The following is a 57,285-nucleotide window of genomic DNA, read 5'->3' on the forward strand; positions in this document are numbered from 1 at the left end:
CTATTTCGGCCTGGGCACCTACCTGGGGCTGGCCGGGGCCTTGCTGGCGATGATCGTGCTGTTCTCGTTGCTGAGCAGCCATTTCCTGTCCTACGCCACCTTCAGCACCCTGGCCAACCAGATCCCCGACCTGATGGTGCTGGCGGTGGGCATGACCTTCGTGCTGATCATCGGCGGCATCGATCTGTCGGTCGGCTCGGTACTGGCCCTGGCGGCTTCGACCGTCAGCGTGGCGATCCTCGGCTGGGGCTGGAGCGTGCTGCCCGCCGCCTTGCTCGGCATGGCCGTGGCGGCCTTGGCCGGCACCGTCACCGGCAGCATCACCGTGGCCTGGCGCATCCCTTCGTTCATCGTCTCACTGGGCGTGCTGGAGATGGCCCGTGGCCTGGCCTACCAGTTCACCGATTCGCGCACCGCGTACATCGGCGATGCCTTCGCCTGGTTCTCCAACCCGATCGCCTTCGGTATTTCCCCGGCTTTCATCATCGCCTTGCTGGTGATCGTGCTGGCCCAACTGGTGCTGACCCGTACCGTGTTCGGTCGCTACCTGATCGGTATCGGCACCAACGAAGAGGCTGTGCGCCTGGCCGGCATCGACCCACGCCCCTTCAAGATCCTGGTGTTCGCCCTGATGGGCGTGCTCGCGGGCCTCGCCGCGCTGTTCCAGATCTCGCGCCTGGAGGCCGCCGACCCCAATGCCGGCTCGGGCATGGAGCTGCAGGTGATCGCCGCCGTGGTGATCGGCGGCACCAGCCTGATGGGCGGGCGCGGCTCGGTCATCAGCACCTTCTTCGGTGTGCTGATCATCTCGGTGCTGGCCGCCGGGCTGGCCCAGATCGGCGCCTCGGAACCGACCAAACGCATCATCACCGGGGCGGTCATCGTCATCGCCGTGGTACTCGACACTTACCGCAGCCGGCGTGCGAGCCGGCGGAACTGAAACCATGGCAACCATCAAAGATGTCGCGGCACTGGCGGGTATTTCCTACACCACCGTGTCTCATGTACTGAACAAGACCCGTCCGGTCAGCGAGCACGTGCGGCTGAAGGTCGAGGCGGCGATCGCCGAACTCGACTACGTGCCCAGCGCCGTGGCCCGTTCGCTGAAGGCGCGCAGCACCGCCACCATCGGCCTGCTGGTGCCCAATAGCGTCAACCCCTACTTTGCCGAGTTGGCCCGGGGTATCGAGGATGCCTGCGAGCGCAACGGCTATTGCGTGATCCTGTGCAACTCCGATGACAACCCGCAGAAACAGCGCAGCTACCTGCGCGTGCTGCTGGAAAAGCGCATCGACGGCCTGATCGTCGCCTCGGTGGGCGAGGACCAGGACCTGCTCGACAGCCTCAGCGGCGTGCGCACGCCGATGGTCATCGTCGACCGGGCCCTGGAAGGCGTCGAGGCCGACCTGGTGCGGATCGACCACGAGCAGGGCGCCTACCTGGCCACCCGCCATCTGCTTGAACTCGGGCACCGCGAGATCGCCACCATCGGCGGGCCGGTGGACACTGGGGTCAGCCAGCTGCGCCTGGCCGGGTTCCGCCGGGCAATGGCCGAGGGCGGCGTGCGCGTTGCCCCGGGCCATGTGCTGCACAGCGATTTCACCAGCCTCGGCGGGCATGCCGCCGCGGCGCGCCTGCTCGATGGCGAGCGGCCCACGGCGATCTTCGCCGGCAACGACATGATCGGTTTCGGCGTGCTGCGTGCCGCCGCCGAACGCAATATCGACGTGCCGGGCGAGCTGTCGGTGATCGGCTTCGACGACATCGAACTGAGCCGCTATGTGTACCCGGCGCTGACCACGGTCGGCCAGTCGATCCGCGAGCTGGGTGAGAGCGCCGCCGGGCTGTTGCTGTCGCGCATCGTCACGCCACGCCGCGACGGCGCCGCCGAACAGCGCATCGTCGCCCCGCGCATCGTGCTGCGCGAATCCACCGGGCCACGCCCGGACCTGTTCAACGATTACCGTTAAGGAATACCCATGGATGCCAAGGTGGTAGTGGTCGGCAGCCTCAACATGGACCTGGTGGCCCGCGCCCAGCGCCTGCCCCGGGGAGGCGAGACCCTGACCGGCGACAGTTTCTTCACCGCGCCTGGCGGCAAGGGCGCCAACCAGGCCGTGGCTGTGGCCCGGCTGGGCGCCAGCGTGGCGATGGTCGGCAACGTCGGCGACGACGCCTATGGTCAGCAACTGCGCCAGGCGCTGCTCACCGAGGGCATCGATTGCCGGGGGGTGAGCGTGTGCCCGGGCGTGTCCAGCGGCGTGGCGCTGATCGTGGTGGATGCCGCCAGCCAGAACGCCATCGTCGTGATCCCCGGCGGCAACGGCCTGCTCAGCCCCGAGTCGGTGAGCCGTTTCGATGCACTGCTGCAGCGCGCCGAAGTGATCATCTGTCAGTTGGAGGTGCCCACGGCCACCGTGGCCTGGACCCTGGCCCGCGGCCGCGAGCTGGGCCGCACGGTGATCCTCAACCCGGCGCCGGCCAGCGGGCCACTGCCAGCGGAGTGGTACGCCTACATCGACTACCTGATCCCCAACGAGAGCGAAGCCGAGGCCCTGGCCGGGGTGCGGGTCAATGACCAGGAAAGTGCCCGCCGCGCGGCCGAGCGGCTACGCCAGTTGGGGGCAGGGAAGGTGATCGTCACCCTTGGCGGCGATGGCGCCTTGCTGGTCGACGCCACCGGCAGCCGGCACTTCCCGGCCCCACGGGTGCAGCCGGTGGACACCACGGCGGCCGGCGATACCTTTGTGGGCGGCTTTGCCGCCGGCCTGGCGCGGGGGTTGTCGGAAGATGAGGCGATCGGCTTCGGCCAGTGCGCCGCCGCATTGTCGGTAACCCGGGTCGGCGCGCAGCCGTCCATTCCCCTGTTGAAGGAGTTGGCGCCATGAAGAAGACGCCACTGCTGAACATCGCCCTGTCGCGGACCATTGCCGGGCTCGGCCATGGCGACATCCTGGTGATCGGCGACGCCGGCCTGCCAGTGCCGCCGGGGGTGGAGCTGATCGACCTGGCGCTGACGCCGGGTATCCCGGATTTTGCCAGCGTGTTGCGTGTGGTACTGAGCGAGATGCAGGTGGAGCGGCATGTGCTGGCTGATGAAGTGTTCCAGGCCCTGCCGCCGGGGTTGGCCGAGGTCGAGCGTTTGCATGCGGGCGGTGAGCTGGGCCAGCGCCAGGTGCTGAGCCATGCCGACTTCAAGACCCTGTGTCGCCAGGCCCGGGCCGTGGTGCGCACGGGGGAGTGCAAACCCTACAGCAATATTGCCCTGGTGGCTGGCGTGACTTTCTAGACCGAATGCGAGGGCTTGCGCCCTCGATCGCCGGCAAGCCGGCTCCCACAGGTTAGGCGCAACCTCGGGCTGCCTCTGTGGGAGCCGGCTTGCCGGCGAAAGGGCCGCAATGCGGCCCCTGTGAATCCATCCCCCTAGCAACAAGGAGTGCTGAATGTCCCTCAAGAACCTGCTCCAAGGAGCCGTCCTCATGTCCGCGCTGGCCGCGACTTCCCTCATGGCCGCGCCCCGCGACCTGATCATCGATACCGACCCCGGCGCCGACGACGTCGTGGCCCTGCTGCTGGCCATGGCCTCGCCCGAGGAACTGAAGATCCGCGCCATCACCACCGTGGCCGGCAACGTGCGCCTGGAGAAGACCTCGCGCAATGCTCGCCTGGCCCGTGAGTGGGCTGGCCGCGAAGAGATCCCGGTATACGCCGGGGCAGGGCGGCCGATGGTGCGTACGCCGATCTACGCCGCCAACGTTCACGGCGAGGAAGGCCTGACCGGCGTCCAGGTGCACGAGCCGAAAAAGCCGCTGGCCCAGGGCAACGCGGTGCAGTACCTGATCGACACCCTGAGCGCCGCCGAGCCTCACAGCATCACTGTCGCCATGCTCGGTCCGCAGACCAACCTGGCCCTGGCGCTGATCCAGAAGCCGGAGATCGTCAACGGCATCAAGGAAGTGGTGGTGATGGGCGGTGCCCATTTCAACGGCGGCAACATCACGCCGGCGGCGGAATTCAACCTGTTCGCCGACCCGCACGCCGCCGAGGTGGTGCTGGCCAGTGGCGTGAAGCTCACCTACCTGCCACTGGACGTCACCCACAAGGTGCTCACCAGCGACGCGCGCCTCAAGCAGCTCGCCGCGGTCAACAACAATGCCAGCAAGCTGGTGGTGGACATCCTCAACGCCTACATCAAGTTCGACATGGACAACTACGGCATGCCCGGCGGCCCGGTGCACGACGCCAGCGTCATCGCCTACCTGCTCAAGCCTGAGCTGTTCAAGGGCCGTCAGGTGCACATGGTGGTCGACAGTCGAGAAGGCCCGACCTTCGGCCAGACCGTCGCCGACTGGTACGGCGTGCTCAAGCAGCCGGCCAATGTGATGTGGATCGAGGAGGGCGATGCCCAGGGCTTCTTCGACCTGCTCAGCGCCCGCCTGGCCCGATTGAAATAGTGTCGTGGTGCGCGTAGCGTTCGAACACCTGGTCGATGAAGCTGCGCGCCGCCTCGCTGCCACGATCGCGTACCAGCAGGTCGATGGCGATCAGCAATAGCTCTTCGGGGGTTCCCGGGCTGTAGGCGCTCTGGCCCTCGTCCCACTTGACCTTGATATCGGCGTCGATGCTGTGGCTGCTCATGGGGCGGTTCTCGCTTGGGCCTGGGTGATAGGTCGAATACCGCGTCCTGGCGTTCGAAGGGGAGGTGTTTCATGCTCCACTTCTTGCAGTAAATCATGCCTTTGCGCAACCGGATCTGCGACTTAGGCATAAGCCACGCGTCTGGCCGAACCTGCGGTTCGGTGCAAAATCCGGTGACGATTGCGTTTCGCATCCCCTGGCCGAGTCAGGCAGAATCTCGGGTTTTGCAACAAAACGTTGGTGAAACTGTCGCATAAGGCAGTTCCCGGATCGATTTAGGAGGATTCATGTTCCGTACCCGCGCTTCCCTGGCGACCCTGCTGGTGGCTACCGTCCTGGCAGGTTGCAGCACCGGTGGCTCTTCGGGCGCTAGCGCCCCTGCCGCCCCGGCCGGCAATGACGGCCGCTGCGAAGCCAGTGGTGCCGATTTCACCGTCGGCAAGCCGGGCAGCGCCGAGCTGCTCGAGCAGGCGCGCAAGGCCAGCGGCTCGCAGATGGCACGCATCCTCAAGCCGCACGATATGATCACCCTGGAGTACCGCTCCGAGCGGTTGAACCTGAATGTCGATGACAAGGGTGTGGTGACTCGCGTCAACTGCGGCTGATTGCCCGCACGCGGTCACCTGGCGCGGGCTGGCCCGCGCCTTCCTGTGCTCACGCCACGGTCGCCGGTTTGCGCCGTCCTTCGCTGGCGAACATCCTCTCTCCCAATGCGCGGGCGGTTCGCAGATGCCGTGCCGGATCCTGCCCTTCGCTGTCGTCCAGCAACGTCGAACTCAACACCCGAGCGCCGCAATAATCGAAGATGCCGTGCTCGATCTGCACGCGCATGGCCTCGCCGTAGCCGTGCCGCTCGAAAGTGCCGGCATCGGCCCCGGCAACGCCAATCAGGTGCGCAGTCAAACCGTGCAGGCGCTTTGTGGTACTACCGTCCGCAGCCTGGTAGAAGGCCCAGCCATTGCTGAACACACGCTCGACCCAGCCCTTGAGCAGGGCCGGGAGCGACCACCAGTAGATGGGATAGACCAGCACCACGGTGTCGGCGCGTTCGATGCGCGCCTGCTCGGCCAGCACCTCGGCCGGCGGCGGCCCCAGGCGGCGGTGCACGGCGTGGTCGGCCAGGCTGAAACGGGGGTCGAATCCTTCACGGGCCAGGTCGGCGAACTCGCTGGTGTGGCCCGCCGCGCGCAGCCCTTCAGCGAGCTGCTCAGCAAGGGCATGAGTGAGGGAGGCGGGGTCGTGGTGACCGATGACGATCAGGGCATGCATGGTGGAGTCTCCAGAATCAGGATGCGAGTGCGTCGGGAGCGTTATATACTTCCAGTAAGTTACGATTGGTAAGTTACTTTTGGTAGGTAATCAATGTCAAGCGAGGAAAAGACCACGCCGCGCAAACGCCTGTCCCGCGAGGAGCGTCGCCGGCAACTGCTCGATGTGGCCTGGCAACTGGTACGCGAGGAAGGCACCGATGCCCTGAGCCTGGGGCGCTTGGCCGATCAGGCGGGGGTGACCAAGCCGGTGGTGTATGACCACTTCGAAACCCGCAACGGATTGTTGCTGGCGCTGTACCAGGAGTACGACGCGCGACAGACGGCGATGCTCGACACGGCCCTGGCCGGTTGTCCGACGGACCTGCCGGGGCGGGCCTGGGTGATCGCTGAGGCCTATGTCGACTGCGTGGCGACCCAAGGGCGCGAGATCCCCGGTGTCAGCGCCGCATTGGCAGGCTCGCCGGAGCTCGAGGCGCTCAAGCGGGGCTATGAAGGACCTTTCATGGACAAATGCCGGGAAGCCTTGGCGCCCTTCGCGGCGGGCGGCGATATCGGCGTGGCCGGCCTGTGGGTGCTGGTGGGGGCGGCGGATGCGCTGTCCCTGGCGGCGGCGGCCGGCGAGTTGGCCGCCGAGGCCGCCAAGCGCGAGTTGCAGGCGACCATCGTGGCGATGGTCCTGCGTCAGTAGCTGGCGGTGCGAGGCGGACCAGCGATCAAGCCGGCAGGCTCTGGTACGTCTGCTCCTCGCCGGGGCTGCGGGCGAACTGGCGCTTGTACTCGCGGCTGAACTGCGAGGTGCTCTGGTAGCCCACCCGATGCGCCACCTGGGCCACGCCCAGGCCTTCGCCGATCAGCATCTGTTGCGCCTTGAGCAGGCGCAGGCGCTTGAGGTACTGCATCGGCGCCAGGTCGGTGCAGCGCTTGAAGTGCTCATGGAAGGTCGACACGCTCATGTTCGCCCGGCCGGCCAGTTCATCCACCCCCAGCGGCTCGGCGTAGTGCTCGCGCAGGTAGGCCAGGGCCGAGGCGATCCGGGCAAAATGCCCCTGTTGTTCGACCAGTGCCCGCAGCACCCCGGCCTGAGGGCCGCGCAGCGCGGTGTAGAGCACCTCTCGCACCCGCGCCGGCCCCAGCACCCTGGCGTCCAGCGGGTCCTGCAGGCACTGCAGCAGGCGCTCGACACTCTCGCGCATGGCCGTGTCCAAGGCTGCCGAGGTCATCGACTGCGGAGTCTGTACCTGAACCGCGGCATCCGGCCCCAGGTTCATGGCTTGCACCAGTTCGCCGAGCATGGCGCGATCGATGTCCACCGCCACACCCAGCAGCGGCGCCTCGGGTGTGGCGAAGGTCTCGCAGAGGAACGGCACCGACAGCGCCTGCACCAGATAATGCCCGGCGCCGTACTCCAGGGTGCGCGGGCCCAGGCGCGCAAGCTTGCTGCCCTGGGCGACGATGATCAGGCTGGGTTCGTAGATCTGCGGGCTGCTGGCCACGTAGTGGTCCCAGGTCAGGACCTGGACCTGGGGCAGGGCAGTGGGCACGAACCCCGGGCGCGTGGCGAGGGTGCGGATCAGTGAGCAGAGCGTGGCATTGGCATCCACGTGGCAAGTCAGGTGCATGGCGAAACCGGGCAGAGAATCGGACACTGCCATCTTCGCAGATTCGATGGCTTGCGCCAGAGGGTAGCAGGCAGGTCCGGAGAATCAGGCATGCATGCCGGAGAATCGGCCGTGGCCGGGGCGGGACAGGCTGCGCACAATGCGCCGCCTGAAACGTTTCACCTGAGAGAGGTCCGCATGTACACCGCCATCGGCTACGCCGCCCAGTCCCCCACCAGCGCCCTGGCGCCCATGACCTTCCAGCGTCGCAGCCCACGGGCCGACGATGTCGCCATCGAGATCCTCTACTGTGGCGTGTGTCACTCCGATATCCATCAGGCCCGCAACGAGTGGGGCATCGCCGTCTACCCGCTGATGCCGGGCCACGAGATCGTCGGTCGGGTCACCGCGGTTGGTGCGCAGGTCAGCCGCTACCAGGTGGGCGATCTGGTCGGGGTCGGCTGCATGGTCGACGCCTGCCGTCACTGCGAAGCCTGCCGCCAGGGCGTGGAGCAATACTGCCTGGAAGGCCCGACCATGACCTACGCCACCCCCGACCGGGTTGATGGCAGCAATACCATGGGCGGCTACTCCAGCAGCATCGTGGTCAGCGAGCATTTCGTCCTGCGCATTCCCCAAGGCCTCGACCTGGCCAGCGCGGCGCCGATCCTCTGCGCCGGCATCACCACCTACTCGCCGCTCAAGCACCATGGTGTTGGCCCGGGGCACAAGGTCGGCGTGCTGGGCATGGGCGGGCTGGGCCACATGGGCATCAAGCTCGCCAAGGCGCTGGGGGCGCATGTCACGCTGTTCACCCGTTCCGCGGCCAAGGCCGAGGAGGCGCGGCGCCAGGGGGCTGATGAAGTGATCGTGTCCACCGACGCCGAACAGATGCGCGCCGCGGCCGGCCGTTTCGACTTCCTGCTCGACACCATCCCGGTCCAGCACGACCTCAACCCCTACCTCGAAACCCTGCGGTTCGATGGCGTGCATATCCTGGTCGGCTTGATCGAGCCGGTCGACCCGCCGCTGCATGCGGCCAATCTGGTGATGAAGCGTCGGGTGCTGGCCGGCTCGCTGATCGGTGGTGTCGCAGAAACCCAGGAGGTGCTCGACTTCTGCGCCGAGCACGGGATCAGCTGTGATATCGAGATGCTCGACATCCGCAACATCAACCAGGCCTACGAGCGGATGATCGCGGGCGATGTGAAATACCGTTTCGTCATCGACATGGCCACGTTGAAGGCCTGAGCCGACAGGGCGCCGCTGGCAAGCCAGCTCCCACCTCGCCCGCGCAGTTCTTGAGTCTTGCGCTATCCCTGTGGGAGCTGGCTTGCCAGCGATGAGGTCTTTGAAGGCAGTCTGCCCACACACCGGCACGGCCCATTATCTGAGGGGGGCCGCATATGCCTGGCGCAGGTCGACGCCCCAACCATCGAGCACGGCCTTGACGTTGTCGGCCGTCATCACCTGGCGGTCGTTCTCCAGCGGCACGCCAGTGCCTGCGAGCATCGCCTCGCCCACCACTCGCCCGCTTGTGCCGGCTTCGAACGACAGTTCGGTGGCGATTTCGCTGTCCCGGTCGCGCATCCCCACGGCACTGCTTACTCCAGCCGCGACCAGGGTGATCGGCAGCCACTCGTAGTACCGCAGGCTTTGTGCGTCGGCGCTGATGCGGGTAATGGCCGGTCTGACAACCAGCGTGTTCGGGCCAGGGCTATCCACTACCTTCATCACCTTGCCTATTTCCTTGCGCAGTACCGCGTCGTAGTAGTGGCTGATCGAGGCGAGGGCAGCCTGGGGAATACGCGGGCTCGGTTCGGGTGTCGGGTAGAAGCGGCTGGGCGCCAGGTAGACCTCGATATAGCGCCCCCGTGGCCACTTCGGGTCGGCCCAGCTCAGTACGGTACCGCCAGACGGCGCCTGGTGCGCGGTGAGCAGGCCATAGTCCTTGAGAAACCCGGCCGGTGCCGGCTTGTGGCTGCTGCATGCCGAGAGGCTCAGGGTGCTGGTCAGCATGACCGTCAGCAGATGCCGCCGGCTCATGGGCGGCGCTCCTCTTGCGCGGCGGCCTGCCAGGCTTGAGTCGGGGGCGCGTCCTGTGAGGCCTGGATCTGCAACTTGCCATGTGCCATCAACCAGTGGACCAGTTCACGGATGGGCACGGTATGGCTGTATTCAACCCATTCGCCACAGCCTGGATCGTAGTGCTCGAAGTAGCGCCGCAGGGTGATGTAGCCCAGGTCGTCCGCCAGGCCCAGGCTCTCCTGCTGCACGATCAGGGAGCCCGTCTGGCCGCGGCTGGTGTGGCGCTGGCTGAGGATCAGGGGGGCGCAACCTTCTTGCACATCGGTGCTGTTGCGGCTGTCGGCTATCTTCATGGGGAGCCCTCGGCGAATGGAAGGCCCGCAGGGTGCAGGGTAATGTTTGCCAGGTGATGTCCGAATCGTGTCACTCGTGACGAAATGTTGCCCGATTGAAATAAATGACCCGGGCGGCGCAATGGTTTTAGATACGCCTTTTTTCCGGACCTGTACCACCGTGAGCAGACTGCTGATCGTCGATGACGATGTGGAAATCCTCGCCCTGCTGAAGCAGTTCTTCGTCCAGCAGGGTTACGAGGTGGACCTGGCCGCCGAAGGCCAGGCGATGTGGGCGGCCATCGAGCGCCAGCGCCCGGATGCGATCATCCTTGACCTGATGCTGCCGGGCGAGGGCGGCCTGAGCCTGTGCCAGAAACTGCGTGCGCAGGTCGGGGTGCCGATCATCATGCTCACCGCCATGGCCGAGCTGAGCGATCGCATCATCGGCCTGGAGCTGGGCGCCGACGACTACCTGACCAAACCTTTCGACCCGCGCGAACTGCTGGCCCGCCTGCGCGCCGTGCAGCGCCGTGGCGGCGAGCAGGCCCCGCGCGGCGAGGCGGCCAGGCCGGTGATCGGCTTCGCTGGTTGGCACCTGGATGTCACTTGCCGCGAGCTGCGCTCGCCCGAGCAGGTGATGATCCCGCTGTCTGGCGCAGAGTTCGACCTGCTTGTGGTGTTCCTTGAACACCCGCAGCGCATCCTCACCCGTGAACAACTGATCGATCTGACCCGTGGCCATGGTCACGACGCCTACGACCGCAGCATCGATGTGCAGGTCAGCCGGCTGCGGCGCAAGATAGAGCCCGACAGCAAGCGCCCGGACCTCATCCGCACCGTGCGCAATGGCGGCTACCTGTTCAGCGCCAAGGTGACCCGCTCGTGATCCGTCGTCTGCTGGGCCGCGACACCCTGCGCAAGCGGATTGCCCTGACCATCTTCGTCGCGTTGCTGGCCTCGCTGGCGTTCAACGCCTTGTTCGTCCAGCTTGCCGGCAGCTGGGCGCGTCCGCCCATCGAGCGCACCGGCCTGCTCGATCAGATCGCCGTGACCGCCCATATGATCGAGACCGCGCCGCCAGCGTTGCGGGGGCAACTGGCCGAGGCTGCGAGCACGCCGACGTTGCGGGTAAGGTGGAGCACACGACGCGCAGACTTCGGCTTGCCGGGGCCGGGCGTGCCGCTCAATTCCGGGCAGGTGCCGGCGATGGCGCAACTGCTGGGCCCTTCACGCCCGATCGAGGTATACAACCCGGGCGACTGGCCTGATGGCAGCGCCGATGCGCACTATGTGGCGCTGGTCGGGCTGGATGATGACAGTTGGCTGCTGTTCGTGCCGCCGGAGCGCAGTTGGGGCATGAGCGCTCCGGCACGGCTGGTGGTGGTCATCGGGCTGGGGCTGGTGGCGACCCTGCTGGTGGCCTGGCTTGCCACCCGTCAGCTGGCCGCGCCGCTGCAACGCTTCGCGAACGCGGCGCGGCGCTTCGGCGGCGATCTGCAGGCGCCGCCCATCGCCATCGAAGGCCCCGAGGAAATCCGCCAGGCGATCATCGCCTTCAACACCATGCAGGCGCAGATCCAGCACTTCATTCGCGAGCGTACCCATATGCTGGCGGCCATCTCCCACGACCTGCGCGCCCCGTTGACACGCATGCGCCTGCGCAGCGAGTTCATGGAAGACCTGGACCACAAGCACAAGCTGATCCGCGATGTGGAGGAGATGCAGAGCATGATCAACGAGGCCCTGGCGTTCTTTCGCGAAGGCACGCAGCTTGAGCAGCGCACGGCCTACGACCTGTCGGAGCTTTTGCAGACCCTGGTCGACGACTACCGCGACCAGCAGCTTGCCGTCGCCTTCAAGGGCCCGGCGCACCTGGTGCATGACGGCCGTCCACTGGCGACCAAACGGGTGATCGTCAACCTGTTGGAAAACGCCATGAAGTATGCCCGCGAGCCGCAGATCATCCTGAGTCACGCCGGGCACCTGATCGTCATCGAAGTAGGCGACCGCGGGCCGGGCATCCCCGAAGAGGCCTTGCAGCGGGTGTTCGACCCGTTCTACCGGCTGGAAGGCTCGCGCAACCGCGACACCGGCGGCGTGGGCCTGGGGCTTTCGGCGGCCCGTGCCAGCGTGCGCGAGCAAGGCGGTGAGCTGACCCTGCGCAACCGCAGCGGCGGCGGGCTGGTGGCCCGGGTCGAACTGCCCGATGGGCGCTGAGCGGGTCAGTACACCCAGACTTCGACGCGACGATTGCGCAGGCGCCCCTGTTGCAGATCGTTACCGGCTACCGGCAGTTCGTCGCCCATCCCCGTCACGTCCCTGGCCTGGACCCCGGTCCGGGCCAATTCGCGACGTACCGCCATGGCCCGCAGCCGCGACAGCAGGGCGGCGCGCCCTGGTGTCTCCTTGGGGTCGCCGAAACCCACCAGCACCACCTTGCCCTGCAGTTTGCCGGCCTGACGCAGGTAGTCGCCGACCCGTTGCACATCGCGCAGGGCCTTGTTGTCGAGGCTGGCGCTGCCTTCCTGGAAGCGGAAGTTGACGCTCAGGCGTTGCGCTTCGCTGGCCAGTGCCCGGTAGCGCGGCGGCATGTCGGCCTGGGCCGGTACCGGCTGTGGCTTGACCTGCTGGGAGACGAACCCCTGGTCGGCGACGATCGCCTGTCCGGCGGGGCTTTGGGCGAACTCTGCCAGGGCCCTGGCCTGGGGCGTGGCGTGGGCGGGCAGGTAGAAGAACAGGCGCCGCGACAGCGGGTAGTCTTCGCTGGCCACCAAGGCGCGGCTGGGGAGCAGGGCAGGCGCGTCACCCTCGGCCACCGCCAGCACCTTGGCCTGGTGGACCGTGCCCAGGCCGCTGAAGCCGATGGCCTGGCGGTCGGCCATGACCTGGGCGGCCAGCGCATCGGCGGATTCGAAGCGACGCGCCTGGGTGGCCAGCGCCTGGTTGTGCGGGGCAAGCACCAGGGCCTTGAAGGTCTCGAAGGTGCCGGAGTGGTCGTCGCGGGCATACAGGTGGATCGCCCCGCCGGGCACGCCCAGCTGTTCCCAGCGCTGCACCCGCCCGGAAAACACCTGCGCCAATTGCCCGGTGGTCAGTTGCGCGAGGGGGTTGTCCGGGTGGGTGATCACCGCCACGCCATCCAGGGCGATGACCTGCTCCGAGCCCGCGCCGCGCAGGTTGCCCAGGGCCTGCAACTGTTGTACCTCGCTGTCACTGATCGGTCGCGAGGCTGCGGCCAGGTCCGCTTCGCCCCGTGCCAGTGCGGCGAAGCCCGTGCTGGTGCCGTGGGCGGCGATGTCGACACGAAGGGGCAGGCCGTTGCGATCGACAGCGTGAAGCGTGGTCTCGTTGGCGGAGGCACCAGGCTGGCGCTCGATGGCGCTCGCGCCTTGCGCTTGCAACAGGCCCCGCACCAAGGCTGGGCCAAGCGCGGCGCCGATGGTGTTGGAGCCCTGGATGCGCAGTTGCGCCGGCGCGGCGCAGGCCAGGCCGGCAAGCAGGCACAGCAATAGGGGGAGCAGGCGAGGCATGCCGAAGACCTGTGGCACAGAGTTGCACCGCAGATTACGACAGTTGTTTGACCAAAAAATGACAGGTCTGGCTCCCGCAGCAGCCAAGCGCGCTGCTGCGGGATCTGTACCCGCGACCAGGCTCAGCGTGCTTCAGGCACGATGATGCTCGCCGGCGCCTCGGCCGCCCGACGGCGCGCCACGCAGTAGTACAGCACGCTGGGTACCACCAGACCGATCAGCCACGACACGTCCACACCGCCCAGGTGCGCGACCATGGGTCCGGTGTACAGCTTGGTGTCGATGAACGGCATCTGCACCAGCACGCCGAAGGTGTACACGCCGATGCCTGGCCAGTTCCAGCGCCCGTAGCGGCCATCCGGGTCGGCCAGTGCCGGAATGTCATAGCGCTCCTTGGTGATGAAGTAGTAGTCCACCAGGTTCACCGCGCTCCAGGGCACGAAGAAGGTCAGCAGGAACAGGATGAACGACTTGAACGCGCTGAGGAACGAATGTTGCCCGAGCAGCGCGACCAGGGTCGCCGCGCCGACGATGCCGAGCACGAACACCAGGCGCTGCATGCGGCTGATCTGCAGGTGGCCACGAAAGCCGCTGATGATCGTGGCGATGCACATGAAGCTGCCGTAGCTGTTGAGAGTCGAGATGGTCACCTTGCCGAAGGCGATACAGAAGTACAGCAGCGCCGCCGTGGTGCCGGCACCCCCCAGGCCGACGATGTAGGCCACCTCGCGGCCGGAGAACTGGCCACCGGCGATGGCTGCGGCGAACACGCCGAGGATCATCGAGGCCTGGGCGCCGAGCACCGAGCCCAGGCCGGCGGCGAGGAAGGTCTTGAGTGGCGAGGTATGGCTGGGCAGGTAGCGCGAGTAGTCGGCCACGTAAGGGCCGAAGGCAATCTGCCAGGAGGCGGCCAGCGACACCGCGAGCAGGAAGCTGGCCCAGCTGAAGTGGCGATTGTCGAGCAACTGGCCGATATCGGCCAGCATCAGGATGCGACTGAACAGGTAGACGAAGGCGATGATCCCCAGCACGCTGGCCACGCGGCCGATCCAGTGAATCACCCGGTAGCCGGCCAGGGTCGCGAGCACGATCACCCCGGCGAAGATCAGGATGCCGGCGCTGTCGCTGATGCTCAGCAACTGGCCGATGGCTTGGCCGGACAGCACCGTGCCGGTGGCGGTAAAGCCCAGGTACATCAGGCACACCAGGGCCATGGGAATGGCCGCGCCGTACACGCCGAACTGCACGCGGCTGGAAATCATCTGCGGCAGCCCCAGGCGCGGACCCTGGGCGGCATGCAGGGCCATCACCGCGCCGCCGACCAGTTGCCCGAGCAAAAGGCCGATCAACGACCAGAACACGTCGCCGCCCAGCACCACGGCCAGGGCGCCGGTGACGATCGCGGTAATCTGCAGGTTGGCTCCCAGCCACAGGGTGAATTGGCTGTAGACGCGTCCATGGCGCTCAGACTCGGGGATGTAGTCGATCGAGCGGCGCTCGATCACGGGTTTGCTGGACATCGGGGAGGCTCCGCTTCGTTGTTTTTGTGAAAGGCGGCGGCTATCGGCGGGACGCAGGGCGGATGGCCGAAGCCCGATATGAGCATGTATATACAAGTCTGGTCAAGTGAAGCTTGCGCAGGGTGATCGCCTGCTTTTGCCGGCCATCACAGCCGACTGTTACACAAGGCTGGTACGCAACTGTGCTGGTCCGCGGCGGCGTGATGCCCGTATGCTGTAACCAAATATGTCTACAACAAGCCTGAAGAAGGAATGCCTGCAATGCCACTCAAGGACCTGCTGATCGCCCTGGTGGTGATCATCGCCTGGGGCGTCAACTTCGTGGTCATCAAGGTGGGGCTCGACGGCCTGCCGCCGATGCTGCTCGGGGCGCTGCGTTTCCTGCTGGTGGCCTTCCCGGCGGTGTTCCTGATCAAGCGCCCGAACCTGCCGTGGCGCTGGCTGATCGCCTATGGCGCGACCATTTCCCTGGGCCAGTTCGCCTTCCTCTTCCAGGCCATGGCCAGTGGCATGCCGCCTGGGCTGGCCTCGCTGGTGCTGCAGTCCCAGGCGTTCTTCACCCTGGGCTTCGCCGCCATGTTTCTCGGCGAGCGGCTGCGCCTGGCCAGCGTGCTCGGCCTGCTGGTGGCCGCGAGCGGCCTGGCGGTGATCGGCAGCGAGGACAGCGGCCACGTGCCGCTGGTCGCGCTGCTGCTGACCCTGTGCGGCGGCGCCATGTGGGGCATGGGCAACATCATCACCCGGCGTTTCGGCCAGGTGGACCTGGTCGCCCTGGTGATCTGGGGCGGGCTGATTCCGCCGCTGCCGTTTCTGCTGCTGTCGTGGTGGCTGGAAGGCCCCGAGCGCATTGGCCATGCCCTGGCCAACATCGGCTGGAGTTCGGTGCTGGCCCTGGCGTACCTGGCGTTCGTCGCCACCATGGTCGGCTACAGCCTGTGGAGCAAACTGTTGTCGCGCCACCCGGCAGGCAAGGTGGCGCCGTTCTCGCTGCTGGTGCCGGTGGTGGGCCTGAGCTCCGCGGCGCTGCTGCTGGGCGAGCGCTTGAGCGAGGCACAAGGCTGGGGGGCTCTGCTGGTGATGCTGGGCCTGTTGATCAACGTGTTCGGGCCGCGCCTGGGAATGCGCCTGCGCACCGCCAGCCCCGGGCGCACCTGAGCGGCGCTCATACCAGCAAGGCCGACCAGGCCGACACCAGCAGCAACCCCGCCAGACCCTGGTTGAACAGGCGCAAGGCCCGCGACGAGCGCAACCAGCGTACGCTGCCGATGCCCATCAAAGCCCAGGCGGTCATGCTGGGCAGGGCGACCAGCAGGAACACCAGGGCCAGCCAGCCCATCGGCAGTGCCGGGGTGGCGAACAGGCCGACCATCGCCACCGCCGTCACCCATACCTTGGGGTTGACCACCTGCAGGGTCGCTGCGCTCAATGGGCCAAGGCCGCCGTCGCGACCCGCCAGCAAGGGGGCGCCGGCACTGCGCAGCATCTTCCAGGCCAGCCAGCTGAGCCACAGGGCGCCGGCCCAGCTCATGGCCATTTGCGCCAGGGGGTAGCGCAGCAGCAACGCGCCCAGCCCCATTCCCACCAGCCACACCACCGCCGCCGCCGCGCAGCAGGCCGCCACGATCGGTGCCAGGCTGGCGCGTAGCCCGCGCCGGGCACCGTGGGCGAGGATCAACAGGTTGGTCGGCCCAGGGCTGATGCTGGCGGCCAGGGCAAACAGGATAAAGGGCAGCAGCGAGTGCGACATGGTCATGGCTCCGTGTGATCGAAGCACCATGGTCGCGGCCTGCGCGGCTTCAGTCTGGAAGGTTTGAGCAGCGCTTGCGGTAGTCCGCCGGGGTCAGCCGGTAGGCGCGGCGGAACCAGCGGCCCAGGTGGCTCTGGTCGGCAAAGCCCAGGGCGGTGGCGACGCTGGCCGGCGTTTCGCCCAGGGCCAGCAGCCGCCGCGCACGGGCCAGGCGCAGCTGGATCAGGTAGGCATGCGGCGCCAGGCCGAAGGCCGCCTTGAACGCCCGGGTCAGGCGGAAGCGGTCGATGCCGCAGACCTTTGCCAGCTCGACCAGTCCGATGTCCTGGTCGAGGTGCGCGTGCAGATAATCGCGGGCGACATGGGCGCACAGCGGCAGGCGTGGATCGGGGTCCAGGCGTTTGCGCCAGTGCAGGTGGCCGGTGAGGCAGCTCAGCAGATCGTCCAGGGCGGTCTGGCGGACAATGCGCAGGTCGTTGTAGTGCACCGTCTCGAAGGCCCGGGCGGTGGCGCCGGCAAGGCGCGGATCCTGATGCAGCAGGGTGCCGAAGCTGGGCAGGGCGCCTGAGGGTGCGTGCTCGAACAGGGCGCGCAGCTCGGTTTCCAGCCAGTTGGCGTCCAGGTACAGGGTCGAATAGGTGAAGCCTTCCACGGTCGGTGCATGGCCGTCATGCAGGTCGCCAGGCTCGAGCACGAACACCTGGCCGGGCGTGCTGCAATGGCGTTCGCGGCGGCAGTTGAACTGCTGCACGCCCTGTTCGGTCACCCCGACCAGGAAGCTGTCGTGCCAGTGCGGGTCGTAGGCGTGGCCGGTGAAATGGGCGCGGACCGACTCGATGCCGGTGTCGGCGTCCTGTCTGAGGTCGATCCAGTTGCTCATGGGGCGGGCCGTGTGGGGGGTCGATGGATGACCTTAACGCACAAACGACCCGGGTGTTTAGAACGATTGTGCAGCCTTCAGCGCTGCGCCAGTGCCAGGTTGAGGCCGAGCCCGGCGAATGAGGCGGCGAAGCCGCGGCGCAACCAGGCTTGCACCCTCGGCGACTCGATCACGGCGCGGCGGAACAGGTGGGCGAGCAGGCCATAGATCACGAAGACGATGAAGGTCATGGCCATGAACACCGCGCTGAGGCTGAGCATCTGCACGGTCGCGGAGCCGGCCTGCGGGGTGATGAACTGTGGCAGGAAGGCGAGGAAGAACAGCGTCAGCTTGGGATTGAGGATATTCAGCAGGCAGGCTTTGATCACCAGTTGGCTGGCGGCGGCGGGGGTGGCATGCGCGTCCACGGCGAAGGCCGCACGGTCGCGCCAGGTGGCGTAGGCCAGGTACAGCAGGTAGGCGACGCCGGCGAACTTGAGGCCCTGGAAGGCCAGGGCACTGGTGTGCAGCAAGGCGGAGAGGCCCAGTACCGACGCCAGCAGGTGCGGGACGATGCCCAGGGTGCAACCGGTGGCGGTCCACAGGCAGGCCCGTCGCCCGGCCACCAGGGCGCTCGACACGGTGAGGATGACCCCGCTGCCGGGGATCAGCACGATGATCAGCGCGGTGACGAGAAATTCCAGGCTCGGCATGAATGACAGCTCCTTGCGGTCGGGGGTGGATGCACTATACGCCCGGCGACAACGGCTGCAACATGTCGTCCGGGCGCAGCGCGGCGAAACGCTCGCGCAGCCAAAGGTGCAACTGGGCCACGGCGGGGGTGAGCTGCTTGCGGTGCGGGCACACCAGGGTCACCGGGGTCAGCTCGCCGGGGTACTCGGGCAGCAGCAGTTCCAGCTCGCCGGCGGCGACATCGGCGCTGACATCCAGCCACGACTTGTAGACGATGCCTTCGCCTTCCAGCGCCCAGCGCCGCACCACGTCGGCATCGTCACTGAACAGCGGCCCGCGCACCTGCACGGTGCGGTTGCCCAGGCGCCATTTGTCGTACACCCGGCTTTGCTGCAGGTACAGCAGGCAGTCGTGTTGCTGCAGGTCCTCGGGGGTCAGCGGGCGACCATGGCGCGTCAGGTAGTCCGCAGAGGCCGCCAGCACCCGGCGGTTCCACGGCGCCAGGGGCAGGGCGATGTAGTTGGCGTCCTCGTTCTGGCCGTAGCGGATGGCGACATCCACCGGGTCGCGGTACAGGTCGGCCAACTGGTCGGAGAGGAAGAAGCGCAGGCCCAACCCCGGGTGCTCGCGGCGAAATGCACTGAGCCAGGGCCGCAGCAGGTTGCGACCCAAGTCCGAGGGCGCCGCCACCTGCAACACACCGCGCAGGCAGCTGTGGCTGCCATGCAGGTCCTCGCGGCCCTGGCGCAGGGCATCGATCACGCGCTGGGCGGTGGGCAGGTACAGTTCGCCTTCGGCGGTCAGGCGCAGGCTGCGGGTGGTGCGGGCGAACAGGCGCACATCGAGCTCGCGCTCCAGGCGCTTGATCGCCGCGGCCACCTGGCCGGGCAGCAGGTCGGCCTCGTGGGCTGCGGCGGTGAAGCTGCCCAGGGCGCTGGCACGGGCGAACAGTTCGAGATCATTGATGCGCAGCATTTTCACTCCAGGGATGAAAGTGTTGCTGCATTGTGCTGGTTTTTCTTTGCGGTCGGGAAGATAAGATGCCATTCATTCACGAACCCTTGAGGAATTGCCGTAGATGGACACCGTTGCCCTCGCCAAACGCCGTTACACCACCAAGGCCTACGACGCCAACCGCAAAATCCCCCAGGCCACCATCGACGCGCTGCTCGAGCAGTTGCGCCACAGCCCGTCCTCGGTCAATTCGCAGCCCTGGCACTTCGTCGTGGCCGACAGCGCCGAAGGCAAGGCGCGCCTGGCCAAGGCCACCGATGCGCGATTCGCATACAACAGCCCGAAGCTGCGCGATGCCTCCCATGTGATCGTGTTCGCCGCCCGTACCAACATGACCGAAGCCCACTTGCAGGCGGTGCTGGGGCAGGAAGCCGCCGATGGCCGCTTCCGCAACGAGCAGGCCCGTGAAGTTCAGGACCAGACCCGCCGCGGTTATGTCGACCTGCACCGCCATGACTTCAAGGACCTGCAGCACTGGATGGAGAAGCAGGTCTACCTGGCCCTGGGCACCGCGCTGCTGGGCGCCGCCGCACACGGCCTGGATGCCACGCCGATCGAAGGCTTCGACGCCAAGGCCCTGGACTCCGAACTGGGCCTGCGCGAGCAGGGTTACACCAGCGTGGTGCTGCTCAGCCTGGGCTATCGCAGCGAGGAGGATTTCAATGCCGGGCTGAGCAAGTCGAGGTTGGCGGCGGGGCAGGTATTTACCTTCCTGTGAGTATCGGCAGTGACGCTGACTTGGGTCAGCCCTGAATCAGCGGCCCCAGGCGCTCGGCCAGGGCCTGGACCATCGCGCTCACCTTGGGCAGGTGTCCGCGGTTGCGGCGCCAGGCCAGGTTGATCGGCAATCCTTCCATGGCGTACGCCGGCAGTACCTGCTGCAGCGTCCCGTCATCGAGCTGACGCTGCACCAGCCAGGTCGGCAGCTGGGCGATGCCGTGCCCGGCGCTGACAGCCAGCGCTTGGCCTTCGGCATCGCCGATGGCCAGGCGCCCGGGCATGCCGCGCAGCTGCGTCAGGCCCGGGCGGGCGCCGGCAAAGTGCAGGGCCGGTGTGCTGCCGTCTGCGCAGGCATAGAGCACGCAGCCCTGGGCCTGCAGTTGCTGCAGGTCGCGGGGTGTGCCGTGGCGGGCCAGGTAGGCGGGGGCGGCGCAGAACACCAGGCGCTGGCTGCCCAGGTAACGGTGCTCGATGCCTGGCTGCCAGGTTTGTGGTCCGCCGATGCGCACGACGATGTCGATGGCGTCCTCGACCAGGTCGACGAAGCGATCGGAGAGGGTGATGTGCGGTTGCAGCCGTGGATGCCGCGCGGCGAAGTCCAGTACGGCGGGGAGGCCGTGCAGACGGCCGAAGGTGGCTGGCAGGTCGATGCGCAGCTTGCCGCAGGGCGTCTGGTGTTCATCGTTGAGGGCCAGCTCGGCTTCCTCGATGTCCGCCAGCACGCGCGTGCAGGCGCGGTAGTAGTCGGCGCCGCTGTCGGTCAGGGCCAGGCGCCGGGTGGTGCGTTCGAACAGGCGCACCTGCAGGCGTTTCTCCAGGCGCGCGACGCCCTTGCTCACGGCGGAACTGGTGAGGCTCATGCGTTCGGCGGCGGCGATGAAGCTGCCAGCGTTGGCCACGCTGACGAAGAAGTCGATGTCCTTGAGGCGTTCCGAGGCAGACATGGCGAGGCCTTTTATTACTGAATCTGATTCACTTGATAAAGGAATAACTACCAGTAATCGGAACATACTTCCAGATTAAGCTGGCCTGCCATTCAACAAGGATCGCAGCCGATGCCCACTTCCAGCCTGACCCACGCCACCCTCACGCGCCCAGCGCCGCGTACGGGGTTGTCCATCGGCCTGTTCGCCATCGGCGGCTTTGCGGTATTGACCACCGAATTTCTGATCCTCGGCCTCCTGCCGGCGCTGGCCCGTGACCTTGGCCTGTCGGTGGCGGGCGCGGGCCAGTTGGTCACGCTGTTCGCCGTGACCGTGATGCTGTTCGGGCCGCCGCTCACTGCCTGGTTGTCGGCAATGCCGCGCAAGGGACTGTTCATCGCCATCCTGCTGGTGTTCGCTGCCTCCAACGCGCTGTCGGCGCTGGCGCCGAACATCTGGGTGCTGGCATTGGCACGCTTCATCGCCGCGTTGGCCTTGCCGGTGTATTGGGGCACCGCCAGCGAAAGCGCCGGGCAATTGGCCGGGGCGGGGCGCGAGGGCTGGGCGGTGTCACGGGTGTACCTGGGCATTACCGCCGCATTCGTCTTCGGCATTCCATTGGGCACGCTGGCCGCCGGGCTGGTCGGTTGGCGTTGCAGTTTCGCGTTGCTCGCCGGGCTGTGCCTGCTGGTGGCGCTGTTGATGTGGGCGTGGCTGCCGAGCGTGCCGGCTGCACCCGCCCGTGCGGCGGGGGAGCGACAGACGGTGATCCTCAAGGACCGTCGCTTCATCGCCCATGTACTGCTCTCGGCGCTGGTATTCACTGCCATGTTCACTGCTTACACCTACCTGGCCGAGACGCTCGAACAGCTGGCCGCCGTGCCGGCCGGTGAAGTGGGCTGGTGGCTGATGGGCTTCGGCGTGGTCGGCATGCTCGGCAACGGCCTGGCCGGGCGCATCGTCGATCGCAGCCCACTGCGGGCCACACTGCTGCTGTTGGCGATGCTGGCGTTGGGCATGGGCGCGGTCACCCCGTTGCTCGGCACTGCATGGCTGCTGGGCGGCGCGCTGGTGTTGTGGGGCATCGCCTACACCGCGCTATTCCCGGTCTGCCAGGTGCGGGTGATGCAGGCCGGCGCCAAGGCCCAGGCCCTGGCCGGGACCTTGAACGTGTCGGCGGCCAATGCCGGTATCGCCGCGGGTGCGGCGTTGGGCGGCGCGACGATCCAGGTACTGGGTCTGGGCGCCCTGGGCTACGTGGCGTGTGGGTTCGCTGCACTGGCGATGATCGCCACCCTGGCCATGCTGGCGAGCGAGTGAGGCCTACACCGCCCGGGTGTTGAGTAGACGCACGCCCAGGCCAATGAACAGCGCGCCGCTGGCGCGCTTGAACCAGGCCGCCAGGGGCGAAGCCTTCAGGCGCAGGCCGAAGCGCCAGGCGGTGAAGCAGTAGAAGGAGTGCACCAGGCAGACGATCAGCGAGCCGCTCAGGTACATGGCCGCGAACTGGCAGAAGATTGGCCGCCCAGGCTCGAGGAACTGCGGCAGGAAGGCGCAGAAAAATACCAGAGTCTTGGGGTTGCTCGCCGAGACCAGGAAGGCTTCCACGGCGATCCGCCATTGCGTCTGGGGCGGCGTCGCGACCACCTGCGCCGTCGACGCGGTGGGGGCGCCTTTACCCAGCAACTGGCGCAGGCCGAGGTAGATCAGGTAAGCGGCGCCGGCCAGCTTCAGCACCAGGAACGCCGTGGGCAACGAGATCAGCAGGGCACCCACGCCCATGGCCACGGCGGTGATCGTCAGCAGTTGCGCGGTGAGGTTGCCGAACAGGGTCATGCCCATGCCGGAAGGGCCATAGCGCAAGGCATTGCGCACGGTGAGCAGGACATTCGGGCCGGGCAGCAGCGAGGTGAGCAGGTAGGCGAAGGAGAACGTCAACCAGAGGTGCAGGGCCATGGAGCGCGTCCTTTGCGCTGGTAAAGACACACAATGCCAGTAATCGGCGCGGACCGCCATTGGGCTTGCGGACACATGAACTGTCGATCTGCAGGGGACAACGTGGGAGCGGGTTGCTCCGCGAACACCCGCGTAGCGGGTGCCAGGCATTGCGCAACCTTCATCGCGGGGCAAGCCCGCTCCCACGCCTCACTCCACGCCCTGGAGCAGGTGTCAGCGCGCCAGGCGCCCGCTGACGAAGTGGGCGACATCGTTGAAACCGGGCGTCGAGGCATGGCCGGGCGTCACCAGCGAATCGATGAAGGCCTCGTCCTCCGCCGTGACCTTGACCTCCAGCGCACCGGCATAGGTGTCCCACTGCGCCTCGGTGCGCGGCCCGACGATGGCCGAGCTGACCAGGCGGTTGTTCAGCACCCAGGCGATGGCGAATTCGACGATGCCCACGCCCTTGGCCTCGGTATAGGCATGGATCTTCTGGGCGATAGCCAGCGATTCCTGGCGCCATTCCACTTCCATGATGCGCTTGTCCTGGCGGCCGGCACGGCTGCCTTCGTCGGGAGTGGAGCCTGGCGCGTACTTGCCGCTGAGCACGCCACGGGCCAGCGGGCTGAACGGCACCACACCCAGGCCATGGTAGGCGGCGGCGGTGAGTTGTTCGGGCTCGGCCTGGCGGTTGACGATGTTGTACAGCGGCTGGCTGACCACCGGCTTGGCCACGCCGAGCCTTTGCGCCACGTTGCAGATCTCGGCGATGCGCCAGCCGCGGAAGTTGGACACGCCCCAGTAGCGGATCTTGCCTTGCGCCAGCAGGTCGCCGATGGCGCGCACGGTTTCTTCCAGCGGTACCGAATGGTCCTCGCGGTGCAGGTAGTAGATGTCCAGGTAGTCGGTGCCCATGCGCGTGAGGGTGGCCTCGATGGCATTGAACAGGTGTTTGCGCGACAGGCCGCTGCGGTTCGGCAGGCCATCGACCGGGCCATAGCCGGCCTTGGAGGCGATGATCCACTCGTGACGGTTGCGCGCCACCGCCTCGCCGACGATTTCCTCGGAGCGGCCGCCATTGTAGACATCGGCGGTGTCGACGAAGTTGATGCCCTGGTCCCAGGCCTTGTCGATGATGCGCAGCGAGTCTTCGGTGCTGGTCTGTTCGCCGAACATCATGCTGCCGAGGGTGAGGGCCGAGACTTGCAGGCCAGAATGGCCGAGAGGGCGGTAGATCATTACAGATAATCCTTTTCTGATGCCATGAGAGGGGTTTCCCTCTTTTACACAGTTCCTCCCTGCATTGAAAGCGCAGGCCAGGCACCGTTTCAAGGCGCTGGCGCGAGGCTCATCCATCCGCCCAGGCATCGATCAGCTCACGCGCCTCGCGGCTCGACAGGGGCCGCTTCAGGCGCTGCGACAGCACCGCCATGGCCCGTGAATAGCCCTTGGCAATCACTGCCTCGACCTGGTCGTCCAGGCATTGCAGGGCAACGAAGTCGCCTTGCTCCGGCGTGCCGACGTACTCGATCCGGTTCCAACCCGCGGCATGCCCGAGCACCTCGTAGGTGCGCCCGTGCTGGTAGGTCCAGAAAAACGGCACGTCGTCGTAGCGGCGCCGTTCGCCGAGCATGTTGGCGGCGGCGATCACGCCATGCTGCTGGGCCAGGCGCCAGTGCTCGATGCGCACCGGGCGGCCAGCCAGGGGGAAAGTGGCGATATCGCCCGCCGCCCACAGGCCGTCGGCGGCCTGCAGGTGCGCGTCCACCGTGAGCGAATGGTCTTCGGCCAGGGGCAGGCCCTGGACGAAGCGGGTGGCCGGGGTGACGCCGGTACCCAGCAGCACCAGCGCGGTCTCCAGGCGCTCGCCATTGGCCAGCAGCACGGCCTCGACGCGCTCGCGGCCCTCGAAGCCGATCACCTCGGTCGGCCCGTGGAACTGCACACCCTTGCGCTCATGCAGCTCGCGCAGGGTCTGGCCGACGCGCTCGCCCAACTGCCGGGCCAGCGGGATGGCGTGACGCGTGACCACATGCACCTGCAGGCCGTACTTGCACAGGGCGCTGGCGGCCTCCAGGCCGATGAAACCGTCGCCGATGATCACCACCGGCTGGCCCGGCTCGGCCAGGTCGAGCAGCTGCGCGGCATCGGTGCGCGAGCGCAGTACGCAGATGCCGGGCAGTTGCACGCCGGGGAGCTGGGGGCGGTAGGGCTTGCCGCCGGTGGCCAGCAGGGCGGCGTCGTACTTCAACTGCTGGCCGTCGGCCAGGCTGATCACGCGCTTGCCGGCATCCAGCGCGCGTACCTTGCCGTGCATGCGCCGCAGCTGGCCTCGGCGCAGGTCGACTGGGGCGAGCAATGAGGATACGTCGTCCACCGGCATCTGCCCGGCGATGACGAACTTGCTCAGCGCGGTGCGATCGTAGGCGTTCGGCTGTTCCTGGTCGATCCACAGCAGGCGCCCGGCAAAGCCATGGTCGAGCAAGGTGGCGATGGCGGCCGCCCCGGCGGCGCCGGCACCCACCACGACGAAGGTGCGCGCGTCGCGGTGGCGCGGCGCTTCGGCCTCGGGCAGTGGCTGGTCGTCCACCCATAGCTGGCCGTTCCTGACCTGCACGGCATGACGGCGCAGACCGGCCAGCGCCGGGGGCTCGCACACCGCGCCCTCATCCACGGCGAAGGCGGCCTTGTGCCATGGGCAGATCAGCAACCCCCCACAGACCGCGCCTTGTTCCAGTGGCGCGCCCTCATGCGGGCAGTTGGCCTGGTAGGCACGCACCCGCTCGCCCTGGCGCACCAGGACGATGTCTTCGGTGCCGGCCTGGACGCGCAGGGGACGGTGTTCTTCGAGCAGGTCGAGGCTGGCCACGGCATGGAAGGTCATGGGGATCTCCTCAGCAGGTAGTGTTCATTTGACGCCTGCCATGGGCCCAGGCTGCGCTCAGCCGACGATCGGAAGGGTGATTACAACATTTCACAAAAACTTCAAATGAGACCAAATTGACTCAAAATCAATGTGCAAGTACCATTCGCGCCAATTTTAGCTAACGGCTCGGGTGAGTTCATGAGCAATTTGCGTGCAATAGGGATGGTCAGCTGGCTGGCAGTGGCGGTAGCGCTGGCCGGTTGCGGAGTGGCTGAAGAACAGCAGGCCGTGACTGAAACGGCATTTCCGGTGGAGACCGTGACGCTGGCCAGCGAACAGTTGGCCCTTACCTCGACCTTGCCGGGCCGGGTCGAACCGATGCGGGTGGCCGAGGTGCGTGCCCGGGTGGCCGGCATTGTCCTGCACAAACGTTTCGAGGAAGGCGCCGACGTCAAGGCCGGCGATGTGCTGTTCCAGATCGACCCGGCACCGTTCAAGGCTGCCCTGGCGCGTGTCGAGGCCGACCTTGCGCGGGCCCAGGCGGTGCAGCAGGAGGCCCAGGCACGGGTCAAGCGCTATGAGCCGCTGGTCAAGATCGAGGCGGTCAGCCAGCAGGACTTCGACACCGCCAGCGCCGAGCTGCGCAGCGCCCAGGCGGCCGTGCGCTCGGCCCAGGCCGACGTGCAGACCGCGCGCCTGAACCTGGGCTATGCCACGGTCACCGCGCCGATCTCCGGCCGCGTCGGCCGCGCCCTGGCCACCGAAGGCGCCCTGGTCGGGCAGGGCGACGCCACCTTGATGGCGCGCATCCAGCAGCTCGATCCGATCTACGTCGACTTCACCCAGTCCGCCGCCGAAGCCCTGCGTCTGCGTCAGGCCCTCAAGGAAGGCACGCTCGGTGGTGGCGACGACAAGGCGCTGACCGCCCAGGTGGAAGGCACCGACTACCAGCGCCAGGGCGCGCTGATGTTCACCGACGTGGCGGTCGACCGTGGCACCGGCCAGGTCACCTTGCGCGGTCGCTTCGACAATGCCGACGGCATCCTGCTGCCGGGCATGTACGTGCGCGTGCGTACCCCACAGGGCACCGACCAGCAGGCCATCCTGGTGCCGCAGCGCGCGGTGCAGCGCGGCAGCGACGGCGAGGCGCGGGTGCTGGTGGTCGGCAACGGCAACCTGGCCGAGGCGCGCAGCGTGCGCACCGGCGGGATGCACGGCTCGCGCTGGCAGATCACCGAGGGCCTGCGCGCCGGTGACCAGGTCATCGTCGGCGGCCCGGCCGGCCTTGCGCCTGGCATGTCGGTGCAGCCGGCCCAGGCGCAACAGGCCGCGGCACACTAAGGCGAGGGTAGCGAGATGTCCAAGTTCTTCATCAATCGGCCGAACTTCGCCTGGGTCGTGGCGCTGTTCATTTCCCTGGCCGGCCTGCTGGTGATCCCGGCGCTGCCGGTGGCCCAGTACCCCAGCGTGGCACCGCCACAGATCTCCATCACCGCCTCCTACCCGGGCGCCTCGGCCAAGGTGCTGGTGGAGTCGGTGACCAGCATCATCGAGGAGTCGTTGAACGGCGCCAAGGGCCTGCTTTACTACGAGTCCACCAACAACTCCAACGGCGTGGCCGAAGTGCTGGTGACGTTCGAGCCCGGCACCCAGCCGGACATGGCCCAGGTCGATGTGCAGAACCGCCTGAAGAAGGCCGAGGCGCGCATGCCCCAGGCGGTGCTGATCCAGGGGCTCAAGGTCGAGCAGGCCAGTTCCGGCTTCCTGCTGATCTACGCCTTGACCAGCACGGCCGGTGATCAGGGTGATACCACGGCCTTGGCCGATTATGCCGCACGCAACATCAATAACGAGCTGTTGCGCGTGCCGGGTGTGGGCAAGCTGCAGTTCTTCTCTTCGGAGGCGGCCATGCGGGTCTGGGTTGATCCGCAGAAACTGGTGGGCTATGGCCTGTCCATCGACGATATCAACAACGCCATCCGTGGCCAGAACGTCCAGGTGCCTGCCGGCAGCTTCGGCAGCACGCCGGGGGCCAGCGAGCAGGAACTGACCGCGACGCTGGCTGTGCAAGGCACCCTGGAAACGCCGGAGGCGTTCGCCGCCATCGTCCTGCGCGCCAACCCGGACGGCTCCAGCGTACGCCTGGGCGATGTGGCACGCATGGCCATCGGTAGCGAGAACTACAACCTGTCCTCGCGCCTGGATGGCAAACCGGCCGTGGCCGGCGCGGTGCAGCTGGCACCTGGCGCCAATGCCATCCAGACCGCGACGCTGGTCAAGGAGCGCCTGGCCGAGCTGTCGCAGTTCTTCCCGGAAGGCGTTGAATACTCGGTGCCGTACGACACCTCGCGCTTCGTCGATGTGGCCATCGAGAAGGTCATCCACACCTTGATCGAAGCCATGGTGCTGGTGTTCCTGGTGATGTTCCTGTTCCTGCAGAACGTGCGCTACACCCTGATCCCGTCGATCGTGGTGCCGGTGTGCCTGCTGGGTACGCTGATGGTCATGAAGCTGCTCGGTTTCTCGGTGAACATGATGACCATGTTCGGCATGGTGCTGGCCATCGGTATCCTGGTAGATGACGCCATCGTGGTGGTGGAGAACGTCGAGCGGTTGATGGCCGAGGAAGGCTTGTCGCCGGTGGAGGCCACCATCAAGGCGATGGGGCAGGTATCCGGGGCGATCATCGGCATCACTTTGGTGCTGGCCGCGGTGTTCCTGCCGTTGGCGTTCATGTCCGGATCGGTCGGGGTGATCTATCAGCAGTTTTCCGTCTCGCTGGCGGTGTCGATCCTGTTCTCCGGCTTCCTCGCCCTGACCTTCACCCCGGCGCTGTGCGCCACCCTGCTCAAGCCGGTGCCCCATGGCCACCATGAAAAGGGTGGTTTTTTCGGTGCCTTCAACCGCGCCTTTGCCCGCGTCACCGAGCGCTACTCGGTGATGAACAGCGCCCTGGTGGCCCGTGCCGGGCGCTGGATGCTCGCCTACGTCGGTATCCTGGTGGTGCTCGGCTACTCCTACCTGCGCCTGCCGGAGGCCTTCGTGCCAGCAGAAGACCTGGGCTACAGCATCGTCGACGTGCAACTGCCGCCCGGCGCCAGCCGGGTACGCACCGACCACACCGCCGAGGCACTGGAAAAGTACCTGATGTCGCGCGACGCGTTGGCCAGCTCGTTCATCGTCAGCGGCTTCAGCTTCTCGGGCCAGGGCGACAACGCCGCGCTGGCGTTCCCCACCTACAAGGACTGGTCCGTGCGCGGCAAGGAGCAGTCGGCAGAGGCGGAAACCGCAGCCATCAACGCCCAGTTCGCGGCCAATGGCGATGGTGCCATCACCGCGGTCATGCCTCCGCCGATCGACGGCCTGGGCAACTCCGGCGGTTTCGCCCTGCGCCTGATGGACCGTGGCGGCCTGGGGCGCGATGCGCTGCTGGCGGCCCGTGATCAGCTGTTGGCCCGCGCCAACGGCAACCCGGTGATCCTCTACGCGATGATGGAGGGCCTGGCCGAGGCGCCGCAGCTACGCGTGCAGATCGACCGCGAGAAAGCCCGCACCCTGGGCGTGAGCTTCGAGACCATCAACAGCACCCTGGCCACCGCCTTCGGTTCGGCGGTGATCAACGACTTCAGCAATGCCGGGCGCCAGCAGCGCGTGGTGGTGCAGGCCGAGCAGGGCGAGCGCATGTCCCCGGAAAGCGTGCTACGCCTGTATGCACCCAATGTCAGCGGCGAGCAGGTGCCGTTCAGCGCCTTTGTCTCCACTCGCTGGGAGGAGGGGCCGGTACAACTGGTGCGCTACAACGGTTACCCGTCGATCCGCATCGCCGGTGACGCCGCGCCCGGCTACAGCACTGGCCAGGCGATGGCCGAGATGGAGCGTCTGGTCAGCGAGTTGCCACCTGGCATTGGTTATGCCTGGACCGGCCTTTCGTACCAGGAAAAGGTGTCCAGCGGCCAGGCTGCCGGCCTGTTCGCCCTGGCCATCCTGGTGGTGTTCCTGCTGCTGGTGGCGCTGTACGAGAGCTGGGCAATCCCGCTGACGGTGATGCTGATCGTGCCGATCGGCGCCTTGGGCGCGGTCTGGGCGGTACTGCTCACCGGCATGCCCAACGACGTGTACTTCAAGGTCGGCCTGATCACCATCATTGGCCTGGCGGCGAAGAACGCCATCCTGATCGTCGAGTTCGCCAAGGAGCTGTGGGAGAAGGGTTACAGCTTGAGCGACGCCGCCATCGAGGCCGCGCGCCTGCGTTTGCGCCCGATCGTGATGACCTCCATGGCCTTCATCCTCGGCGTGGTGCCCCTGGCCATCGCCACCGGCGCCGGCGCGGCGAGCCAGCGCGCCATCGGTACCGGGGTGATTGGCGGCATGCTCAGCGCCACCTTGCTGGGCGTAGTGTTCGTGCCGATCTGTTTCGTCTGGGTGCTGAAGCTGCTCAAGCGCAAGCCGGCCCCTGTGCAACACGCTGTCGAGGTGGCGAAGTGATGGTCATGGGTAAATGTGCACTACCGTTCGTGCTGGCCTTGACCCTGGTCGGCTGTTCCCTGGCGCCGACCTACCAGCGCCCGGAGGCGCCGGTGGCGGCTGCCTGGGGCGATGCCGCCGGCCATCATGGCAAGTCGGTGGAGCAGCTGGACTGGCAGGCGTTCATCGTCGATCCGGCCTTGCGCCAACTGGTCGCCACGGCACTCGACAACAACCGCTCTCTGCGTCAGACCCTGCTCGACATCGAGCAGGCCCGAGCGCAATACCGCATCCAGCGGGCCGATCGGGTGCCTGGCCTGAGTGCCGGAGCTTCCGGCAATCGCCAGCACTTGCCGGCGGACCTGTCGAACAGCGGCAGGGAAGGGGTCAGCAGCAGCTACCAGGTGGGGCTGTCGCTGCCAGAGTACGAAGTGGACCTGTTCGGTCGGGTCAAGAGCCTGAGCGATGCGGCCCTGGAACAGTACCTGTCCACCGAGGAGGCCGGCCGCGCCGCCCGCATTGCGCTGATCGCCGATGTCAGCCAGGCCTACCTGAGCCTGGACGGTGCCGAACGGCGCCTGGCGCTGACCCGCCAGACCCTGGCTAGCCGCGAGGACTCGCTGGCCCTGGTCGGCCAGCGGCGCGCCGCCGGCACGGCCACGGCACTGGACCATCAGGAGGCGTTGGGGCTGGTCGAGCAGTCACGGGCCGAATTGGAAGGCATCGTGCGCGAGCAGCGCCAGGCCTACAACGCCCTGGTGCTGCTGCTGGGCAGCGCCGAGGCGGCCAAGTCGATTCCCGCCGAGCGGGCGCAGGCGCCGATGGTCCTGCAGGACATCGCCCCAGGCGCGCCGTCGGCGCTGATCGAGCGCCGCCCGGACATCCTCGCCGCCGAGCACCGGCTGCGGGCGCGCAATGCCGATATCGGCGCGGCGCGGGCGGCGTTCTTCCCGCGGATCAGCCTGACCGGCAGTTTCGGCACCTCCAGCGCGCAGATGTCCGGGTTGTTCGACGGTGGCTCGCGTAGCTGGACGTTCATGCCGCAACTGTCGCTGCCGCTGTTCGACGCCGGGCGCAACAAGGCCGGCCTGAACCTGGCCGAGGCGCGCAAGGACTCGGCGGTGGCCGCTTACGAAGGCACGATCCAGAGCGCCTTCCGCGAAGTGGCCGACGCCCTGGCCGCCACCGATACCTTGCGCCGCGAGGAAGCCGCGCGGCGTGCCCTGGCCGACACCAGCCGGGCGACCGTAACGCTGGCCAAGGCGCGCTATGAGGGCGGGGTGGACAACCACCTGCGCTACCTGGACGCGCAGCGCAGCGGCTATGTCAACGAAGCGGCGTTCATCGAGGCCAGCACCCAGCGCCAGCTGGCACTGGTCGATCTGTTCCGTGCCTTGGGCGGTGGCTGGCCGGCCCAAGGTTGAAATGCCTCCTTTGGTTGGGAAATCCAACCGCTTGGCCCCAGGTGTCCCTGCCTTGGGGCCTTTTTTTGCCCAGTGATAGGGGCCGAACAGGCGAGCGTTAATCGCGCAACAGATCCGGACTGTTGAAGTTACTCAATCGCGCATCGTCCTCGGCACACGCCAACCCCTGTAAACTCGCCTGCAGCAAAGCCTTCTGCAAACTCCGTTCGCCCACCTGCCAGGCTTGCTCCAGCAATGGCAACACGCGCCGGGGCAACACACTGAACATCGGCTGCCAATACCCACCCTGGCGCACCATGGCCGCGCTGTCATGCGCCACGGCCAGGCGCAGCAGGTCCTCGACCAGCGCCCGGTCGATGCGCGGCGCATCGCAGGCCAGCACTACCACCCATTCGTGCCGGGCTGCCCTGAGCCCGCTGATCACGCCGGCCAGCGGGCCGGGAAAGTCCGCTTCGGCGTCCGTGACGAGCTGGTCGGCGTAGATCGCGTAGGCCGCCTGGTTGCGGTTGCAGGAGATCACCAGGTCATCGCTCAGTGCCCGCACGGCGCGTTGCACATGCGCCACCAACGGCTCGCCACACCAGGGCACCAGCCCCTTGTCGCGCCCGCCCATGCGCTGGCCACGGCCGCCGGCAAGAATAAGGATGGAGCAGGGGGGAAGAACGTCGGGCATGAAAAAGGGTTCCGGGCAGTCAATGCCGGGAACCCTCCCATTTACCGCAGGGCTTGTCCAGTCAGGCCTGGTGGGTGGCCACCTGCGCCGCCTTGGTCTTGCCGCGCCCGGCCAGGCGCATCACCACGACGAAGAACACCGGCACGAACACCACGGCGAAGGTGGCGCTGAGCATGCCGCCGATCACCCCGGTGCCGATGGCTTGCTGGCTGGCCGAGCTGGCGCCGCTGGCGATGGCCAGCGGCACCACGCCGAGGATGAACGCCAGCGAGGTCATCACGATCGGGCGCAGACGCAGACGCGCGGCCTGGATCGTCGCGTCCGCCGCATCGACGCCTTGGTCCACCAGGTCCTTGGCGAACTCGATGATCAGGATGGCGTTCTTCGCCGACAGGCCGATCAGGGTGATCAGGCCGACCTTGAAGAACACGTCGTTGGGCAGGCCGCGCAGGGTCACCGCGAGCACCGCGCCGAGCACGCCCAGTGGCACCACCAGCAGCACCGCGGTGGGGATCGACCAGCTTTCGTACAGCGCGGCCAGGCACAGGAATACCACCAGCAGCGACAGTGCCATCAGCAGTGGCGCCTGGCTACCGGACAGGCGTTCCTGCAGCGACAGGCCGGTCCACTCCAGGCCGGCACCTGCCGGCAGCTGCGCCACCAGGCGCTCGATCTCGGCCATGGCCTCGCCCGAGCTGTAGCCGGCCGCCGGCTCGCCGGAAATCGACACCGCCGGGTAGCCGTTGTAACGGGTCAGCTGCACCGGGCCGGACTGCCAGCGGGCGCTGACGAAGGCGCCCAAGGGCACCATCTTGCCGCTGCTGTTGCGCACGTGGATTTTCAACAGATCTTCGACCTGGCTGCGCCGGTCGCCTTCGGCCTGCACCACCACCCGCTGCATGCGGCCCTGGTTGGGGAAGTCGTTGACGTAGTTCGACCCCACCGCGGTGTCGAGCACCGCGCCGATATCGGCAAACGACACGCCCAGGGCGTTGGCCTGGCGGCGGTCCACTTCCAGCTCGACCTGAGGGCTCTCCGCCAGCGATGCTTCGCGCACGTTGACCAGCACCTTGCTCTTGCGCGCCGCGTCCAGCAGTTGGTCACGAGCTTCCATCAGCCCGGTGTGGCCCATGCCGCCGCGGTCCTGCAGGCGGAACTCGAAACCGGTCGACTCGCCCAGGCCGTCCACCGGCGGCGGCAGCACCGCGTAGGCGATGGCGTCCTTGAGCTGGGTGAAGGCCATGGTGGCGCGTTCGGCGATCGACTGCGCGCTGTCGTCGCCACCGCGTTCGGACCAGTCCTTGAGCGTGGTGAAGGCCAGCGCCGCGTTCTGCCCGCTGCCGGAGAAACTGAAGCCGAGGATCAGCGTGGTGTTGGCCACGCCGGGTTCTTCGGCGTTGTGCGCCTCGATCTGCTGCCCGACCTCGATGGTGCGCGCCTGGCTGGCGCCTGGCGGCAGCTGGATGTCGGTGATGGTGTAGCCCTGGTCCTCGGTGGGCAGGAAGGCGGTGGGCAGTTGGCTGAAACCGTACACCAGCACGCCGACCAGTGCGGCGTACACCAGCAGGTAGCGACCGCTGCGGGCCAGGGCGTGGGTCACCCAGCGCTGGTAGCCGTTGCTCATGCCCTCGAAGCGGCGGTTGAACCAGCCGAAGAAGCCCTTGCGCTCATGGTGCTCGCCTTTCTCCAGCGGCTTGAGCAGGGTGGCGCACAGGGCCGGGGTCAGGCTCAGGGCGAGGAACGCCGAGAACAGGATCGACACCGCCATCGACACCGAGAACTGCTGGTAGATCACCCCCACCGAGCCTTGCATGAAGGCCATCGGCAGGAACACCGCCACCAGCACCAGGGTGATGCCGACGATGGCGCCGCTGATCTGGCCCATGGCCTTGCGCGTGGCTTCCTTGGGCGGCAGGCCTTCCTCGGCCATGATCCGCTCGACGTTTTCCACCACGACGATGGCGTCGTCCACCAGGATGCCGATGGCCAGCACCATGCCGAACAGGGTCAGTACGTTGACCGAGAAACCCAGCACGCTCATCGCTGCGAAGGTGCCCATCAGCGCCACCGGCACCACCAGGGTCGGAATCAGCGTGTAACGGAAGTTCTGCAGGAACAGGAACATTACCGCGAACACCAGCACCATGGCCTCGAGCAGGGTGTTGATCACCTGCTTGATCGAGACCTTGACGAAGGGCGAGGTGTCGTAGGGGATGTCGTACTTCACCCCGGCCGGGAAGTAGCGCGCCAGCTCGTCGAGCTTCTGCTTGACCAGGGTCGCGGTTTCCATGGCGTTGGCGCCGGGCGAAAGCTTGACGCTGAAGGCGCTGGTGGCCTTGCCGTTGAGGCGGGTGCCGTACTGGTATTCCTGGGCCCCGATCTCGACCCGCGCCACGTCACCGACAGTGACCGTGGAGCCGTCGGTGTTGGCGCGCAGGACGATGGCGGCGAACTCCTCGGGGGTGCTCAGCTGGCCCTTGACCACCACGTTGGCGGTGATCTCCTGGGTCGGTCGGCTCGGCAGGTCGCCGATGCTGCCGGGGGCGACCTGGGCGTTCTGCGCGGCGATGGCCTCGGCCACGTCGTTGGGCGTGAGGTTGAAACCGACCAGCTTGGCCGGGTCGATCCAGATGCGCATGGCCCGTTCGGAGCCATACAGCTGCGCCTTGCCGACGCCCTTGAGGCGACGGATCTCGTTCATCACGTTGCGCGCGAGAATGTCCGACAGGGCGATCTCGTCGAGGCTGCCGTCCTCGGAGGTGAGGGTGGCCAGCAACAGGAAGCCGGTAGACACCTTCTCCACCTGCAGGCCTTGCTGGGTGACCGGGCGCGGCAGGCGCGACTCGATCACCTTGAGGCGGTTCTGCACGTCGACCTGGGCCATGTCCGGGTTGGTGCCGGGCTGGAAGCTGGCGGTGATGGTGGCGCTGCCCAGGCTGCTCTGGGATTCGAAATAAAGCAGGTTGTCGGCACCGTTGAGCTCCTGCTCGATGATGCTGACCACGCTCTCGTCCATGGTCGCCGCCGAGGCGCCGGGGTAGACGGCGTAGATTTCCACCTGCGGCGGTGCCACGTCGGGATACTGGGCCACCGGCAACTGCGGGATGGCCAGGGCGCCGACCAGGAGGATGAACAGGGCCACCACCCAGGCGAACACCGGGCGGTCGATGAAGAACTGCGGCATGGATCAGGCCCTCATTGGCCGTTGTGTTGGGCGACTGCGGTGGCGCCTGGTTGTTCGTCGACTTGCACCTGGTCGCCGGCCTTGACGTGTTGCAGGCCCTCGACCACCACGCGGTCACCCGGGGCCAGGCCCTCGCTGACGATCCAGCGGTCGCCCTGGGCGCTGCCCAGGGTCACCTGGCGTTCGCTGATACGGTCCTGCGGGTCGACCAGCAGCACCTTGGGCACACCGGCGCTATCGCGCAGGATGGCGCGTTGCGGCACGCTGATGCCCTGAGGCTGCACGGCCTGGTCCAGGCGCACGCGCACATAGCTGCCGGGCAGCAGGTCGAGGTCCGGGTTGGGGAACTCGCTGCGCAGGGTGATCTGGTTGGTGCTCGGGTCGACGCTGATATCGGAGAACAGCAGCTTGCCGGCCAGCGGGTAGGCGCTGCCATCGTCCTGGATCAGCGTGGCCTTGACTTGGTCGCGGCCCACCTGCTGCAGCTCGCCGGCACGCAGCGAGCGGCGCAGGGCGTTGAGTTCGCGGGTCGACTGGGTGACGTCGGCGTGGATCGGGTTCAACTGCTGGATGGTGGCCAGCGGCGTGGTCTCGCTCTGGCCGACCAGCGCGCCCTCGGTTACCAGGGCGCGGCCGATGCGCCCGGAGATCGGTGCGGTGACGGTGGCATAGCCCAGGTTCAGGCGCGCGCGTTCCAGCGCCGCCTTGGCTTCGCCGACCGCAGCGTCGGCCTGGAGGAAGGCGGCGCGGGCGTTGTCGTACTCCTGGCGGCTGACGGCCTTGTCCTCGACCAGTTCACGGTAGCGCTGCTCCTGCAGGCGCGCCTGGTACAGCGTCGCCTCGGCCTTGGCCAGGGTGGCGCGGGCGCTGTCGAAGTCGGCCTTGAACGGTGCCGGGTCGATCAGGAACAGCACGTCGCCTTGTTTCACGTCGCTGCCTTCGCGGTACACCCGCTTGAGCACCACGCCGGCCACCCGGGCGCGCACCTCGGCGGTGCGGGGGGCAAGGATGCGGCCGCTGAGTTCGGTGCTGATGGCCAGCGGCTGCACGGCAAGGGTTTCGACCCGGACCTGGGAGGGCGGGGCCTTTTCTTCCTGCTCGGCGGCGTCGTTGCAAGCGGCCAGGGAAAGGGTCATCAGCGCCAGTAGCGCCAGAGGGCGCAGGCGCAAAGCACGGAGCGTGGACATACGGATCTTCCAGGTTTGATCCAGCGTATGCTAAAGCAGCCGTTCGGGTGACGGCTGTTAAGCTGTGTTGGGCGTGTGTGAAAAAGTGTGAACAATGGGCGGTGGCCCGCCCGGGATTCTATATCCTGCCTTACTTCAATCTTTCGTCAAATCCCCTTATGCCGAACATTCTCCTGGTCGAAGACGACAGCGCGTTGTCCGAACTGATCGCCAGCTACCTGCAACGCAACGATTTCCATGTCCGGGTGATTGCCCGCGGCGACCATGTGCTGGACGAATTCCGCCGGCAGAAACCGGACCTGGTGATTCTCGACCTGATGCTGCCGGGCCTGGACGGCCTGCAGGTATGCCGCCTGCTGCGCCAGGAGAGCCAGAGCCTGCCGATCCTCATGCTGACCGCCCGCGACGACAGCCACGACCAGGTGCTGGGGCTGGAGATGGGCGCCGACGACTACGTCACCAAGCCGTGCGAGCCCCGCGTGCTGCTGGCCAGGGTGCGCACGTTGCTGCGCCGCAGCAGCGTCAACGAGCCGCGCCTGGACTGCGACCTGATCCAGATCGGCGGGCTGTGCATCGACCTGGCCGAGCGCACGGTCACCTGGCGCGGCGAAGAGGTGGAACTGTCCAGCGGCGAGTACAACCTGCTGGTGGTGCTGGCGCGCAACGCCGGCGAGGTGATGAGCCGTGACCGCATCCTCCAGCAATTGCGCGGCATCGAGTTCAACGGCACCGACCGTTCGGTGGACGTGGCCATCTCCAAGCTGCGCCGACGTTTCGACGACAGCGCAGGTGAAGCGCGCAAGATCAAGACCGTATGGGGCAAGGGCTACCTGTTCAGTCGCGTCGAGTGGGAGTACTGATACGCCATGCTGAAGATCCTGGTGCGGTTGTACCTGGTGATCATCGTCGCCTATGCCGGGGCGATCGCGCTGATTCCCGACACCATCGTCGGTTTGTTTCACGATCGCTTCATGGCCTACAACCTCGACCAGGCCAAGGGCGTGCAGACCCTGATCGTGCGCCAGTTCCAGCAGGCCCCGCGGGAGCAGTGGCCGACGGTGGAAAAGGAACTGGCCGCGGCGTTCAAACCGTTGGAGGTGCGCTTGCTACGCATGGACGACGCCGAGCTGAGCAGCGAGGAAAAGGCCCGGCTCGAGCATGGCCTGTATGTGGTGCGCATGGCCGACTGGGGCTATTACGAAACGGCGCTGGCGCCGCTGGACCAGGACTGGCTGGTACGCCTGCACTCGCCGGACGACCCGCTGGACATCAACGTGCTGTCCTGGGGCGTGACCGTGCTGATCGGCGCGGCCATGCTCGGCTGCCTGTTGCTGTGGGTATGGCCGCACTGGCGCGACCTCGAGCGCCTGAAGGACACCGCCCGGCGCCTGGGGCGCGGCGAGATGTCCGAGCGCACGCATATCTCGCCGCGCTCGAACATCGGCGAGCTGGCCGGGGTGTTCGACACCATGGCCAGCGACCTGGAGCGCCACGTCAATCAGCAGCGTGAACTGCTCAACGCGGTGTCCCACGAGCTGCGCACGCCATTGACCCGCCTGGACTTCGGCCTGGTGCTGCTGTTCGACGAGGTGCCGCCGGCCAGCCGCAAACGCCTGCTGGGGCTGGTGGGCCATGTGCGCGAGCTGGACGAGCTGGTGCTTGAGCTACTGTCCTACAGCCGCCTGGAAAGCGCCGACCAGGCCCGCGAGCGGGTCGAGGTGTCGTTGCTCGAGCTGGTGGACAGCGTGCTCGGTGGTTTCGCCGAAGAGCTCGACGATCGCGGCATCCAGTGGGAGGTGCAATGCGACACCGACCTGCCACGCTTCGTCCTCGATCCGCGACTGACTGCTCGCGCGGTACAGAACCTGGTGCGCAACGCCATGCGCTACTGCGACGAAAGCCTGCTGCTGCGCTTGCGCCTGGAAGAGGATGGCGCCTGCCTGGTGACGGTCGAGGACGACGGCATCGGCATTCCAGTCGAGGAGCGTGAGCGGATCTTCCAGCCGTTCTACCGGCTGGACCGCAGCCGCGATCGCAACACGGGTGGTTTCGGCTTGGGCTTGGCGATCAGCCGGCGGGCCATCGAAGGGCAGGGCGGCACGCTCACAGTGGCGCAATCGGCGTTGGGTGGGGCGCAGTTCAGGATTCGCTTGCCAGCCGGTTGATGCAGCGCCTGGGCCGGCCTCATCGCGGGGCAAGCCCGCTCCCACGCTGATGATGGACACTGGTGTGGGAGCGGGCTTGTCCCGCGATGGTCATTGTCCTGACAAGCTTGCCGACCAGGTCACGAAGCGGTCCTTGCCCGTGTGCTTGGCTTCGTACAGGGCCTGGTCAGCCCGGATCAGCGCCGAGCTCAGGGTATCGCCGCTATCGATCCGGGCCAGGCCGATACTGATGGTCACCGGGTGTGCCCCGAGGTCCTCGCGCACCCGCTGGCACAGCCTCGCAACTTGCTGCTCGGCGCCTGTTTCATCCAGCCCCTGGAAGAAGATCGCGAATTCCTCGCCGCCCAGCCGGGCGATCTCGTGGCCGATCATCGCCGCCTTTATGTGCGCCGCCACGCGCTTGAGCACCTCGTCGCCGATGTCGTGACCGAAGCGGTCGTTGACCTGCTTGAAATTGTCGATGTCGATCATCGCCAGGTACTGTTCGCCGGCCTGTTGCAGCTGCTTTTCGGCCTTGGCCATGAAGGAGCGACGGTTGGGGATGTTGGTCAGCGCATCGATATAGGCTTGCTCCAGCAGTACCTTGGTCAGGTAGAAGTTGTGCAGCTTGGCCTGGCGGATGCGCAGGTAGCTGTAGATCACCAGGCCGCTGAGGCATACCGCGTAGCTGATCAGCATCGCGCCTTCGAGCTCCAGGGCTTCGATACGCGTGTGGAGGAAAGGATTGAGCATGATCCAGGTGATGCCCATGGCGCAGAAGAACGACCAGCGTCGCACCGGTAGCACCGACACGGTGTACAGCACGGTAGAGACTCCGAGCACCAGCCATACCGGGCGCAGGGCGATGGGAATGCCCTCGATCACCAGGCGCATGGCCAGGGTAATCACCGCCACGAACAGCAGGTTGAGCACGTCGAAATGCTGGCTCCTGCGGGTGAAGCCCAGGACCACGGTGAGGCTGCACAGCAGGGCGATGAACATCCCGGACAGCCAGGTGAAGCCCTGGCCGCCGAGGTAGCTTACGATCAGGTCGAAGACCAGCCAGATGGCGATGCCGATGCAGAAGATCAGCAGGCAGAAACGGCGCATGGCCTCGAATTCGTGCTGGCGGAACTCGGCGCGCAGGGCGGCGGGGGCGACCTGCTGGCGGATGTGGGCTTCGAGGGTCTTGTACATGCTGGAGGATGCCCTCGGCTATTGTGCGGGTCTTGCCGGCCCTGTCACGGGCAAGCCCGCTCCCATAAAGGTTGGGTGCTGGTATTCGTGGGAGCGGGCTTGCCCCGCGATGAGATTCGTTCAGGCGGCTGGTTTCAATCCCTGGAAAGCGTCCCTCTGGCCCAGGGCCGATAGCGCAGGGCGAACACGGCTTGGGCGTGGCAACCTCCGCTCAGCGCCGGCTGCGCAGGTTCGGCGTGGAACGGTTGGCCAGGCTTGCTGACCTGGCGAAATGCCTCGCGCACGATGCCCACCCGGCAGGGCAGGGCCTGTTCATAGCCTTGGCGTACCAGCGGCGTCAGGCGCCCCGTGCCGGCGCCGTCCTGCCACCAGACGTTCAGGCCAAGGCTGGCCAACTGCTCCAGCCACGCGCCATTGACCCGTGGCGATAGCTGGCCGGCGCTGAACGCGCTGATATGCAGGGGCTTGTCCAGTTGCCGGTTGAAAGCCTGCAATTGCGTGTGCAGCGCATCGCGCCTGGCCGGGTCGCGAAAGTGCAGGTCGTCCAGTTCCATGGGCAGGTACCAGCCGGCCACCGGCAGCGCCCAGTCGGCCTTGAGCTGCTGATACTGGGTGAGCGAGCGTCCCAGCTGTGCCTTGAAGTAACTGTTCAGGCCTTCGTCGTCGAGCTGTTCGAGGCGCTGGTAGTAGGCCGGATCCATGTACAGGCCCAGCACCAGCTCGAGGCCTTGGGCCCGCGCTTCGCGCAGGCTCCCGGCCAGCCAGCCCTCGGAGCCTCCAAAGTCGCTGTCGCCGTAGGCGCTCCACTGCACGATCAGGGTCTTGCCGCCCTGGGCCACGGTGGCTCGCCACAGGTTTTGCCACTGCGCCGGGGTGACGTCCGCGTCACGGTTGAGCGGCTGGTAGAACAGGCGCTGGTCGGCCTGGGCGGGTAGCCACAGGATCAGCAGGCAGAGAGCCAGGAAGCTACGCATCAGAAGTTCATCTCCACACCCAGCAGTACGCCGTTGCCGCGCTCGTAGAGGTTGCCGCCCAGTGCCTGCTGGTACTCGGCGCGTACTTTCAGCGAACCGCGATAGGCGTTGTAGCGGTCATCGTCGAACCACCACTGCCAGCGCACGCCGACCCCGGCGCGGGCGTCCTGGCGCCAGTCGTTGCTCGGGTCCTGGCTGGAAAATTCGAGAAAGCCGTAGGGCATGATCGTCTGCGGCGACTGGCTGGCCAGTTTCCACGCATGGCCCTGCTGGAAGCGCGACAGCCAGGCATGGTCGCCGGCACGGGTCCACCAGGCGGCGTCGAGGTAGAGGAAGCGCTCGTCCCAGTCGTCCTCGTCGATACGCCAGTCGTTGCGGTACTTGCCCTGATCCAGGAACGAAGCCGTGGTGCGCAGCAGCAGGTCGTTGCTCGATTCGGCGTTGTGACGCAGGTCGCCCCAGTTGCCACCGACCTTGGCCGGGCTGAGCAGTTCGCCCAGGCTCAGGCCGCTGTAGTGCGTGCTGTCGATCTGGCGCTGGTGGTACAGCTCGGCGTACAGGTTGAGGTTGGCCTGACCGAGCGGCTTGTAGCGCAGGCCAACACCGGTGCCCATGCTCTGCGCATAGTCGGTGCGGCTCTGGCCACCGAACAGCACGCGGCCGTAGACCGACAGGGTGCTGCCATTGCGGCTGGGCTCCTCGCCCAGGGCGTGGTCCCACATCGCCAGCTGCACGTTCTGCGAGCGGGCCCGGCGCGAGGTGCCGCTGCGTTCGCCGCTGTCGAGGAACTTGTCGTTGGTCGAAGTGCCGGCGGGCGACCAGGTGCTGGCCAGGGTGATGCTGTCGCGGCGCGACAGAGCTTCATGGGCGCGGCGCTGGCGGTACTTGCGCGCCTCAAGGCTGCCGTACTCGTCGTCGCCGTCGACCAGGTTGCGCTCCACTTCCAGTACCCGGCGCAGCTCGCGGCGGGCCGAGGCACTGTCCTCGACCTCGTCGTAGCGCAGGGCCAGGGTTTCGCCCAGGCGGTAGTCCTCGGGGAAGTCGCGGCTGGCGCGCTCCAGGTAGGGTATGGACTGGCGGCGTTGCTGCTTGTCCGCCGAGCCCGCCAGGCGCATGCCGTAGTCGGCGCGGTAACGCGGCTGGTCCGGCGCCAGGCGCACGGCCTCGGCCAGCCAGGCGCTGCTCTGGGCGCTGTCGCCGGCCTGCTGGGCGGTGCCGGCGGCAGCGTAGTAGTGATCGGCGCGCGGGGCATGACGCAGCGCTTCGCGCTGGAAGGCCAGGGCCTGCTGCGGGTTGCCCTGGCGCTGGGCAATGGCGGCGCCCAGCGCCCAGTCGTCGGCACTCTGGTGCGCCGCCGCATCCCAGTGGCGGCGGGCGGCGTCGGCGTCACCGGCGTTCAGTGCGCCACGGGCGGCGGTCAGGCGCGCATTGTCGGTCCAGGCGCTGGCCGGCAGGCTGTTCCAGATCGGCAGCGCTGCCTCTGAGTCGCCGGAGGCTTCCAGGGCGTAGGCCAGGGGCAGGCGGCTACCGCTATCGCCCAGGCGTTCGGCGGCCTGGTAATAGACCACAGCTTCGCCGGGCTGATCAGGCATGGCGCAGCGCCCCAGGGCGCGATACTGCCCGGCTTCGACCGGGGTGGCCGGGATGGCCTTGCGCACGGCGTCGCACTGGCCGGCTTCGGCCAGGCGGCCCAGTAGCTGGCCACGGGTGACGGCATCGACCCGTGGCACCAGGGAGAGCATGCGTGGCCCGTCCAGCGGGCCGTCGTTACGCGCATAGAGATTGCCCAGGCGTTGCAGCAGCGAGGGCGTCAGCCTGCCCTGGCGACGCGCGTAGGCGTTGTCGAGCAGCTGCCGGGCGCGCTCGCTCTGGCCGCTTTCGAGCAGCATGAAGCTGGCTTGTTCCAGGGCGGCGAGATCGCCGGTCTGTCGGTAGCGTTGCTCCCACTGCGTCGCGGTGCGCGGTTGCGCAGGCTGCGCGGGTTCGCCATACAGGCGTTGCCTGAGGATGGCATAGCTGCGCGGATTGTCGCGGGCCTGGCATTGGCCGAGCTGCTCGCGGGCCAGCTTCAGGTCCTTGTGGGACAGCCAGTCGACGGTCTCCAGGCACGGGCGTTGCAGTTCATTGCTCAGCTGGCGCACCAGCGGCGCATCATCGCCTTCACGGGCCAGCTCCCACAGCTGCTGGCGTTGCTCGGGGTGCTGCAGTTGCTCGGCGGGCAGGCTCTGCAGCCAGCGCTCGGCCTGCTGGTTATAGCCCATGGCGATGGCGCGGTTGGCCATGGCCAGGCGGGCGCGGGTCGCCGCTTCCTGGGAAGGTGCGCTGGCCAGGAGTGAGTTCAGGCCCTTTTCATCGACTTGCTGGATATATGCATTGGCCAGGCGCTGCCAGTCCTGCGGGGGCAGTTGGCCCTGGTCGGCCAGCGGCTGCAACTGATCGATGGTCTCTCCCCAGTTGCGCAACTGCTCGGCGAAGTTGGCCCGGGTCATGCGCAACACCATGCCATCGTCGCGCACCGGCAGATGGTTGAGCCACTCCAGGGCCTTGGCCGCGCCGCCGAACTTGGCCAGGCTGACGCTGTAGGCCTGCCACAGGCGCACGCGCTGCTGGCCCTGGCTGTCGGCGAGCCAGGCCTCCACCTGGCTCGCGGCCGGCGGGTCCTGTTCGATCCAGGTCAGGCGCAGTTCCAGCAGGGCATCGGCGTGTTCGGGATTGTCGTCGAGGTCTTCGGCAATGGCCTGGGCTTCCTTGTACCGACGTTGATGGGCCAGGGCCTCGGCCAGCAGGGCGCGGGCCTCGTTGTTGTTCGGCACGCGCCCCAGCACATGGCGGGTCAGGCGCTCGACCTCGGCCCAGTTGTCTTTCTGCGCCTCCCGATAGCCACGCTCCATGAAGGGGTAGCTGGTGAAGCGCTGGAAGTCGGTCATCGGCTTGGTCGGTGCGGCCAGGGCGGAAGAACACAGCAACAGGCTGGCGATGGTCAGGGAAAGACGGGGCGTCATGCCACCTCCCGGGTCAGGTCGTAGGCGGCCTGCTGTTCGCTGGCCTGCTCGGCGAGGGCTTGCTGCAGCACCTCCTCGGTGATGATGCCGCGGGCGATCAGGTGCTCGCCCAGGCTCTGCTGCTCAGGGTTGAAGTCGATCAGGGCCTGGTTGAACAGGGTCACCGGCACCATGCCGCGCACTTGCAGCAGCGAACCGAGCATCACCTGGTGGGTACCGACCCTCTCCAGCAGCGCGGCATCGTCCTGGTGGCGTTCGAGTACCTCGAGCATTTCCCGGGTCTCGGGTTTCTGCCAAGGGCTCGGGTAGTGATAGCGCAGGCCCAGGGTAACGCGCCCCTGCGGCGCCAGGCGGGCACGCACCGGGCGTTTGAGCTGGCGGCTGATGACCCCCAGCGAGACCTGGCTGACCGGGCTTTCGCTGGCCACCACCAGGGTGTCGCCGTCTTCGTCCACCGGCAGCACGCCGTAGTGCGTGGCGAGCTTGCGCGGCAGCTTGGCGATCAGCGCCGGGGCGATCTTGAACGGATTGAGCGGTGCCCAGGGCAGGTCCAGTTGCTCGGCCAGGGTCTCGACCAGCTGTTCGCTGGTGAGCCAGCCGCGCAGCAGCAGCTCGCGTCCGAGCCGCCGCCGAACCGGGCTGGTGATGGCCTGCTCCAGCTGTTCTTCGCTGATCAGGCCTTTCTCCACCAGGCGATGGCCCAGCGGGGTGCGTGCCGGCGCGGCGAGGGCAGGGAACTCGTGGGTGGTCTTGTCCCAGGCCACCCGCCGCGAATCGCCCATCTCCATCACCTGGCGCAGGGCGCGCAGGTTGGCGAAGAAGTTGACGAAGTTGCTCCACATCATTCGTGGTGCCGAGAGCAAGCCTTCGAAGACGCCTTAGTAGCGGGTGACGAACCAGAACCGCTGGAACAGGCGATTGAACAGCAGCAGGCCGTTGAGCCACAGCAAGGTGCTGAGCAGCGTGCTGTCGCTGAGGATCGACATGAACCGCCACGACTCCGGCGCGATCACCGTGACCAGCCACATGGCCAGCAGCACCAGCAGCAACAGGTTGACCAAAAAACTCAACAGATAGGCGAACAGCCCGCGGCGGTCGCGCCAGAGGAAGTAGTTGAGCGCGCCCTTGCGGCTCCAGCCGAGGTTGCTGGTGCCCTGGAACACGATGCCGACGATCCACCGCGATTTCTGGCGGATGGCGTGCTGCCAGTCACGGGGAAAATGCTCGCGCACGCAGATCACCTGGGCAAACTCGCGGCTCATGCCGGGGCGCCACTCCTGCTTGAGGGCCAGCGCAGGGTCGGTGATGGAATAGCGGGCGAAGATGCACTTCATGCCCTTTTGCTTGAGGCGAAAACCGATGTCGTAGTCTTCGGTGAGGCTCTGCACATCGAAGGCGATGCCGTCGCCGTCCTCCAGCAGCGCGCTGATCGCCCGGCGGCTGAAACAGGTGCCGACGCCGGCGCTGGGCACCTGGCCGGTGAGCGCCTCGCGCACGATGACGTCCTTGCCGTGGTTCTCGGCGAACTCGTCGACGTAGTGGCCGGCGGTGAAGCCCTTCCATTCCGGGGCGTAGGGGTACACCGGGATCTGGATCATGTCCTTGTTCGGCAGCAGGTAGTTGAACAGGCGCAGTTCCATGGGCGAGATGACGTCCTCGGCGTCATGCAGGATGAACCCGGCGAACTCGATGCGCGCGTCCTGCTGGAAACGCAGGATGGCGTCGATGATGTTGTTCAGGCAGTCGGCCTTGCTGGTGGGGCCGGGGCGGGCGCAGACCACCTTGTGCACGTTGGGGTAGTGCAGGCACACGGCGTCGACGTCGGCCTGGGTCTGCGGGTCGTTGGGGTAGGTGCCGACGAAGATCTGGTAGTTCTCGTAGTCGATGGTCGAGGCGGCCAGGCGCGCCATCTCGCCGACCACGCCGACCTCGTTCCAGGCCGGCACCATGATCGCCAGGGGCTTCTCCGGCACTTCGAACAGGCGCTTTTCGTCGGCCTTGTCGAACTTGTCGTAGATCCGGAAACGCCGGATCAGTTTGCGGCCCCAGTAGCACAGGTCGATGAACAGGTCGTCCAGGCCCAGCAGGAACATCAGTGTCGCCAGGATGATGGCAAGGATCTTCAGGCCGAACAGGACATAGGTGAGGAAATCGATGAAGGCCAGGCTCATGCGTTGTCCCGTGCGGCGGATTGCTCGGCGAACCAGCGGCTCAGGCGTTCGGCGATGCGCTCGCTGGCATGGCCGTCACCGAAGGGGGTGTAGACCTGGGCCATACGCTCGTAGGCCGACGGGTCATCGAGCAACTGGCTGGTCTCCTGGACGATGCGCTCGGTGAGCGTGCCGACCAGCTTGACCGTGCCGCCCTTGAGCACGGCGGGTCGCTCGGTGACCTTGCGCAGCACCAGCACCGGCTTGCCCAACGCGGGGGCCTCTTCCTGCACGCCGCCCGAGTCGGTGAGGATGATATGGGCGCGGTTCATCAGCCAGACGAAGTGCGGGTAGTCCTGGGGCGCGACCAGATGGATGTTGTCGCGCCCCGAGAGCACGCTGTACACCGCGTGCTGCACCTGTGGGTTGAGGTGCACCGGGTAGAGGAACTGTACGTCGGGGTAGCGCAGGGCCAGTTCGGCCAGGGCCAGGCAGATGCGTTCGAAGCCGCTGCCGAAATTTTCCCGGCGGTGGCCGGTGATCAGCACCATGCGCTGGTCGTCGCGCAGCACATTGAGCGGGGAGTTGGCGGCGGGGCGCCAGTTGTCCTTGTTCAGCTTGTCGCGCATCCACAGCAGGGCGTCGATCACCGTGTTGCCGGTGACCTCGATGTGCTCGGGCGGCACGCCTTCGCGGATCAGGTTGGCGTCGGAGTCGCGGGTGGGGGTGAAGTGCAGGTCGGCGAGCACGCCGGTCAAGCGTCGGTTGGCCTCCTCGGGCCAGGGCTGCTGCAGGTTGCCGGTGCGCAAGCCGGCCTCGACATGGCCGATAGGAATGTGACGGTGGAAGGCGGCCAGCGAGGCGATGAAGCTGGTGGTGGTGTCGCCGTGGACCAGGACGATATCGGGCCTGACCTGTTCATAGGCCTGGTCGAGCTTGTCCAGCAGGTCGCGGGCCAGGCCGTTGAGGGTCTGGTTCTGGGTCATCACCTGCAGGTCCTGGTCGACCTCGAGGCCAAAGGCGGTGAGGACCTGTTCGAGCATTTCGCGGTGCTGGCCGGTGGAGCAGATCTGCAGGTCGACCTCGGGCCAGTCGCGCAGGACGCGGGCCAGCGGGGCCATCTTGATCGCTTCGGGGCGGGTACCGAATACCATCATCACGGTGTAAGCCATCGTGTAGTTCCTCGTTCGATTCCCTGGACGAAGGTGTACGACGTGTCGACGCTTGCCAGTCATGAATACAAGCAGTCGATCATAGGGTTGTCCAATGCGCGGCATGCCCCAAGACGTGCCGGGCAGGCCTTGGCCGAGAGGCTTCGAGGCATGGGTCGTGCCGGCGGAAGGTGGTGCCGGACGCCAGGGATGGGTGTTGCGGAAACGGTTATGCTAATTTTTCTTGATTGAACGGTCAGTCAATAAAGTATTTCTGACTTTTTCTTGAGGCTTACTTCTTGTAGCTTTGCGGGTCTTTTATTCAAGGAGTTGAACATGCAAGGCAAGGCGCGCAAGGTCGTCCAGGCCATCCTTTACGAGGCCATCGCCGTGGCTTGCGTGGCACCGGCGCTGGAGCTGGCGTTCGGCGCGGGCATGGCGCAGTCGACGGTATTGTCGGTCCTCATGTCGGGCATCGCGATGAGCTGGAACATGGCCTACAACTGGGCCTTCGAGCGCTGGGAGGCGCGCCAGCACAAGCGCAGCCGCACCTTGCTGCGGCGCCTGCTGCATGCCTTGGGTTTCGAGGGCGGGCTGGTGCTGATCCTGCTGCCGCTGGTGGCGTACTGGCTGGATATCGGCCTGTGGGCGGCGCTGGTCACCAACCTGGCGTTGTTCGTGTTCTTCTTCGTCTATGCGTTCGTGTTCCAGTGGGGCTTCGACAAGGTTTTCGATGTGCCAGTCTCGGCGCAGGGCTGCTGATCGGGGCTTTTCGCACAAGCCCCTGGGATTCCCCTTTGAATCGCGCATCGCCAATAATCCGTATTCACCCTTGCCAGGCTCGCATCAATGCCGCGCCCTATCATCCTGCCGCTCGCCGAGAACTACCGCCATGGCGAGCACATCGCCCCGCATTGCCATGACCGCGCCCAGCTGATCCATGCCATCAGCGGCGTGGTCACGGTCAGTGCCCGCGAGGGCAACTGGGTGGTTCCCCCTGGGCGAGGTGTGTGGGTACCGGCGGCTGTCGAACATGAGCTGCGCATGGCCGGCGTGGTGCGCATGCGCACCCTGTTCGTCGACCCGGGCGCGCGCCCGGACTTGCCGCGTCAATGCCAGGTGATCGAGATCTCGCCGTTGCTGCGCGAACTGATCATCCGCGCCATGGACATCGCCCCCGATCATCCGGCGCAAGGCCGCGAGGCGCGGATCATGCAACTTATCCTCGACGAGATCCGCGTGCTGCCGGTGTTCGCCCTGCATGTGCCGAGCCCGCATTCGGCGCACCTGCAAGGACTGTGTGAAGCGCTGCGCCAGGCCCCGTCCGAGGACTGGAGCCTGGCCCGCGCCGCGGCCTACAGCGGCTTGAATGCGCGCACCCTGACTCGCGCCTTCCAGCGCGAGACCGGGTTGAGCCTGGTGCAATGGCTGCGGCGCATGCGCCTGTTGGCCAGCCTGGATGCCCTGGCGGCCGGACAGTCGGTGCTGGAGGTGGCGCTGGACCTGGGCTATGACAGCCCCAGCGCGTTCAGCGCGATGTTCCGCCGTACCCTCGGGGTGTCGCCATCGGTCTACTTCGGCAGGACCGCCGAGCGCTGGTAGGCCAGCCCCGCTGCTTCGTCCCAGCCGCCGCCCAGCGCGGTGAACAGGTTCACCTCGGCCAGCAACTGCGCCAGGCGATCACTGATCAGGCCTTGCTGGGCGCTGAACAGCGAGCGCTGCGCATCGAGGAACGTCAGGCTGCTGTCGATGCCGTTGCGGTAGCGATTCTCGGCCAGGTCGTGGTAGCGCTGACTGGCCTCGACCAGGTCGCGTTGGGCCTGCAGCTGCTGCTGGTAGGTGGTGCGCGCCGCCAGGCCGTCGGCCACCTCCTGAAAGGCGGTCTGGATCGATTTCTCGTAGCGCGCCACCTGCATGTCCTTTTGCAGCTTGGCGTAATCGAGGCTCGCGCGCAGGCTGCCAGCGTTGAACAGCGGCAGGTTCACTTGCGGCTGGAACAGCCAGCTACCGGTGCCGGCATCGAACAGATCGGCCAACTCGCGGCTGCTGCTGCCGGCGTTGGCGGTCAGGCTGATGCTTGGGAAGAACGCCGCCCGTGCCGCGCCGATGTTGGCGTTGGCGGCCTGCAACTGGTATTCGGCCTGGCGAATATCCGGCCGGCGCTGCAGCAGGTCGGCGGGCAGGCCGGCCGGCACCCGGGCGATCTGCTCGTTGGCCAGGGGCAGGGGCGGCAGGTGTTCATCGACCTGCGCGCCGACCAGGCGCTGTAACTGGTTGAGGTCCTGGGCGGCCAGGCGGGTATAGCGCGCGACGGCGGCGCGGGTGCTGTCGACCCGGGTGGTGGCCTGGATCTGGTCGAGCGCCGACAGCGTGCCGGTGCGGCGCTGGCGCTGGGTCAGGCGTAGGCTTTTCTCGTCGGCCTGCAAGGTCTGGCGCGACAGGGCCAGCAGTTCCTGGTCGGCGCGCCAGGTCAGGTAGGCGCCGGCAACGCTGCTGATCAGGCTGAGCTCGGCGCCACGCCGTGCCTCGTCGGTAGCCAGGTAACTGAGCAGGGCCTGGTCGCTGAGGCTGCGCAGGCGGCCGAACAGGTCCAGCTCATAGGCGCTGATGCCGATGGTGGCCGATTGCTGTGTGCTGATCACGCCTTCGCCACCGGTACGCCGCCGTGGCAGGTACTGGCGTGTGCCTTGGGCATTGGCGGCGATCTTCGGCAGTAACTCGGCGCGCTGGATGCGGTATTGGGCGCGGTAGGCTTCGGCGTTGAGCACGGCCACGCGCAGGTCGCGGTTGTTGGCCAGCGCGGTGTCGAGCAGTTGGCGCAGCACCGGGTCGCGGAAGACCCCCTGCCAGTCGCGGGGCAGTGCCGTGGTGGGCGGCCCGCCCCGATAGGCGGGGCCGGTGGGGTATTGCTCGGCGCTGGGCGAGGGGGGGCGCTGGTAGTCGGGGGCCAGGCTGCAGCCGGTCAGCACGAGGGCAAGCAAGGGTAGTGTGATTTGCCGCATGGCAGGGTCTCTGGGTTCAGGTGCCGGCCATCCAGCGGGCCAGGCCGTGGCGTCCGCTGACGCCGAGCTTGGCGGTGGCGCGTTTGAGGTAGGTCTCGATCGAGCTGCTCTTCACGTTCAGGCGCTGGGCCATCTGCGGCACGGTGCCACCGGTGAGCAGGCCGATGCACACCTCCTGCTCGCGGCTGGACAGGCGGATTGCGTCTTGCTCCAGGCGCTCGGTGAACACCTGGCGCAGCGATCCGGCCTCATCGGGCAGTAGGCCGCCCGGGCGGCGACTGGCCGACTGCAGGAACAGCTGGGCGTGATGCTCGACCAACGGCAGCAGTGTGTCGGACAGGCGCTTGAGCAGCGACAGCTCGGCCAGCGAGAACATTCCCTCGCTGCGCAGCCGTTGGCAGCAGATGACCCAGCGCCGGTTGCCGCTGCGCGATACCAGGTTGCACTGGTGCACGGGGGCGTTTATCTGGATCAGCAGCGGGTCTTCCATGCGCATGATGCTTTGCAGCAGGGGGTGGCGCAGAGGCTCCTGAACCGGTGTTTCTTCGGGGCGGCCGGCACTGCCCAGTGCCTTGACCTGGCGGATGCTGGCCTGGTCGCTGTCGAGGGTCCATTCGCTGAGGTCGAGGCGATGGAGCGGCACCTGGTCACCGATCAACTGGAACATCTGTTCGGCGAAGGTGCCATCGCCGGTGCTGGCAACCAGTGCCCCCAGTTGCAGGTACAGGTGCGGGTCGTGGCAGTGTTCGAGGCTGTCGATCAGCTTCATGTGCTTGTCTTCCTTGATCCGGTAACGCGGCGGGGTCTCGCGGTCGAGTCCTCTCTGTGCTGGGGCTTGGCGCTATTGAATAGCAGGCTCCAAGCCTGCGTCTGTAGCGGAAAGCGGGGACAGGAAATGCCAATTAATCCGACAAGAAAAGTCGGTGTTTTTCCCCTGATGTACCTTGCGGATCGCAGGATTGTCGGACAATTGGCGCCAGTAAGCGGCGAGATCGGCGGCGTTTGCCACGCTCGCTCACAGGGGTAGGCCGCTGCCGGCTGCCCGCTAGCGTCAATGTCCTACAAAAGATTCCGCAGGTTCAGGCTGAGCAAAAAGGCCCTGCCATTGTCCGGGTTTGGGGGGCCATACAGGGGCCGGGGTGGGTGCTTGAATCCGCGAACGACCCCGTTTCAAGGAAGATCCACGCCATGTCCGCCGCCGACACCTTTCCCCTGACCTGCGCCCAGCGCGACATCTGGCTCGACCAGATCAGCCATGGCGATTCGCCGCTCTACAATGTCGGCGGTTATGTCGAGCTCGATGGCCGTGTGGACTGCGGGCTGTTGAGCCAGGCGCTTGACCATCTGGTCCGCGTGCACGACGGGTTGCGCACGGTGCTGGTGCGCCATGCCGGTGGCGATGGCCTGGCGCGCCAGCGCTTCGCCCGCGACGTGCGGGTCGCGCTGGACGAGCATGACCTGCGCGACCACAGCGCACCGTTCGAGGCGGCGCAGGGGCTGATCAAGACGTTGCTGCAACAGCGCTTCGCCCTCGAGCGCGGGCCACTGGTGCGCATGGCGCTGCTCCACCTGAGCGAGTGCCGCAGCCTGTTGGTCCTGCAAGGTCACCACCTGATCTTCGATGGTTGGGGCCTGGAGCAGTTCGTCTACCAGTTGGGCCAGTACTATGGTTGGCTTGAGCAGGGCCTGGCGTTGCCGGACTCAGCGCCGTCCTACCAGGCCTTCATCGAGGACGACCTGGCGTATCAGGGCTCGGCACGCCAGCAGCGTGACCTCGCCTACTGGCTGGACAAGTACCGGACGCTGCCCGATGCGTTGCTCAGGCCACGTGACCAGGGGCTGCCCGCCACCGCCACGCCGAGCAATGCGCTGGAGTGCAGCTTCGACACCAGATTGCTGACGCGCATGCACCAGCTGGCCGCCGAGTTGCAGGGGTCGGCCCTGCATGTGTTGCTGGCGGCGCTGCATGTCTGCTGCGCCCGGGCCTGGCAGCGTGACGACTGGGTAATCGGCTTGCCAGTGCGCAACCGTGGCAATGCCCGGGCCAAGGCGACGCAAGGGATGTTCGCCCAGGTCAATGCGTTGCGCATGGACTTCGGCAGGACCTTGAGTTTTGCCGATCTGGTGCGGCGCATTGGCGACACCCTGAAGCGCGACCTGCGCCACCAGCGCTTGCCGCTGAGCGAGCTCAACCGTGCGCTGGGCCTGTCCCGCGAGGCCCGTGGGCAGTTGTTCGAGATCACCGTGTCCTACGAGGAAGAGGGTCACGACTTGCGTTACGGCAGCCTCGGCGCACACAGCGTCAAAGTGTGCAACGACCACGAGCCCACCCCGTTGTCGATTTACCTGCGCAGCAATCCGCACAATGGCAAGGCCTGGTTGCACCTGGTGTACAACCAGGCCTGGCTGGCGTCCGAGGAGGTCGAAGTGTTCAGCGCGCGCTTGCTTCATGTACTGGCCCAAGGGCTCGAGCAACCGCAGGCGGGCATCGACAGCTACGACCTGTTGCTTGCCGAGGAACACCAGCGCCTGCGTCGGTGGAACGCCACCGCCCAAGGCCCCGAGGGCCCAGCCTTGGTTCACCGCCGTATCGAGGCCCAGGCCGCAACACGCGCCGAGGCGACGGCCGCCGTGCATCAGGGGCGCAGCCTGAGTTATGGAGAGTTGAACGACCGCGCCAACCAGCTGGCCGCGCAACTGCTGGCCATGGGCGTGCTGCCAGAGCAGCGGGTGGCGGTGCTCGCCCGGCGCGGCCTGGACACCCTGGTCGGCTTGCTCGCGGTGCTCAAGGCTGGCGCGGCCTATGTGCCGGTGGACCCGGCGCACCCGAGCGAGCGCCTGCAGTACCTGATCGATGACTGCGCGCCGAAGGTGGTGCTGACCCTCTCGGGCCTGCGTGACCGCCTGCCGGCCACGAGCGTGCCGGTGATCGAGCTGGACCGCTTGCCATCGGCCAGGGCAGGGCTGGCCAACCCCCAGGTAGCCCAGCTGTCCGGCGCCAACCTGGTCTACGTGATCTACACTTCCGGCTCCACCGGCCAACCCAAGGGCGTGATGGTCGAGCACCGCATGCTGGCCAATCTGGTCGACTGGCACTGCGCCGCCTTTGACCTGCACGCGGGCAGCCATGCCTCCAGCCTGGCCGGCTTCGGCTTCGATGCGATGGCTTGGGAAGTCTGGCCAGCCCTGTGCGCCGGCGCGACGCTGCACCTGGCGCCGGTGGGCGAAGGGGGCGAGGATATCGATGTGCTGTTGCGCTGGTGGCGCGCCCAGCCGTTGCAGGTCAGCTTCCTGCCCACGCCAGTGGCCGAGCACGCCTTCGCCCAGGGCGAGCCACACCCGACCTTGCAGACCTTGCTGGTCGGCGGCGACCGCCTGCGGCGCCTGGCCCGGGAGCGGGGTTGCCGGATCATCAACAACTACGGCCCGACCGAGGCCACGGTGGTCGCCAGCGCTGGCGAGGTGCACCCCGGGCAGGTGCTGCATATCGGCGCGCCGGTGGCCAATGCGCGCCTGTACGTGCTGGATGCCCAGGGGCGACAACTGCCGGTGGGCGCCGTGGGCGAGTTGTACATTGGTGGCGCGGGGGTCGCCCGTGGTTACCTGAACCGCCCCGAGCTCACCGCCGAACGCTTCCTTGACGACCCTTTCGCCCAGCAGCTCGGCGCGCGGATGTACCGCACAGGGGATCTGGTGCGCTGGTTGCCCGAGGGCACCCTGGAGTATCTGGGCCGCAGTGACGATCAGGTGAAGATCCGCGGTGTGCGGGTGGAGCTGGGCGAGATCGAGAGTGCGCTGGCGAACCACGCGGCCGTGCGTGAGGCCGTGGTACTGCTGCGTGACGGGCAGTTGGTGGCCTGGTATGTCGCCGGGCAGGTACTGACCCCGCTGGACCTGCATGAGCACCTGCGCGACCGCTTGCCCGCGGCATTGCTGCCTTCGGCCTATGTGGCGATGGCGGCCTGGCCGCTGACCGCCAATGGCAAGCTCGACCGTCGCGCCTTGCCGGCACCGGACAGCGAAGCCTCGGTGCGGCGTACCCACGAGCCGCCGCAGGGCGAGCTCGAGCAGCGCCTGGCCGCGCTATGGGCCGAGCTGCTGGAGGTAGAGCAGATCGGGCGGCATGATCACTTCTTCGAACTGGGTGGACATTCGCTGCTGGCGGTACGCCTGATCGAGCGCATGCGCCAGGCAGGGCTGCACGCCGATGCCCAGGTGCTGTTCGGCCAGCCGACCCTGGCCAGCCTCGCCGCGTCGCTCGGCAGCGCCCCCGCGCAAGCGGTACCGGCCAACCGCGTGGCGCCGGGTTGCCAGCGCGTCACCCCCGAGATGCTGGCCTTGACCCACCTCGACCAGGCCAGCATCGACCAGATCGTCGGTACGGTTCCGGGCGGCGCGGCCAATGTGCAGGAGATCTACCCCCTGGCGCCGTTGCAGGAAGGGCTGCTGTACCATCACCTCACCGACGAGCGCGATCCCTACCTGCAGCAGGCGCTCTTCGCCTTCGACAGCAGGGCGGCGCTGGAGGCGTTCAACCAGGCCCTGGCCCGGGTCATCGAGCGCCACGACATCCTGCGCACCAGCCTGGCCTGGGAAGGCCTGGCACAGCCCCAGCAGGTGGTGTGGCGCCAGGCTTGGCTGCCATTGAGCGTGCTCGGGCCCGGCCCGGGCGATGCGGCCGCGCGGCTACGCGAACAGGGGCTGCGGCTTGACCTGCGCCAGGCACCGATGATGGCCCTGGCCTGTGTCGAGGACAGCGTGCAGGCACGATGGCTGGGCCTGCTGCATTTCCACCATCTGGTCAACGACGCGGTCTCGGTGCAGGTGCTGCTCGCCGAGCTGGCGACGCTGATGGCAGGCGAAGGCCATGATCTGCCTGCTCCGGTGGCTTACCGCAACTATGTTGCGCTGAGCCGCGATGAGCGCCGGCAGGCCAGCCATGAACGGTACCTGCGCGAGGCCCTGGCCGGGGTGCTGGCGCCGCCCCGGCTGGCCGGCATGGCTGAAGGGCCGCAAGGGGGGGCGCAGGTCGAGACCTGCGCCATCACCGTGCCCGAGGCCCTGGCCGCCACCCTGCGCCAGCGCGCGCGCCAGCACGATGTCGGCCTTGGCAGCCTGATGCACCTGGCCTGGGCGCAGGTACTAGGGGCGCTGGGCGGCCGTGACGAGGTGGTCTTCGGCACCGTGCTGCTGGGCCGGGTGATGGCCGGCGAGGGCGCCGACCGGGCGCTGGGCATGTTCATCAACAGCCTGCCGTTGCGCGTGTCGCTGGCCGGGCGCAGCGTGGCCCAGGCCCTGGCCGGTACCCATAGCCAACTGGCGGCGCTGCTCGGGCACGAGGACGCGCCATTGGTCCTGGCCCAGCGTTGCAGCGGCCTGCCAGCCGGCGTGGCACTGTTCGACAGCCTGCTCAACTATCGGCATGGCGCGGCGCAGACTGTGTCGTTGCCGGGCGTGTCGCTGCTCGAGGCCAGCGAGGTGCACAGCCATGCCCTGGTGCTGACCGTGGACGAGGAGGGCGACACCTTGCGCCTGAGTGTGCGTGCGCCCCGTGAGCTGGGCGCCGAGCGCGTGCTCGGGCATGTGTCGTGCGCGCTGCGGGGCTTGGCCGAGGCGCTGGCCGGCCAAGCCCCGGTGGCGCTCGAATCGCTGTCGACCTTGCCGGAGGATGAACGCCGCTACCTGCTGGAGACCGTCAACGCCACCGAGGTGGCGCTGGACCCTGGATACCCGCATCTGCCAGCCATGTTCGCCGCCCAGGTGAGGCGCGCGCCGGATGCCGTGGCGCTGCAGACCGAGCAGACGCAATTGACCTACCGCGAGCTCGATGCCCAGGCCAATCGCCTGGCGCACCACTTGATAGGCCTCGGCGTGCGGCCCGACACGCGGGTCGCCGTATGCCTCGAGCGTGGCGTGGCGCTGATCGTCGGCCTGCTGGGCGTGCTCAAGGCCGGCGGTGCCTATGTGCCGCTGGATCCTGACTACCCCGACGAGCGCCTGCACTACCTGCTCGCCGACAGCGCACCGCTGGCGCTGCTGGTGCAGGGCGCCACCCGCGGCCTGTTCGATGGCCAGCAAGCACCGTTGGTGGACCTGGACCAGGGCGCCTGGCAGGCGCACAGCGACCAGGAGCCCGCGCTGGCGGAGCTTGGCGGCGGGCACCTGGCCTATGTCATGTATACCTCAGGCACCACCGGCACGCCGAAGGGCGTGATGGTCGAGCACCGCGGGCTGTGCAACCTGATGCGCTGGGGCAGCGACCTGTGCCCGCCGCAGGCCGATGACGCGTTGCTGCAACGGGCGCCGTTCAGCTTCGATGGCTCGGTATGGGAGCTGTTCTGGCCATTGTGCGCGGGGCTGCGCCTGGTACTGGCGCGCCCTGACGGGCACCGTGACCCGGCCTACCTGGTGCAACTGATCCAGGCCCGCCAGGTGACCACCGTAAAGTTCGTGCCGGCCTTGTTGCATGCCTTCCTCGACACCCCGGGCGTAGAGCGCTGCACCAGCCTGCGCGATCTGTTCTGCGGGGGCGGCGAACTGACCCTGGCACTGGCGCAGCGCGTGCGCGAGCGACTGCCCCGGGTGCGCCTGCACAATGTCTATGGCCCCACCGAGGCCACCGTCGACAGCACCGCCTGGACCTTGGAACCGCAGCAGCCACTGCCCGTCGTCGCCCCACCGATCGGGCGGCCAATCGGCAACACCCGCCTGTATGTGCTCGACGCCCATGACCGCCCGGTGCCCATGGGGTGCGCCGGCGAGCTGCACATCGGCGGTATCGGCGTGGCCCGTGGTTACCTGGGCTTGCCGGCACTGCAGGCCGAGCGCTTCATCGCCAGCCCGTTCGTGGCCGGTGACCGGCTGTATCGCACCGGCGACCTGGTGCGTTACCGCGCCGATGGCGAACTGGAGTTCCTTGGGCGCAACGATTTCCAGGTCAAGCTCAATGGCCTGCGTATCGAGCCAGGCGAGATCGAGGCTCTGCTGGCGAGCCACCCGGCCCTTGGCCAGGCCGTGGTGCTGGTGCGCGAGGATCGCCTGGTGGCCTATGCC

Annotated in this window: 45 protein-coding genes and 1 pseudogene (2 of these 46 only partly in view); 21 read left to right on the forward strand and 25 right to left on the reverse strand. The window is 67.2% G+C overall.

Going from position 1 to position 57,285, the window contains the following annotated elements:
- The 5 genes from LOY42_RS10270 to LOY42_RS10290 all read left to right on the forward strand — a co-directional run.
- On the forward strand, positions 1-940 hold the 3' portion of the coding sequence (locus tag LOY42_RS10270; RefSeq protein ID WP_110704607.1) for an ABC transporter permease. 53 nt of this gene lie to the left of the window's left edge; the window shows 940 of its 993 coding nt (coding positions 54-993); the start codon falls outside the window, past its left edge; the stop codon is at positions 938-940.
- 4 nt (positions 941-944) lie between these two features.
- Positions 945-1,970: a LacI family DNA-binding transcriptional regulator gene (locus LOY42_RS10275; protein WP_102682860.1), complete on the forward strand. Its 1,026-nt coding sequence runs from the start codon at positions 945-947 to the stop codon at positions 1,968-1,970.
- Positions 1,971-1,979: 9 nt separating this feature from the next.
- Positions 1,980-2,888 carry a ribokinase gene (rbsK, locus tag LOY42_RS10280; RefSeq protein ID WP_102682859.1) on the forward strand — a complete coding sequence of 303 codons (909 nt, stop codon included), beginning with the start codon at positions 1,980-1,982 and terminating at the stop codon, positions 2,886-2,888.
- The gene (gene rbsD, locus LOY42_RS10285; RefSeq protein ID WP_110704609.1) at positions 2,885-3,289 is read left to right on the forward strand and encodes a D-ribose pyranase; all 405 of its coding nucleotides are present in this window, start codon (positions 2,885-2,887) and stop codon (positions 3,287-3,289) included. The genes rbsK and rbsD overlap by 4 nt, the downstream gene beginning before the upstream one ends.
- A gap of 154 nt (positions 3,290-3,443) precedes the next feature.
- Positions 3,444-4,454 (forward strand): nucleoside hydrolase, encoded by a 1,011-nt coding sequence (locus LOY42_RS10290; RefSeq protein WP_102682857.1) that lies wholly within the window; start codon positions 3,444-3,446, stop codon positions 4,452-4,454.
- On the opposite strand, the gene LOY42_RS10295 is transcribed toward LOY42_RS10290, so the two are convergent.
- Complete coding sequence (locus tag LOY42_RS10295) at positions 4,426-4,638, reverse strand: hypothetical protein (protein ID WP_023632517.1); 213 nt, start codon at positions 4,636-4,638, stop codon at positions 4,426-4,428. The genes LOY42_RS10290 and LOY42_RS10295 overlap by 29 nt on opposite strands.
- Before the next feature lie 287 nt (positions 4,639-4,925).
- Between LOY42_RS10295 and LOY42_RS10300 the strand changes: the two genes are divergently transcribed.
- Positions 4,926-5,243, forward strand: a complete 318-nt coding sequence (locus LOY42_RS10300; protein ID WP_258600493.1) for an I78 family peptidase inhibitor — start codon at positions 4,926-4,928, stop codon at positions 5,241-5,243.
- Between the two features lie 49 nt (positions 5,244-5,292).
- Here LOY42_RS10300 and LOY42_RS10305 read toward each other — a convergent pair whose 3' ends face one another.
- Positions 5,293-5,907 (reverse strand): NAD(P)H-dependent oxidoreductase, encoded by a 615-nt coding sequence (locus tag LOY42_RS10305; RefSeq protein WP_139670310.1) that lies wholly within the window; start codon positions 5,905-5,907, stop codon positions 5,293-5,295.
- A 93-nt stretch (positions 5,908-6,000) separates the two neighbouring features.
- Between LOY42_RS10305 and LOY42_RS10310 the strand changes: the two genes are divergently transcribed.
- A complete protein-coding gene (locus LOY42_RS10310; protein WP_102682854.1) occupies positions 6,001-6,597 on the forward strand; it encodes a TetR/AcrR family transcriptional regulator in 597 nt (198 codons plus the stop codon).
- Positions 6,598-6,622: 25 nt separating this feature from the next.
- Here the strand turns inward: LOY42_RS10310 and LOY42_RS10315 are convergent, their stop codons facing one another.
- Positions 6,623-7,528, reverse strand: a complete 906-nt coding sequence (locus tag LOY42_RS10315) for an AraC family transcriptional regulator (protein WP_139670417.1) — start codon at positions 7,526-7,528, stop codon at positions 6,623-6,625.
- 177 nt (positions 7,529-7,705) lie between these two features.
- Between LOY42_RS10315 and LOY42_RS10320 the strand changes: the two genes are divergently transcribed.
- Complete coding sequence (locus LOY42_RS10320; protein ID WP_258600495.1) at positions 7,706-8,758, forward strand: NAD(P)-dependent alcohol dehydrogenase; 1,053 nt, start codon at positions 7,706-7,708, stop codon at positions 8,756-8,758.
- 135 nt (positions 8,759-8,893) lie between these two features.
- On the opposite strand, the gene LOY42_RS10325 is transcribed toward LOY42_RS10320, so the two are convergent.
- On the reverse strand, positions 8,894-9,553 hold the full coding sequence (locus LOY42_RS10325) for a DUF3313 domain-containing protein (RefSeq protein ID WP_139670314.1): 660 nt from the start codon (positions 9,551-9,553) through the stop codon (positions 8,894-8,896).
- Positions 9,550-9,888 (reverse strand): hypothetical protein, encoded by a 339-nt coding sequence (locus LOY42_RS10330; RefSeq protein WP_139670316.1) that lies wholly within the window; start codon positions 9,886-9,888, stop codon positions 9,550-9,552. The genes LOY42_RS10325 and LOY42_RS10330 overlap by 4 nt, the downstream gene beginning before the upstream one ends.
- 121 nt (positions 9,889-10,009) lie before the next feature.
- On the opposite strand from LOY42_RS10330, the gene LOY42_RS10335 reads away from it, so the two are divergent.
- Positions 10,010-10,756, forward strand: a complete 747-nt coding sequence (locus LOY42_RS10335) for a response regulator (protein WP_258600498.1) — start codon at positions 10,010-10,012, stop codon at positions 10,754-10,756.
- Entirely contained in the window at positions 10,753-12,087 is a 1,335-nt protein-coding gene (locus LOY42_RS10340) for an ATP-binding protein (protein ID WP_139670320.1), read from the forward strand. Before LOY42_RS10335 ends, LOY42_RS10340 begins: the two co-directional genes overlap by 4 nt.
- 5 nt (positions 12,088-12,092) lie before the next feature.
- Here LOY42_RS10340 and LOY42_RS10345 read toward each other — a convergent pair whose 3' ends face one another.
- Positions 12,093-13,400, reverse strand: coding sequence for a substrate-binding domain-containing protein (locus LOY42_RS10345; protein ID WP_198755142.1), 1,308 nt, complete (start codon positions 13,398-13,400; stop codon positions 12,093-12,095).
- Positions 13,401-13,522: 122 nt separating this feature from the next.
- Complete coding sequence (locus LOY42_RS10350; RefSeq protein ID WP_139670323.1) at positions 13,523-14,920, reverse strand: cytosine permease; 1,398 nt, start codon at positions 14,918-14,920, stop codon at positions 13,523-13,525.
- Positions 14,921-15,181: 261 nt separating this feature from the next.
- On the opposite strand from LOY42_RS10350, the gene LOY42_RS10355 reads away from it, so the two are divergent.
- Complete coding sequence (locus LOY42_RS10355; RefSeq protein ID WP_139670325.1) at positions 15,182-16,075, forward strand: EamA family transporter; 894 nt, start codon at positions 15,182-15,184, stop codon at positions 16,073-16,075.
- 7 nt (positions 16,076-16,082) lie between these two features.
- On the opposite strand, the gene LOY42_RS10360 is transcribed toward LOY42_RS10355, so the two are convergent.
- From LOY42_RS10360 to LOY42_RS10375, 4 genes are all read right to left on the reverse strand, one after another.
- Positions 16,083-16,667, reverse strand: coding sequence for a LysE family translocator (locus LOY42_RS10360; protein WP_258600502.1), 585 nt, complete (start codon positions 16,665-16,667; stop codon positions 16,083-16,085).
- A gap of 49 nt (positions 16,668-16,716) precedes the next feature.
- Positions 16,717-17,547, reverse strand: coding sequence for an AraC family transcriptional regulator (locus tag LOY42_RS10365; protein WP_139670327.1), 831 nt, complete (start codon positions 17,545-17,547; stop codon positions 16,717-16,719).
- Positions 17,548-17,624: 77 nt separating this feature from the next.
- Positions 17,625-18,239 (reverse strand): LysE family translocator, encoded by a 615-nt coding sequence (locus LOY42_RS10370; protein ID WP_139670329.1) that lies wholly within the window; start codon positions 18,237-18,239, stop codon positions 17,625-17,627.
- Between the two features lie 34 nt (positions 18,240-18,273).
- Positions 18,274-19,194, reverse strand: coding sequence for a LysR family transcriptional regulator (locus tag LOY42_RS10375; RefSeq protein WP_139670332.1), 921 nt, complete (start codon positions 19,192-19,194; stop codon positions 18,274-18,276).
- A gap of 103 nt (positions 19,195-19,297) precedes the next feature.
- On the opposite strand from LOY42_RS10375, the gene nfsB reads away from it, so the two are divergent.
- Positions 19,298-19,951 carry an oxygen-insensitive NAD(P)H nitroreductase gene (gene nfsB, locus LOY42_RS10380; protein ID WP_258600511.1) on the forward strand — a complete coding sequence of 218 codons (654 nt, stop codon included), beginning with the start codon at positions 19,298-19,300 and terminating at the stop codon, positions 19,949-19,951.
- A gap of 25 nt (positions 19,952-19,976) precedes the next feature.
- On the opposite strand, the gene LOY42_RS10385 is transcribed toward nfsB, so the two are convergent.
- A complete protein-coding gene (locus LOY42_RS10385) occupies positions 19,977-20,897 on the reverse strand; it encodes a LysR family transcriptional regulator (protein WP_258600513.1) in 921 nt (306 codons plus the stop codon).
- 111 nt (positions 20,898-21,008) lie between these two features.
- Between LOY42_RS10385 and LOY42_RS10390 the strand changes: the two genes are divergently transcribed.
- Positions 21,009-22,196 carry an MFS transporter gene (locus tag LOY42_RS10390; protein ID WP_258600515.1) on the forward strand — a complete coding sequence of 396 codons (1,188 nt, stop codon included), beginning with the start codon at positions 21,009-21,011 and terminating at the stop codon, positions 22,194-22,196.
- A 3-nt stretch (positions 22,197-22,199) separates the two neighbouring features.
- Here the strand turns inward: LOY42_RS10390 and LOY42_RS10395 are convergent, their stop codons facing one another.
- The 3 genes from LOY42_RS10395 to LOY42_RS10405 all read right to left on the reverse strand — a co-directional run bounded on the left by LOY42_RS10395 (position 22,200) and on the right by LOY42_RS10405 (position 25,698).
- Complete coding sequence (locus LOY42_RS10395; RefSeq protein ID WP_258600516.1) at positions 22,200-22,832, reverse strand: LysE family translocator; 633 nt, start codon at positions 22,830-22,832, stop codon at positions 22,200-22,202.
- Between the two features lie 213 nt (positions 22,833-23,045).
- Positions 23,046-24,053, reverse strand: a complete 1,008-nt coding sequence (locus tag LOY42_RS10400; protein ID WP_258600518.1) for an aldo/keto reductase — start codon at positions 24,051-24,053, stop codon at positions 23,046-23,048.
- A 109-nt stretch (positions 24,054-24,162) separates the two neighbouring features.
- Complete coding sequence (locus LOY42_RS10405) at positions 24,163-25,698, reverse strand: FAD-dependent oxidoreductase (RefSeq protein WP_139670343.1); 1,536 nt, start codon at positions 25,696-25,698, stop codon at positions 24,163-24,165.
- Positions 25,699-25,878: 180 nt separating this feature from the next.
- On the opposite strand from LOY42_RS10405, the gene LOY42_RS10410 reads away from it, so the two are divergent.
- The 3 genes from LOY42_RS10410 to LOY42_RS10420 are packed head-to-tail and all read left to right on the forward strand — an operon-like array spanning position 25,879 to position 31,568.
- A complete protein-coding gene (locus LOY42_RS10410; RefSeq protein ID WP_258600520.1) occupies positions 25,879-27,021 on the forward strand; it encodes a MexC family multidrug efflux RND transporter periplasmic adaptor subunit in 1,143 nt (380 codons plus the stop codon).
- Between the two features lie 15 nt (positions 27,022-27,036).
- Positions 27,037-30,165, forward strand: coding sequence for an efflux RND transporter permease subunit (locus LOY42_RS10415; RefSeq protein ID WP_258600522.1), 3,129 nt, complete (start codon positions 27,037-27,039; stop codon positions 30,163-30,165).
- On the forward strand, positions 30,165-31,568 hold the full coding sequence (locus tag LOY42_RS10420) for an efflux transporter outer membrane subunit (protein WP_139670347.1): 1,404 nt from the start codon (positions 30,165-30,167) through the stop codon (positions 31,566-31,568). The genes LOY42_RS10415 and LOY42_RS10420 overlap by 1 nt, the downstream gene beginning before the upstream one ends.
- 97 nt (positions 31,569-31,665) lie before the next feature.
- On the opposite strand, the gene mobA is transcribed toward LOY42_RS10420, so the two are convergent.
- The 3 genes from mobA to LOY42_RS10435 all read right to left on the reverse strand — a co-directional run bounded on the left by mobA (position 31,666) and on the right by LOY42_RS10435 (position 36,612).
- Complete coding sequence (mobA, locus tag LOY42_RS10425) at positions 31,666-32,241, reverse strand: molybdenum cofactor guanylyltransferase MobA (RefSeq protein WP_139670349.1); 576 nt, start codon at positions 32,239-32,241, stop codon at positions 31,666-31,668.
- Between the two features lie 61 nt (positions 32,242-32,302).
- Positions 32,303-35,425, reverse strand: a complete 3,123-nt coding sequence (locus LOY42_RS10430; protein ID WP_258600524.1) for an efflux RND transporter permease subunit — start codon at positions 35,423-35,425, stop codon at positions 32,303-32,305.
- Positions 35,426-35,436: 11 nt separating this feature from the next.
- A complete protein-coding gene (locus LOY42_RS10435) occupies positions 35,437-36,612 on the reverse strand; it encodes an efflux RND transporter periplasmic adaptor subunit (RefSeq protein WP_139670353.1) in 1,176 nt (391 codons plus the stop codon).
- Positions 36,613-36,770: 158 nt separating this feature from the next.
- Here LOY42_RS10435 and LOY42_RS10440 point away from each other — a divergent pair, with 158 nt between their 5' ends.
- Positions 36,771-37,472 (forward strand): response regulator transcription factor, encoded by a 702-nt coding sequence (locus LOY42_RS10440; RefSeq protein ID WP_110701517.1) that lies wholly within the window; start codon positions 36,771-36,773, stop codon positions 37,470-37,472.
- 6 nt (positions 37,473-37,478) lie between these two features.
- On the forward strand, positions 37,479-38,777 hold the full coding sequence (locus LOY42_RS10445; RefSeq protein ID WP_110701519.1) for an ATP-binding protein: 1,299 nt from the start codon (positions 37,479-37,481) through the stop codon (positions 38,775-38,777).
- A 90-nt stretch (positions 38,778-38,867) separates the two neighbouring features.
- Here the strand turns inward: LOY42_RS10445 and LOY42_RS10450 are convergent, their stop codons facing one another.
- From LOY42_RS10450 to wecB, 5 genes and pseudogenes are all read right to left on the reverse strand, one after another.
- Positions 38,868-39,953, reverse strand: coding sequence for a diguanylate cyclase (locus LOY42_RS10450; RefSeq protein WP_139670355.1), 1,086 nt, complete (start codon positions 39,951-39,953; stop codon positions 38,868-38,870).
- A gap of 134 nt (positions 39,954-40,087) precedes the next feature.
- Entirely contained in the window at positions 40,088-40,927 is an 840-nt protein-coding gene (locus tag LOY42_RS10455) for a DUF4434 family protein (protein ID WP_258600525.1), read from the reverse strand.
- Positions 40,927-43,929, reverse strand: coding sequence for a phage receptor (locus LOY42_RS10460; protein WP_258600526.1), 3,003 nt, complete (start codon positions 43,927-43,929; stop codon positions 40,927-40,929). The genes LOY42_RS10455 and LOY42_RS10460 overlap by 1 nt, the downstream gene beginning before the upstream one ends.
- Positions 43,926-46,100, reverse strand: a pseudogene (gene nrfB / locus LOY42_RS10465) (cyclic di-3',5'-guanylate-activated glycosyltransferase NrfB). Before nrfB ends, LOY42_RS10460 begins: the two are co-directional and overlap by 4 nt.
- On the reverse strand, positions 46,097-47,251 hold the full coding sequence (gene wecB, locus LOY42_RS10470) for a non-hydrolyzing UDP-N-acetylglucosamine 2-epimerase (protein ID WP_139670363.1): 1,155 nt from the start codon (positions 47,249-47,251) through the stop codon (positions 46,097-46,099). The pseudogene nrfB and the gene wecB overlap by 4 nt, the downstream one beginning before the upstream one ends.
- A gap of 315 nt (positions 47,252-47,566) precedes the next feature.
- On the opposite strand from wecB, the gene LOY42_RS10475 reads away from it, so the two are divergent.
- Both LOY42_RS10475 and LOY42_RS10480 read left to right on the forward strand, forming a co-directional pair.
- Positions 47,567-47,992, forward strand: coding sequence for a PACE efflux transporter (locus tag LOY42_RS10475; protein ID WP_102682822.1), 426 nt, complete (start codon positions 47,567-47,569; stop codon positions 47,990-47,992).
- 87 nt (positions 47,993-48,079) lie between these two features.
- Entirely contained in the window at positions 48,080-48,832 is a 753-nt protein-coding gene (locus tag LOY42_RS10480) for a helix-turn-helix transcriptional regulator (RefSeq protein ID WP_110701533.1), read from the forward strand.
- On the opposite strand, the gene LOY42_RS10485 is transcribed toward LOY42_RS10480, so the two are convergent.
- Together LOY42_RS10485 and LOY42_RS10490 are read right to left on the reverse strand one after the other, a co-directional pair.
- Positions 48,802-50,232, reverse strand: coding sequence for an efflux transporter outer membrane subunit (locus LOY42_RS10485; RefSeq protein ID WP_258600527.1), 1,431 nt, complete (start codon positions 50,230-50,232; stop codon positions 48,802-48,804). The two genes, LOY42_RS10480 and LOY42_RS10485, sit on opposite strands and share 31 nt — an antisense overlap.
- A 16-nt stretch (positions 50,233-50,248) precedes the next feature.
- Entirely contained in the window at positions 50,249-51,001 is a 753-nt protein-coding gene (locus tag LOY42_RS10490; protein ID WP_139670367.1) for a helix-turn-helix transcriptional regulator, read from the reverse strand.
- A 419-nt stretch (positions 51,002-51,420) separates the two neighbouring features.
- Between LOY42_RS10490 and LOY42_RS10495 the strand changes: the two genes are divergently transcribed.
- Positions 51,421-57,285, forward strand: the 5' portion of a protein-coding gene (locus tag LOY42_RS10495) for a non-ribosomal peptide synthetase (RefSeq protein WP_258600528.1). The gene runs 477 nt beyond the window's last position; 5,865 of the gene's 6,342 nt are visible here — the first part of the coding sequence; it begins with the start codon at positions 51,421-51,423; the stop codon falls past the right edge of the window.

Origin of the sequence: Pseudomonas sp. B21-023, from assembly GCF_024749165.1 — a bacterium.
Classification (GTDB): domain Bacteria; phylum Pseudomonadota; class Gammaproteobacteria; order Pseudomonadales; family Pseudomonadaceae; genus Aquipseudomonas.

Coding starts and splice junctions, on each gene's coding strand:
- LOY42_RS10275 (WP_102682860.1), top strand. CDS start 945: ATGGCAACCATCAAAGATGTCGCGGCACTGGCGGGTATTTCCTACACC.
- rbsK (WP_102682859.1), top strand. CDS start 1,980: ATGGATGCCAAGGTGGTAGTGGTCGGCAGCCTCAACATGGACCTGGTG.
- rbsD (WP_110704609.1), top strand. CDS start 2,885: ATGAAGAAGACGCCACTGCTGAACATCGCCCTGTCGCGGACCATTGCC.
- LOY42_RS10290 (WP_102682857.1), top strand. CDS start 3,444: ATGTCCCTCAAGAACCTGCTCCAAGGAGCCGTCCTCATGTCCGCGCTG.
- LOY42_RS10295 (WP_023632517.1), bottom strand. CDS start 4,638: ATGAGCAGCCACAGCATCGACGCCGATATCAAGGTCAAGTGGGACGAG.
- LOY42_RS10300 (WP_258600493.1), top strand. CDS start 4,926: ATGTTCCGTACCCGCGCTTCCCTGGCGACCCTGCTGGTGGCTACCGTC.
- LOY42_RS10305 (WP_139670310.1), bottom strand. CDS start 5,907: ATGCATGCCCTGATCGTCATCGGTCACCACGACCCCGCCTCCCTCACT.
- LOY42_RS10310 (WP_102682854.1), top strand. CDS start 6,001: ATGTCAAGCGAGGAAAAGACCACGCCGCGCAAACGCCTGTCCCGCGAG.
- LOY42_RS10315 (WP_139670417.1), bottom strand. CDS start 7,528: ATGCACCTGACTTGCCACGTGGATGCCAATGCCACGCTCTGCTCACTG.
- LOY42_RS10320 (WP_258600495.1), top strand. CDS start 7,706: ATGTACACCGCCATCGGCTACGCCGCCCAGTCCCCCACCAGCGCCCTG.
- LOY42_RS10325 (WP_139670314.1), bottom strand. CDS start 9,553: ATGAGCCGGCGGCATCTGCTGACGGTCATGCTGACCAGCACCCTGAGC.
- LOY42_RS10330 (WP_139670316.1), bottom strand. CDS start 9,888: ATGAAGATAGCCGACAGCCGCAACAGCACCGATGTGCAAGAAGGTTGC.
- LOY42_RS10335 (WP_258600498.1), top strand. CDS start 10,010: ATGGTTTTAGATACGCCTTTTTTCCGGACCTGTACCACCGTGAGCAGA.
- LOY42_RS10345 (WP_198755142.1), bottom strand. CDS start 13,400: ATGCCTCGCCTGCTCCCCCTATTGCTGTGCCTGCTTGCCGGCCTGGCC.
- LOY42_RS10350 (WP_139670323.1), bottom strand. CDS start 14,920: ATGTCCAGCAAACCCGTGATCGAGCGCCGCTCGATCGACTACATCCCC.
- LOY42_RS10355 (WP_139670325.1), top strand. CDS start 15,182: ATGCCACTCAAGGACCTGCTGATCGCCCTGGTGGTGATCATCGCCTGG.
- LOY42_RS10360 (WP_258600502.1), bottom strand. CDS start 16,667: ATGTCGCACTCGCTGCTGCCCTTTATCCTGTTTGCCCTGGCCGCCAGC.
- LOY42_RS10365 (WP_139670327.1), bottom strand. CDS start 17,547: ATGAGCAACTGGATCGACCTCAGACAGGACGCCGACACCGGCATCGAG.
- LOY42_RS10370 (WP_139670329.1), bottom strand. CDS start 18,239: ATGCCGAGCCTGGAATTTCTCGTCACCGCGCTGATCATCGTGCTGATC.
- LOY42_RS10375 (WP_139670332.1), bottom strand. CDS start 19,194: ATGCTGCGCATCAATGATCTCGAACTGTTCGCCCGTGCCAGCGCCCTG.
- nfsB (WP_258600511.1), top strand. CDS start 19,298: ATGGACACCGTTGCCCTCGCCAAACGCCGTTACACCACCAAGGCCTAC.
- LOY42_RS10385 (WP_258600513.1), bottom strand. CDS start 20,897: ATGTCTGCCTCGGAACGCCTCAAGGACATCGACTTCTTCGTCAGCGTG.
- LOY42_RS10390 (WP_258600515.1), top strand. CDS start 21,009: ATGCCCACTTCCAGCCTGACCCACGCCACCCTCACGCGCCCAGCGCCG.
- LOY42_RS10395 (WP_258600516.1), bottom strand. CDS start 22,832: ATGGCCCTGCACCTCTGGTTGACGTTCTCCTTCGCCTACCTGCTCACC.
- LOY42_RS10400 (WP_258600518.1), bottom strand. CDS start 24,053: ATGATCTACCGCCCTCTCGGCCATTCTGGCCTGCAAGTCTCGGCCCTC.
- LOY42_RS10405 (WP_139670343.1), bottom strand. CDS start 25,698: ATGACCTTCCATGCCGTGGCCAGCCTCGACCTGCTCGAAGAACACCGT.
- LOY42_RS10410 (WP_258600520.1), top strand. CDS start 25,879: ATGAGCAATTTGCGTGCAATAGGGATGGTCAGCTGGCTGGCAGTGGCG.
- LOY42_RS10415 (WP_258600522.1), top strand. CDS start 27,037: ATGTCCAAGTTCTTCATCAATCGGCCGAACTTCGCCTGGGTCGTGGCG.
- LOY42_RS10420 (WP_139670347.1), top strand. CDS start 30,165: ATGGTCATGGGTAAATGTGCACTACCGTTCGTGCTGGCCTTGACCCTG.
- mobA (WP_139670349.1), bottom strand. CDS start 32,241: ATGCCCGACGTTCTTCCCCCCTGCTCCATCCTTATTCTTGCCGGCGGC.
- LOY42_RS10430 (WP_258600524.1), bottom strand. CDS start 35,425: ATGCCGCAGTTCTTCATCGACCGCCCGGTGTTCGCCTGGGTGGTGGCC.
- LOY42_RS10435 (WP_139670353.1), bottom strand. CDS start 36,612: ATGTCCACGCTCCGTGCTTTGCGCCTGCGCCCTCTGGCGCTACTGGCG.
- LOY42_RS10440 (WP_110701517.1), top strand. CDS start 36,771: ATGCCGAACATTCTCCTGGTCGAAGACGACAGCGCGTTGTCCGAACTG.
- LOY42_RS10445 (WP_110701519.1), top strand. CDS start 37,479: ATGCTGAAGATCCTGGTGCGGTTGTACCTGGTGATCATCGTCGCCTAT.
- LOY42_RS10450 (WP_139670355.1), bottom strand. CDS start 39,953: ATGTACAAGACCCTCGAAGCCCACATCCGCCAGCAGGTCGCCCCCGCC.
- LOY42_RS10455 (WP_258600525.1), bottom strand. CDS start 40,927: ATGCGTAGCTTCCTGGCTCTCTGCCTGCTGATCCTGTGGCTACCCGCC.
- LOY42_RS10460 (WP_258600526.1), bottom strand. CDS start 43,929: ATGACGCCCCGTCTTTCCCTGACCATCGCCAGCCTGTTGCTGTGTTCT.
- wecB (WP_139670363.1), bottom strand. CDS start 47,251: ATGGCTTACACCGTGATGATGGTATTCGGTACCCGCCCCGAAGCGATC.
- LOY42_RS10475 (WP_102682822.1), top strand. CDS start 47,567: ATGCAAGGCAAGGCGCGCAAGGTCGTCCAGGCCATCCTTTACGAGGCC.
- LOY42_RS10480 (WP_110701533.1), top strand. CDS start 48,080: ATGCCGCGCCCTATCATCCTGCCGCTCGCCGAGAACTACCGCCATGGC.
- LOY42_RS10485 (WP_258600527.1), bottom strand. CDS start 50,232: ATGCGGCAAATCACACTACCCTTGCTTGCCCTCGTGCTGACCGGCTGC.
- LOY42_RS10490 (WP_139670367.1), bottom strand. CDS start 51,001: ATGAAGCTGATCGACAGCCTCGAACACTGCCACGACCCGCACCTGTAC.